This window comes from Glycomyces tritici, assembly GCF_030403505.1.
The window spans coordinates 1-54,832 of sequence record NZ_JAUEMJ010000009.1 but is presented as its reverse complement, the minus strand read 5'-3'; the positions used below and the strand labels follow the sequence as shown (position 1 = coordinate 54,832).

Sequence of the window (54,832 nt, the reverse complement as noted above, 5' to 3'; positions counted from 1 at the left end):
GGTGAAGAACGTCACTTCGGCCGGGCCGCCGAGCGCCTGGGGATGGAGCAGCCCCCGCTGAGCCAGCGCATCCGGCGGCTCGAGAAGGAGCTGGGCGCGGAGCTGTTCGACCGCGGCGGCGGGCAGGTCCAGCTCACTCCCGCGGGGCACGTGCTCATGCGGGAGGCGCCGGAGCTGCTGCGGGCGCACCGGCGGATGCGGACGCTGGTCCAGCGGGCGGCCGAGACCGACCCGGCGAACCCGCCGCGGCCGTGGTCCTCGATCTACTGATCCGCGTCGAGCGCCTCGGTCAAGGCCAGTGCGGCGCGGCTCATGGCGAGTTCGACTTCGCGGAAGTTGCCGCGCGTGACCTGCACGAAGACCGCGATGGCGTGGCGGCGGCCGTCGGGCCACTCCCAGACGGCGACCTCGTTGAGCCGGCCCGGGAGTGAGCCGGAGCGGCCGAACGGCCGCACCTCGCTGGGGGCGAGGCGGGAGAGCCGGCCGCCGGTGAGCTGGCGGCCCATCCAGCGGCGCACGTCGGCGGCCACGGGTGCGGGTCCGTTCCAGATGTGGCGCAGGAACGCGGTCATGTCGGCGGGGGTGGAGGCGTTGGTGCGCATCGGGTCCCAGGCGCTGGTGGCGCGCAGTTCGGCGGTGGTGACCGAGCCGGCCTCCAGGACGTGGGCGAGGGCTTCGAGGTCGGCGATGTCGAGGTCGCGGGCGACTTCCTCGAGGATGGCGCGGGGCGCGCCGAGCAGGCGCGTGTCCTTGAGGCCGAGGCGGCCCGGGAGGCTGCGGAGGGCGCCCGCGCCCATGTGCTTGACGACGAGGTCGGCGGCGGAGTTGTCGGAGACCTCCATCATGAGCGAGGCGAGGTCCCACACCGCGATCTGGGAGTCGTAGCAGAACCCGGCGACGCCGGTGCCGCCGAGCCGGTCGGCGGCGGTGATGCGGACCGGGGCGGCCGGGTCGATGCGGCCCTCCTCCACCTGGCAGCGGAACTCCCAGGCGATGAAGAGCTTCACGACGGACACGAGGATCACCGGGTCGGTCTCGCCGAAGCCGGTGCCGCGCCCGTCCGACACGTCCCGGATGTGGGCGCTGACCTTGGCGCCCAGGGGTGCGAAGAAGCGGTCGAGGTCCATGGGGGCTCCTGGTCGGGCGGTCACAGGCCGCGGCTGGGGAGGTCGACGATACCGAGGAGCGCGGCGCCGGCCACGACCAGCACGAGGAGCGCGACGGCGCCCCAGCCGACCGGGTGGCCGAGGTTGACGGTCCACTGGAACCCGCCCGCGCGCTGGTGCACGAGGACGGCCGGGTCGTCGCGGTTGGCGTACACGAAGCCGCCGAGGTGCCAGTGCCGGTCGTCGTCGCGCTGCACCAGGCCGGTGTCCTCGGGCTCGCCGCCGGGCAGGCGGTGGCCGCCGGCGCCGACGCGGACCTCGAGGGCCACGGCGGCGGCCGCGGCGACCAGGAGCGGCGTGAAGACCGCGAGGGTGGCCGCGGGTGAGGGCGGCAGGACTTCCCAGAGGCGCAGGGCGATCCCGAGGAGCGTGAGGTTCGCGCACGCGGCGGTGAACAGGAGCAGGTTGGCGAGGGATCGCAGGTAGATGCGGTAGCGGCGGGCGGAGTCGGCGGGGCGGGCGGCGTCGATCTCGGGGCGGGACTTCAGGACCGCGGCGAGCAGGAGCGGCACCGCGATGGTGATCGCAGCCTGGGCGAGGACCGGGTGCGCGGCGGTGAGGAAGCTCGCGGGCACGCGCGGTCCGCCGTCCAGGGACAGGCCGTCGAGTCCCGGGAGCGTGTCGGGGAGCGACCCGGCGCGGGCGGCCCCGATGGCGATGGTGGCCGCGAGGACGAGGGCGGCGGGGATGGTCCGGCGCCAGGGCACGCGCACCGGGTCGGCGCGGAAGCTCAGGTCGGCGGTGACGGCCTGCTCGGCTCCGGCGTACCAGTCGCCGGCGGCCTTCGCGGCCCGCACCCGGCGGCCCGCGAGCGCGTACGCGGCGGTGTCGCACATGACCAGCGCGGTGACCGCGGCGGCGGTGACCGCTTCGGGGTCGATGATGAACGCGGCGGGGACGGCGAGTGCGGCGGTGAGGGCGCCGCAGGCGACCACGGTGCGAATGAAGCGCTTGCGGGCCTTGAGGATCGCGGGATCAGAGGCGCGGGCGGGCGGGGCGGCGACGCCGAACGGGAGGCCGGGCCGGGCGAGGTCCGGGACGGACCGGAAGACGGCGGTCACCAGGGCCGTGGTGAGCAGCAGGGTGATGAGCGAAAGGGTCACGGTTCGGTCCTCGCTGCGGTGAACGCGCCGAGCATCCGGTCGGTGCGGGCCAGGACCTCGTCGCGATCGAGGCCGTGGGCGAGGGCCTCGGCGAGCATGATCGCCAGCCGCTCCTGCCAGGCGTCGGCGACGCCTGGCTCGGGCGGGCCGGAGGTGCGGTCGCGGCGGATGACCGCGCCGCTCTTGCGGTTGACGCGGATGAACCCTTCGTGCCGGAGGAGGTCGTACGCCTTGTTCACGGTGTGGAAGTTGACCGCGAGGTCGGCGCCGAGCTGCCGGGTGGAGGGCAGCGGCGTCTCGGCGGTGAGCTCGCCGGTGGCGATGGCGGTGACGATCTGGTCCCGGATCTGCTGATAGATCGGGATCTCGCTGTCCACCGCAAGCGTGATGCGCATCCGTCAAGTCTATCTGATATACATGAACTAGAACAGATAGAAGAGATGGAGTTCAGATGCGCCCTCCCCACCGCCTCGAGATCCGGGGCCTCACCAAGCGCTTCGGACCGGTAGAGGCCGTCACCGGCCTCACCTTCGACGTCGAACCCGGCCGCGTCACCGGCTTCCTCGGCCCCAACGGCTCCGGCAAGACCACCACCCTCCGGATGCTCCTCGGCCTCGTCGCCCCCGACGCCGGCACCGCCCGCATCGGCGGCAGCGACTACCGCGACCTCGCAGCACCGGCACACACCGTCGGCGCGGTCCTGGAGGCCTCCAACTTCCACCCCGCCCGCACCGGCCGCGACCACCTGCGCGTCTACGCCGACATGCTCGGCGCGCCGGCCGCACGCGTCGCGGACGCCTTGGCGCTCACCGGCATCGCCCACGCCGCCGACCGACGCGCGGGCGGCTACTCCACGGGCATGCGCCAGCGCCTCAACCTCGCCACCGCGCTCCTGGGCGACCCGCCCGTGCTGATCCTCGACGAGCCCACCAACGGCCTCGACCCCGAAGGGATCGCCTGGCTGCGCCGCCTCCTGCGCGACCTCGCGGCCGAGGGCCGCACGGTCCTCGTCGCGAGTCACGTCCTCGCCGAAGCCGAGCAGCTCGTCGACGACGTGGTCGTCATGCACCGCGGCAGGCTCCTCACCGCCGGGCCCCTGAGCGAGCTGACCACCGACGCCACCGGCCTCGAGCAGGCCTTCCTCCGACTGACGGGAGCCGCGGCATGAACCGCCTCGTCCGCGCCGAACTGCGCCGCCTCTTCTCGACCCCGCTGTGGCGGTGGGGGCCTCCCGTCGCCGTGCTCTCCGGCGGCGCGCTCACCGCCGTGGCCGTGCTCGTGGGCCCCGAGAACTTCGACCCGCCGATGCCCGGCATCGACACCGGGCCCGGAGTCCGGTTGGCGCTCAGCCTGATCGGGCTCACCGTGCTCGCCCCCGCGCTCTTCGGGGCGCTCGCGGTGACCTCGGAATACCGGCACCGCACCATCACCTACACGTTCCTGTTCGCGCCCCGGCGCCACCGGGTCCTCGCGGCGAAACTCGCCGCGTACGCCTTGGCCGGCACCGGGTACGGCCTCATCGTCGCCGGATCGGCGGCGATCGCGCTCTACGGCGCCGCATCGGCCCGCGGCATCGAGGTCGGCGCCTCCCCGGGGGCGGTGGCGGCGATGCTCGCGTGCCTCGCGGCGGCGATGGCCGCCTACACCGTGATCGGCGTGGGCGCGGGGGCGCTGCTGCGGGATCAGACCGCGGCGCTCGCCGTGCTCGGCGCGTACCTGTACATGGTGGAGCACCTGCTCGTCCTCATCCCCGGCGTCGGCGCGGTGTACCCGTTCCTGCCCGGCGGGGCCACCGCCGCACTGACCCAGGCGAGCCTCATGGGCGAGGCCTCCATCGAGGTCACCGGGTCGGCCGCGGCCCTGCTGCCGCCCGCGCTCGGCGCGGCGGTGCTGCTCGCCTACGCGCTGCTGGCCGCGGCGGCGGGCGTACTGCTGCCCATGCGACGCGACGTCACCTGAAGCGAGAGAAGGAGATCGACATGGCCGAACTGGCATGCACCGACACGCACCTGACGGTTCGACTCACGGGGGCCAGGCGGGCCTTCGGGCGCTGGCGGCCCCTGGTGGTCCCGCTGGCGGCGATCACCGCCGTCCGAGCCGACCCCGAAGCGGCCCGGGCCTTCCCGGGGCTGCGCTGGGGCAAGGCGACGAACCTCCCCGGCGTCGTCAACACGGGATCGTTCCGCCGAGGAGGGAGCCGCGACTTCTGGGACGTCGCGAAACCCGAGCACGCCATCGTGATCGAACTCGAAGGCGCCCGGTACGACCGGCTGATCCTCGAAGTCGACGACCCCGAGCGGGCGGTCGCGGAGCTGCGCGCCCGGTCGGCGGTCTAGGCACCGGGCCACGGCGGCCCGGCCCGCGGTGAGGGTAACTCGCCTCGGTCCTGGCCGGGGCGTCACTATGCTTGGCGTTCATGGAGGAGCATCCGCTGGTCCGGGAGGTCTATCCCGAGCTCGTCGCCGAACTCGCCCGCCTGCTGGAGGCCGAGGGCGAGCGGCATTTGGCGATCCTCGCGCACGACCTCCGCCTGGTCGGCCCATGCGAGTGCAAGGACGACTTCTGCCAGAGCTTCCGCACCGCCGAGCACCCGCCCGGGACGCCGTACGGGCCCGGACATCGCAACGTGATGCTCGACCCGGAGGAGGGCATGATCATCCTCGACGTCGTCTACGAGCGGATCGTCTACGTCGAGGTGCTGTTCCGACCGCCGATGACTCATCGGGGCACGTAGGCCGAGGCGTTCCACGATCCCGTTGCAAGCATCGTCGCGTGTGGGCGGCGGGCCCCGTATCGGGAGCCCGCCGCCTTTCTTCACCGGGAGGCGGGCATCGGGGCGAGTGCGGCGGCGCCGTCGTCTTCGGCGACCGCGTTCGTGGCGGCGAGCGCGAAGTCCTGGCGGAGGCCGTCGGCAGGGGCCGCGCCCGGGGCGTGCCGGGTGACCGAGACACCGCGCACGCGGACCGTGTAGACGCCGTCCTCGGGTGCGGTCACCGTGATCTGCTGGACGTTGTTCGTGACGCGCGTGGCCGGGCCCGCGTCCCAGTTCAGGACCTCCCCTGACGGCGTCTCGAGCTGCAGGTACAACTCGTTGACCAGGCCGCCCAGGCCTTCCAGCGACGGCGCGTCCGTCCACACCAGCGTGACCTTCAGCGGCTGGTCGGGGTCGGCGGCCTCGATCCGGAAGCGGCGGATCTCGCCGGTCGCGACCGCGTCGTCCGGGTCGTCGGCGAAGCGGCTGAGGTGTGCGGCGCCGATGGCGCGGGCGACGTCGATGCGGCCGAAACCGCTCACCGGGTTCGGGCCCGCGGGGACCTCACCGGGGTACTGGCCCGGCATCGCGACCGCGCCGTTCACCAAGAGCGCCTTCAGGAGCGCCGCGGACGGGCGGCGTCCGTCCGCGAGGTGGCCCTGCGCGGCGAGGTGCTGGCGCACGATCGCCGCCGCGCCCGCGACCAGCGGCGTGGCCATGCTCGTGCCGCCGCTCCAGCAGTAGCGGTCGCGCAGCGGGTGGCCCTCGGGCAGGCGGCCCCACAGCGGCTCGTCGTCGCCGGCGTACACGGAGGTGAGCATGGACAGGACGTTCGTGCCGGGCGCGACCACGTCGGGCTTGATCCGCAGGTCGTCCGTGGGGCCGCGCGAGGAGAACGCGGCCATGCCCCCGGCGTCGTCCGAAACGTGCCCGGCCGCGCCGAGCTTCGGGTAGCGGCCCAGCTGGCTCCAGTTGCGGTCGATGCCCGGCGGCGGCTCGGAGCCGCTCGGCCGCTGGTTCTCGCTGGCGCCCACGGTGAGGCAGTTCTTGGCGGTTCCGGGCGAGCCCATCGAGTCGGGGTCGATGAGGCCGTCGTTGTCGGCGTCCGCGCCGTCGTTCCCGGCCGCGAAGAGCACCAGCATGTCCGGGTGGGTCCACATGAACTCGTCGACCGCCCGCGCGTTCTGCCCGTACTCCCCCGCCAGCGGCGCGCCCCACGAGTTGGTGTGCACGCGTGCGCCCGCCTCGTAGGCCTCGCCGAACAGCGCGCCGAGGTCGCCGGGTATGCCGTACAGACCCGATGCCGGTGGCGGCCAAGGGGTCGTGAACGGCTGCAGCCCGGCGGCGGCGAGCTCGGCTCGAGATTTCCATCTGATTTTTTGATTGATCGCTTGAAAAAAGAGCGTCGCTTCGGGCGCGATGCCGGCCGGGACCGGTCCGGCACCGGCCTGGCGGGCGGCCTCTCCGTTGCCGAGGACCGAACCGGCGACGTGCGTGCCGTGCCCGGAGTCGGTGTCGGCCGGGCCGTCGTCGTGGCCGGGCGGGTCGTTCGTGAAGGGCGCCAGCACTTTCCGGGTCGGCCAGGAGGTGATCGCCATGATCCGGCCCCGCACGTCCGGGTGGACGGTCTCGGGGTCGCCGTTGTCGAGCCCGGAGTCGGCGACGGCCACGATCTGGCCGGTGCCCGCGAGCGCGAGGGCGCCGAAGCGGTGGTCGGACGGGACGCCCATGATCGCGGCGGCCTTGTCGTTGCTGGTCTGCGAGAACGCGTACGGCATGATCGCCTGCACGCCTTCGAGGTCGGCGAGTTCGGCGATCACCGAGCGCGGGACGCTCGCCACGAGGGACTTCGGGAGGGCGGTGAAGACCGAGCCGCCCGCGTCGCGGATGCGGCGGGCCAACGGTGCGGTGTCCTCGCCGGGGAAGACGGCGACCTCGATCATCTGCGGGCCGTCGTCCGCGAAGTCGTCGGGGTCGACGGCCGCGAGGTACGCGGCGTCGAGGTCGCGGCGCGGCGAGGGGTGGAGCTTCGGGGAGACCTTCATGGCCGGGCGGTACGGGGTGACCTCCTCGACGAAGCCGAGGGCCCGGACCGCTTCGGCGCGTTCGGGAAGGAACCCGGCGAGCAGGGTGAAGCCGGAGAGGCTCCCGTGGAGGTCGGCGCCGGTTTCGGCGAGTTCGTCGAGCCAGGAGCTGATCGGCGGGCCCACGAGTTTGACGAGGTAGTAGGCGGTGCGGCCGGGTTCGGGGTCGATGTGGACGGCGGTCTGGGCGTCGAGCGCGGCCGCGAACTGGAAGCTGGCGCCGGCGGTCTGGACCGGCTGCTCGGGCAGCGGCGTGGTCTCCAGGCCTTGCGCGGCGAGGTCGCGGGCCTGGCGGAGTGTGCCGTGGACGAGGAGCTGGTCGGGGTATTCGGCGAGGACTCGGGCGCCGGATTCGCGGACACTGTCGAGGACGGTGTCGCGGTCGTCGGTGCGCCGAAAGGTCACGAGGAGTCTGGACATGGCGGCCTTCTTCGGAGGGGAGGATCGGCCGTCCCGCCAGGGCGGTGGAGGGCGGCCATTTTTCAGGCTACGCCCCGATCACCGTGTGTAGGGTCCCGCGTTTCAGGCGGTCGCCGGCACCGGGGCCGGATGCGGGGATGGGGCGGGGCTCCGGTCGGCGCGCAGGAGGATCAGGCCTCCCGTGAGGACGGCGGCGCCGAGCGCGGTCCACAGTTGCCAGGTCCCGGCGTCCAAGAGGAAGCCCAGGAGCATGGGGGCGAGGGTGCGGCAAAGCGACCAGGAAAGTTGGTAGACCGAGAGGTAGCGGCCGCGCATGTGGTCGGGGGCGGCGTGCACGGCGAGGCTTTCGGCGGGCGCGGAGTGGATGAGCTCGCCCGCGGTGTAGACGACGGCGACGGCGATGACCGCGATGGCCGCCGCGGTGCCTTCGAGCGCGGGCAGGCATGCGAAGGCCGCGAAGGAGAGTGCGAAGACGGCGGTGCCGAGTGCGGCGCCGCGGCCGCGGGGGATGCGGGACATCAGGCGGGCGACGGGGACGCCGAGCCCGGCGACGAGCGCGGTGTTGACGGCGAAGACGACGCCCGCCATGGCGTCGGGGAGGCCGGTGTCGCGGGTGAGGAACACCGGCATCGCGATGGCCTGGGCGGTGTAGCCGAAGCCGATGAGGAAGTTCGCGGCCGTGAGACGGCGGTAGCGGCGGTCGGCGAGAACGGTCCGGTAGCCCCCGCCGGGCCCCGTGGCGGGCCGGGGTGCGCTGTTCGCGCGCAGGGGGATGCGGGCGACGAGGACCGCCGCCGCGGCGAACGATCCGGCGAGGGCCAGCGCGGCGGCGAGGTAGCCGCCGTCGCCGACGGCGAGCATGCCGGCGGCGGCGAGGGCGCCGAATCCCATGCCGCCGTTGCGGAGGCTGCGGTTCCAGGCGAGGAGGCGGTCGCGTTCGGCGCCTTGGGCCATGTCGCCGATGAGGGACTGCTGGCTCGGTGCGGAGGCCCACATGGCGATGGCGACGACGAGCGCGACGGCGAGGAAGGCCGGGTAGGCGGTGGCGAAGGGGTAGAGCGCGAAGGCGGCGGCGCGGAGGGCGAGTGCGCCGATGTAGACGTGCTTGCCGCCGCGGCGGTCGATGAGGATTCCCACTGCGGGCATCGCGGCGAGGGCGCCGAGTCCGGCGAGGGTGAGGCCGGTGCCGATCGCGGTGAGGGACTGGCCGGTGAGGGCGTGGACGAAGAGCATGGTGAGGGGGACGTAGATGCCGTTGCCGACGGCGTCGACGAAGCTTGCGGCGATGAACCTGCGGCGCGCGGGCGCGGCGGAGTCAGGCGCGGTCGGGAGCGGCACTGTTGAGAGAGGCTCGGTCGAGAGGGGCACTGTCGAGGGACGCAGGGTCGAGGGAGGCAGGGTCGAGTGCATTGCGGCTCCTTTTGAGTTCGGCGAAGGCGTCGAGGCGTGCGAGGGTGCGGACGGCGTCGAAGAGGGCGGTGGCGTCGTCGCCGCCGGGGATCGCGGTGAGGACGGGTCCGAAGTGTCCGGTGCCGTCGACGACGGTGAGCGGCGTGCCCGAATCCTCGCCCACGGCGTCCTGTCCGGCCTGGTGGCTGCGGCGCAGGGCGGCGTCGAACTCGTCGGTGCGCGCCGCGTCCGCGAGGTCGGCGGGGAGTCCGGTCGCGGCGAGAGCTGCGGCGATGACCCGGTCGTAGTCCTTGTCGCGGGCGAGGTGGATGCGGGTGCCGAGGGCGGTGTAGAGGTCGCGGAGGACGCCGCCGCCGTGGCGCTGCTCGGCGGCGGCGCAGACGCGGGCGGGGCCCCAGGCGCGGTCGTTGAACTCGCGGTACCAGGGTTCGATGTCCCTGTGCTCGTTGAGGACAGAGAGGCTCATTATCTTGAAGCGGAGCCGGAGGGGGCGCCGGCGCTCCACTTCGAGGAGCCAGCGGGAGGTGATCCAGGCGTAGGGGCAGGCGGGGTCGAAGTAGCAGTCGACGGTGGGGACGCCCGGGATGATTTCATCTTCCATGGAAGACATCTTATCTTCCCTGGAAGGTATAATGCAAGACATGGAGAGCGATGCCGTGGCGCACATGATCGACCAGTGGAAACGCGAGCGACCGGACCTGGACGCCTCGCCGATGCTCGTGGTGGGCCGGATGTACCGGCTCGTCGGCCTGTGGGACCGGCGACTGCGGGAGCCCTTCGCGGAAGCGGGTCTCGGCAACGGCGACTTCGACGTGCTCGCGGCCTTGCGCCGGGCCGGCGCGCCCTACGCGCTCTCGGCGGGCGAGCTGAGCCGGGAAGTGCTCGTCACGACCGGGGCGATCACGAAACGCGTCGACCGGCTCGAAGCGTCCGGGCGGGTCACGCGATCGGTCGCCGAAGCGGACTCGCGCGGGCGCACGATCGCCCTCACCGAGGCGGGCCTGCGGCTCACCGACGAGCTGATGGAGGCCCACCTCGCGAACCAGCGCGAACTCGTCGAAGGACTGAGCGGCGCGGAGCGGTCCGCGCTGGCGGGCCTGCTGGCGAAACTGGCGGTCGACACCGAAACATGAAGGCCGGGCCCCGCAAGGGCCCGGCCTCAGTGCGGTCAGGCGGCCCAGGCGCCTTCCGCGGCGGCGCGCTTCGCCCAGTCGGCGAACGCGGTCGGCTTGCGCCCCAGGACCTGCTCGACGCCGTCCGCGACGTCGCCGATCTTGCCTTCGCGCATGACCCGGTACATCACGTCGAGGAAGAAGACGAGGTCCTCGGGGAGCTGCTCGGCTCGCAGCGCCGCGGCGTACTCCTCGGGGCCCACGGACTGGAACACGACGGGCTTGCCCGCGGCCTGCGCGATCGCGTCGACCGCCGCCGGGAAGGTGAGCGACTCGGGGCCGCTCAGTTCGTAGGTCCGCCCGTGGTGGCCGTCCTCGGTGAGGACGGCGGCGGCGACCTCGGCGATGTCGTCCACGTCGATGAACGGCTCCACCGTGTCCTCGACCGGCAGGACCAGCTCGCCCGCGAGGATCGCCCCCAGCATGTCGCCTTCGCTGAAGTTCTGGTTGAAGTTGTTGGCCTGCAGCACGGTCCATTCGAGACCGGAGGCCTTGACCGCCTCCTGGGCCGCGTACATGCCGACCGCTTCGGGCCCGACGCCGGCGGCTTCGGCGACCACGTGGATGCGCCGGCCCGACTGGGCGACGAGGCGGCGCACGCCCGCCTGCTCGGCGGCGGCGGCGACCGCGGCGGCCGGGAACGGCTCGTCCGGCGGGATCAGGTAGGCGGCGCTGACGCCTTCGAGCGCCGCGGCCCAGGTCGACTCGTCGTGCCAGTCGAAGCGGATCTCGGTGCTGCGCGAGACCGCGCGGACGGTGTGCCCGGCCTCGCGGAGGCGGGCGGTGAGGCGGCGGCCGACCTTGCCGGTCGCGCCGGTGACCAGGATGATGTTCTCGTTGCTCATGTCCCCCAGTCAACTCGACCGGGGACGCCGCGCCCATCGCTGAGACGCCACGATGCATGCGCGTTCGTCTACGTCCTTTGACGCGCGGCGATGCGGGCGGCGGACCGGGAGGGTCCGCCGCCCGCGGGCGTTCGGTGTCAGGCCTTCCACTCCGGGTCGCGGCCGAGGTAGCGCAGGAGGGCCGCGACCGCGTCGTCGCCGTCCTGCGGCTCGAGCGCCGGAGCGTAGGCGCCCCAGGCGCGCAGCGGTTCGACGATCTGCTTGGCGGCGATGAGGATCGCGCTCGCGGCCTCCTCGCTGAGCGGCTGCGCCTGGCCGGTCGCCTTCGCGATGTCCCAGGCGTGGACGGCCGCGTCGAGGGCGCAGGCGCCCACACCGGTCACCGCGTCGAGCGAGTTCGGCGGGACCGGTACCGGCACCGCTTCGGCGTCCGCTGCGACGGCCGCCCAGGCCTCGGCGGCGGCACCGGTCGCGGCCGAGGCGTACCCCGCGGGGTCGGCGACGGGCGCTCCCGAAGGGGCGAACGGGTTCTCGGCCGGGCCCTCGCCGCCGGTGAGCGCGGAGGCGTAGGCGAGCTGGTCGCCCGCGGCGTGCTGGAGCACCTGGGTGACGGTCCACTGGTCGCAGGGGGTGGGCAGCTGCCACTGGTCGTCGCCCACGCCCCTGACGGCGTTGAGGAGAGCGTCGTGGGCTTCGGCGAGGAGGGGCCAGGTCGTGGTCATGTCGTGCTCCTTGAGGTGTGTGCGGTCGCTGTCGCTTCCGATATCATCAGTCTATCAGAACGGAATACTTTATTCCACTACTTTCCCGAGGTTGTTCGGATCGCCTGCCGCCGCGACATAGCGCGCGGCGAGGGCGTTGAGGTGGTCGCGCAGCGACTGCGGGGACTCGACTATAAAGGGCAGCCCCAACCCGGTGATGTAGTTCGTGAGGTCCCGCAGGGAGTCGCTCCCGGTGCGCCACAGGCACTCGCCCTCGCCCGCCGGTTCGAGCAGGCCGCTGCCCGGCGGGAGCATCCCCGCGACCCGCTCGACCGGCGACTGCAGGCGGATCACGGCCTGATGGCGCCACGCCGAATGCCCCAGGCCGCGCAGGACGTGGGCGACCGCCTCCTCCGGCGGCTCCTTCGGCGTGAACCGGGGGCCGTTGGGGGTCCGCAGGCCGATCCGGTCGGCGCGGAACGTGCGCCAGTCCCCGCGGTCGACGTCCCACGCCAGGAGGTACCAGCGCCGCTCGGTGTAGACGAGCCGGTGCGGCTCGGCCCGGCGCCGCGACGCCTCCCCCGCCCGGTCGCGGTAGTCGAAGCGCAGCTGCTCATGCCGGTAGACGGCCTCCGCGATCCCCGTCAGGACCCCCGCGTCCACCGTGGGTCCCGCCGCGGCGGCCGAAGCGGTTGCGGCCCTGAGGATGTCGATGCGCCGCCGCAGCCGCGAGGGCATCGTCTGCTCCAGCTTCGCCAGCGCCCGCAGCGAGGTCTCCTCGATCCCGGCGACCGAACCCGAGGCCGCCGCGCGCAGGCCCACGGCGACCGCCACCGCCTCCTCGTCGTCCAGCAGCAGGGGCGGCATGGTGTTCCCGGCCTCCAGGCGGTAGCCGCCGGCGCTGCCGGTCGTGGAGTGGACGCGGTAGCCGAGCCGGCGGAGCCGGTCGATGTCGCTGCGCACGGTCCGGGTGGTGACGTCGAGGCGCTCGGCGAGGTCCGCGCCCGTCCAGTCGCGCTGGGCCTGCAGGAGGGCGAGGACGCGGAGCAGGCGCGCGGAGGTCTCCAACATTTCCCGATTCTCGCACGCATTGCGGAAGCAAACCTTCCGCAATGGGTCATAGCGTGGGGTGCAACGACGACAAAGGAGCAAGCACATGCTGCGAGGATTCAGCACCATCAGCTTTTTCGCCGAGGACCTCGATGCCGCGAAGGCCTGGTACACCGACCTGCTCGGCGCCGGCCCGTACTTCGAAGTGCCCGGGTACATCGAGTTCCGGGTGGGCGACTACCAGCACGAGATCGGCATCGCGCAGGGCGAGTGGGCGCCCCACGACATGGGCGCCGCACCCGGCGGCGCCATCGCGTACTGGCAGGTCGACGACCTCGACGCGGCGATCGCCCGGCTGACCGCCATGGGCGCCAAGGAGTACGAGCCGAAGATCGTGCGCGGCGAGGGGTTCGAGACGGCCTCGTTCGTCGACCCGTTCGGGAACGTGCTCGCCGTCATGTACAACCGGCACTACCTCGACACGCTCGCCTCGTTCGGCAAGGGGGCCTAGGGGTGGAACCGCTCGATCTCGCCGACCGCGCCGAGTGGGAGGCCTGGCTGGAGGCCCATCAGGGCGAGCGCGAAGTGTGGCTGCGCATCGGCAAGGAGCGCTCCCCCGAAGGGCGGCTCCGGATCGGCCCGGCCCTGGAGGCCGCCCTGTGCTTCGGGTGGATCGACGGCCACCGCAAGCGCCTCGACGAGGACTCGTTCCTGCAGCGCTACTCGCCGCGCACCAAGCGCAGCCCGTGGTCGAAACGGAACCGGGGCATCGCCGAAGCGCTCATCGCGGAGGGCCGGATGCGCCCGGCGGGGCTCGCCGAGATCGAGCGGGCGAAGGCCGAGGGCCGCTGGCCCGCCGACGACTGAGGTCGCGGACTGGGATGATGGCCGGGTTCGTCCAGCGCTGTTCGGAAACCAGGAGGAGACACCGTGAGCGGACCCGGCCGGCGGCCCCAGACCACGATCTTCACGACCATGTCGGCGCTCGCGCTGCGCCACGGCGCGGTGAACCTGGGCCAGGGCTTCCCTGACGAGTCCGGGCCCGCGCGCGTCATCGAGGCCGCCGCGGCCGCCATGCGCGACGGGCACAACCAGTACCCGCCGCTCGCCGGCATTCCCGAACTGCGCCAGGCGATCGCGGCGCACCAGCGGCACTGGTACGGCCTGGCGCCCGATCCGGATGAGGGCGTCACGGTCACCGCCGGGGCGACCGAGGCGCTGACGGCGGCGATCCTCGCGCTCGTCGACCCCGGCGACGAGGTGATCGCGCTCGAGCCGAGCTACGACTCCTACAAGGCCGCCGTCGCCATGGCGGGCGGGACGCTGGTGCCGGTGCGGCTCGAGGCGCCGGAGGGCGGCGCGGGGCACTGGCGCCTGGACCGGGACCGGCTCGCCGCCGCCGTCACCGATCGCACCAAGGTGCTGCTGGTCAACTCGCCGCACAACCCCACGGGCACCGTGCTGGACCGCGGTGAGCTGGAGGCGATCGCGGCGCTCGCCGTCGAACGCGACCTCATCGCGGTCACCGACGAGGTGTACGAGCACCTGGTCTTCGACGGCCGCGAGCACGTGCCGCTCGCGACCCTGCCGGGCATGTGGGACCGCACGGTCACCATCGGTTCGGCCGGGAAGACGTTCTCGGTGACCGGGTGGAAGATCGGCTGGGCGACGGGCCCGGCCGAGCTGGTCGCGCGGGTGAAGGACGTCAAGCAGTGGCTGTCGTTCGCGTCCGGCACGCCGTTCCAGTACGGCATCGCGACCGCGCTGGCCTCGGAAGACGGGTTCTACCGGGACTACGCGGCCGGCTACCAGGAGCGGCGCGACCTCATGGTGGCCGGACTCAGGAGGATCGGGTTCGACGTGCACGAACCGGAGGGCACCTACTTCGTGACCGCGAGCGCGGCCCCGTTCGGGTACGCGGACGGTCTGGCGTTCTGCCTGGAGCTGCCCGAGCGGTGCGGGGTCGTGGCGATCCCGAACCAGGTGTTCTACCTCGACCAGGCGGCGCGTCCGGAGGTCCGGTTCGCGTTCTGCAAGCGCCTGGACGTGATCGAGGAGGGGCTCCAGCGGCTGGGCGCGGGCCTGGCCTGACCGGTAGGGTGGCGCCATGCCACTGGGATTCCTGCCCCCGCCCGCCGCCTGAGGCGGGCACCTGATCCATTGCCGCGCAAGGCGTTGTAAGCCTCGGCGCAAATCCGGCATGCCCGCAGACGAGCACCTGTCCACTCGCTCCCTGCTGGAGAACGCATGTCAACGACCCTTGCCCCCGCTCGCCCTGCCGAAGCCGCCAAGCGCGGCCTCGGCTACCTCACCGTCACCGGCCTCGCCTGGGGCACCACCGGCGCCGCCGCCGAACTCGTCTACCGCGCAAGCGATCTCGGCCCCGCGGCCGTCTCGTTCTGGCGCCACCTCGGCGGCCTCGTGCTGCTCCTCGCCTTCACCGCACTGCGCCGACGCCCCCGCGCCGAGCACACTGCGCCGCTGCGGCGCCGCCTGCCGCTCCTGATCGGGGTCGGGGTCGGCATGGCGGTCTTCCAGACCGCCTACTTCGCCGCCGTGGACGCCACCGGCGTCGCCGCGGCCACCCTGCTCACGCTCGGCACCGGGCCGATCCTGACGGCCTTCGGCGGCCGCCTGCTCCTCGGCGAACGCCTGGGCCGCGGCGGCGCGCTCGCCGTCGCCGGAGCGGTCACCGGGCTCGGCGTCCTGGTCCTGGGCAACGGCACCGGCGTCGTCGACCCGGCCGGCGTCGCGCTCGCGCTGCTCTCCGCCGCCGGGTACGCGGCCGTGACGCTGCTGGGCCGCGCGACCGGCCGCCGCAGCGACGGCGAGGACCCGTTCACGCTCACCATGTGGTCCTTCGGGATCGGCGCGGCGCTGCTGCTCGCGCCCGCCTGGTTCGAGGGCCTGGCGCCCGCGGCCGGGGACCCGGTGCGGGCGTTCGCGATCGTCGGGTACCTCGCAGTGTTCACCACCGCGCTGGCCTACCCGCTGTACTTCGCGGGCGCGGCCCGGGTCCGGGCGACGACGGCCTCGGTGATGATGCTCATCGAGCCGGTCACCGCCGCGTTCCTGGCCGTCGCGCTGCTGCGCGAGCCGCTCACCCTCGCCACCACGGCGGGCGCGGTGGTCCTGCTCGGCTCGATCACGGCGCTGGCCCTGGCCGAGTCCCGGCGCTGACGGGCCGGGGACGCGGAAGAGGGCCGGTCGAACAACCGGCCCTCTTGCAGCGCAAGGGATCAGGTGGCGCTGAGGTAGCCCGTCTCCAGCATGATGACGACGGCGACGCCGAGGATGCAGCGGTACCAGACGAAGATGAAGACGCTGTGCTTGGCGACCCACTTGAGCATCCAGTGCACGGCCGCCAGCCCCACGAAGAACGCGATGATCGTCGCCACGAGCATCTGCGCGCCGCTGGGCACCGAGCCCTCGGTGGCCGGGTCGAACACGTCGCCGAGGCTGAGGATGCCCGCGCCGAACACCGCCGGGATCGCCAGCAGGAACGAGTACCGTGCGGCCACCGTCCGGTCGAGGCCGATGAACAGGCCCGCCGTGATCGTGCCGCCCGAGCGCGAGACGCCGGGGATGAGCGCGCCCGCCTGCGCGAAGCCCAGGATGAGGCCGTCCCGCATGCGGAAGTCCTTCCAGGTGCGGGTCTTCTTGCCCACCAGCTCGGCGAGGGCCAGCAGCAGGCCGAAGAAGATGAGGCTGAAGGCGACGAGCCAGAGGTTGCGGGCCCCGTCGCGGATCGCGTCCTTGAAGATGAGGCCGAAGAACACGATCGGGAGGGTGCCGATGATCACGTACCAGCCGAGCCGGTAGTCGGTCTCGCCCCGCAGCTCCTTGTCCCACAGGCCCTTCCACCAGGCCACGAGGATGCGGACGATGTCCTTCCAGAAGTAGAGGAGGACCGCGGTCTCGGTGCCGAGCTGGGTCACGGCGGTGAAGGACGCGCCCGCGTCCTCCTCGAAGAACAGCGCCGAGGTGAGGCGCAGGTGCGCGGACGAGGAGATCGGCAGCATCTCGGTCAGGCCCTGGACGACCCCGAGCACGATGGCCTCGAACCAGGTCATGTCGACCACGGGGAGGCCTCCTTCCGGGCACGGGTCCTGCAGGGGGAAGTGTGCATTGGCGCTTCTTTCGTCGCATCGACGGTCAGTCGTCGCGCGGGTGGTCCAGCGGTGCCGCCGTGCGGCTCCCGGCGCGACGGGGACATCTTGCCAGACGCGGTCCTGTGATCGGTCGGCACACGCACTGGGGTGTGAGAGGCACTGAGGAGTGCGACGCCGGGCCCGCGCCCTAAGAGGACGCGGGCCGCTGATCACGCTGTGTCAGCCGAGTTCCTGCGGGCACTGCAGCCCGTCCTCGGGGACGTCGAGGTCCACGAGGTAGGCGGTCACCGGGTCGTCGATGCAGTTGTGGCCCAAGGCGTATGCGGTGTGGCCGCTGCCCTCGTAGGTGAGCAGGACCCCGCTGTCGAGCTCCTTCGCGACGGACTCGGCCCAGGCGTAGGGCGTGGCCGGGTCGCCGGTGTTGCCGATGAGCACGACGTCGGGTGCGCCCCTGCCGTTCACCGACTCCGGGCCCGGCTCGCTCGCGGACCAGCTCGCGCACGGCAGGTAGCTCCAAGCGATCCCGGCGCCGAACAGCGCGGAGTTCCCGTAGGAGTCCTCGGCGGCGTTCTGGTACGAGTTGAAACCGGTCGGGTTCACGCGGTCGACGCACTGCACGCCGTAGAAGTTCGCGTCGGTGTCGCGGCGCGGCAGCGGCAGCGGCGGGAGCCGCCGCGGGAGGAGGCGGGAGGCCCCTTCGGCCCCGGCGAGGTCCTCGAGCTGCTGCGCGAGTTCGCGGATGGTGCCCGCGTCCACCGCGGCGAGGAGCCTCTCGAGCGCGGGCCACTTGGCCTCGCTGTAGAGGCTCTCGGCGATCATGGTGAGCATCTCGCCCACGGTGGGCTTCCCGCCCACGGCGTCCTGGGCGTCGGTGAGCATCGCCTCCAGTTCGGCGTCGGCGGTGTCGGCGCTGGTGAATGGGCAGCCGTCCACGGTGAGGCAGTACGCGATGAAGGCCTGCCAGGCGGTCTCGAAACCCGTGGCCTGGCCTTCGGCGAGGTCCAGCACGGACCCGGAGGTGCGCATGACGCCGTCGAGGACCATCGCGCGGACCTTGTCGGGGTAGAGGTACAGGTACATCTGCCCGATGTAGGTGCCGTACGAGTAGCCGAGGAAGGTCAGCCCGTCGTCGCCGAGGGCGCTGCGCATGACCTCCATGTCGCGGGCGACGTTCTCGGTGCCCATGTTGGCGAGGAAGTTCGCCTTGACCTGCTCGGTGCAGCCCGCGGTGAAGAGCTCGGCACCGCTGTCCAGCGCGGTCGCCTCGGCGTCCGTGATCGCATCGGGCTCGTCCGTGTCGACCTCGGCGAGCGCCGAGCCGAACGGGTCGCTGTTGCCGCAGGTGAGGTTCTGGCTCGCGCCGACCCCGCGGGGGTCGAAGCCCACGACGTCGAACGCGGCGGTCACTTCGGGGGGCAGGAACGGCGACATGGCCAGTTCCACGCCGGAGCCGCCCGGCCCGCCCGGGTTGATCAGCAGCGAGCCGGTGCGGTCGCCGGTGGCGGGGTGGCGGACCATCGCGATCGCGACCCGGTCCCCGCCGGTGTCCTCGTAGTCGACCGGCACGGTGATCGCGCCGCATTCGAGCGCTTCAGCCCAGGCGGTCTGCTCGGCGTCGAGTTCGGCGTCGCCGTACATGGCCGCGAGGTCGCACGGCCCCCAGTCGACCTTCTCGACCTCCGCTTGGACCGTGGTCACCCCGCTGCGCGCCTTGGCCGAGCCGTTGCCGTCGTAGTCCTCACCGCAGGACGCCAGCGCCGCCGCCGCGAGGACGGCGACGGCGGCGGTGAGCGTGGCCGTTCGCTTCATGCCGACTCCTTGAGCGCGCGCGGCCGGGCCGCGTCCCGTGGGGAATGCACGCACTCTAAGGCCGCGGCGTCCGGTTCGGCATGGATTCGGGTGATTGACGTCGTTCGGGGGTCAGCCCTTCAAGGCGCCGCCGAGGCTGGTGCCGTTGAGGAAGAGCCGCTGGAAGACCAGGAACAGGCCGATCGGGATGAGCGAGGAGATGGCCAGTGCCGCGAGGAAGACGTCGAGTTCGACGAACTGCTGGAGTATCGGCAGGCGGACCGAGAGCGGCTGGAGCGCGGGGTCGGGCAGGACCAGCATGGGCCAGAGGAAGTCCTTCCATGAGGCGATGACGGCGAAGACCGAGACCACGCCGATGATCGGGCGGGACAGGGGCAGGACGATCGACCAGAACACGCGGTAGGGGCCGGCGCCGTCGACGCGGGCCGCTTCGAAGAGCTCCCGGGGCAGGTTCGCGAAGAACCGCTGCATGAGCAGCACGTTGAACGCGCTCGCTCCGGCGGGGAGCCAGACCGCCCAGAACGTGTTGAGCATCGAGGCGCCGAGGAGCGGCGGGTCGAGGACGGTGAGGTAGAGCGGGACGAGGAGCACCACGCCGGGCACGAACAGGGTGGCGAGGACCGCGCCGGAGAGGTACTTGCCGATGCGGGGGCGCAGGACGGCGAGCGCGTAGCCGCCGGTGGCGGCGACGACGAGCTGCACGGCCCAGGAGCCGGCGGCGAGGGCGACGGTGTTGAGGAAGTACTTGTCGATCTCGACACGGGTCCAGGCTTCGGCGAGGTTCGCGAAGTCGAATCCATTGGGCCAGAACGCCATCGGCGTGCGGAGTGTGTCCTGTGTGGGGGTGACGGCGGCTTTGAGGAGCCACAGCATGGGGCCGAGCCCGGCGACGGCGACGCCCGCGAGGAGGGCGCCGTGGGCGAGGCGCGCGGACCATTTGACGCTGGGGCGCTTCCAGTCGGTGGGTGCGATGAGGCCGCGGTCGGTGCCGGCGTTCATGAGCCGCTCCAGGATCGGGTGAGACGGAAGTACAGCATGGAGAACGCCGTCAGGACGAGGGCGAGGAGGAGGCTGAGGGCCGCCGCCGCGCCGTAGTCGCCGCCGAGGGAGTTGGTGAACGCGTACCGGTAGATCAGGAGCAGCAGGGTGAGCGTGCGGTTCGCGGGCCCGCCGTCGGTGAACAGGAACGGTTCGAGGAACACCTGCGCGGTGCCGATGATCTGCAGGATGAAGGTGATGAGGAGGATGCCGCGCAGCTGCGGGAGGGTGATGTGCCAGAGCTTTCGCCACACGCCCGCGCCGTCGATCTCGGCGGCCTCGTAGAGGCTGGGGTCGACGCCGGTGAGGGCGGCGAGGTAGATGATGACGGTGCCGCCGGCACTGGCCCAGGTCGCCTCGAGGACGAGGGCGGGCATCACGATGTCGGCGTCCTGGAGCCAGGCGACGGGGCCGATGCCGATCCAGCCGAGGACGGTGTTGAAGACGCCCTCCTCCCCTGCGTCGTAGAAGAGCTTCCACAGGAGGACCGCGACGACCGGCGGGACGACCACGGGCAGGTAGGCGAGGGCGCTGAACAGGCCGCGCATGCGGCGGACCTCGCTCATGAGGATCGCGGCGACGAGCGGGACCGGGTAGCCGAAGAGGAGTGCGAGGACGGCGAAGTAGCCGGTGTTCTGGACGGCGGTCCACAGTTGCGGGTCGGCGAAGACCTGCTGGAAGTTCGCGAACCCGACCCAGACGGGGTCGGCGACGAGGTTGGTGCGCTGGAAGCTCATCACGACCGCGCGGCCGATGGGGAGCCAGGAGAACGCGCCGAAGACGATGAGCATCGGCGCGAGGAACACGAGTGCAGGTAGGCCGCCGCGGGCGCGGGCCAGGGGCCCGCGGCGTCCGGGCCGGGCCGCGGTGCGCGGCCCGGTCCGGGCGCCGGTGACACCGGCGGGGCGGGTGTCGGTCGAGGTCATGTGGGTGGTTTCCTATGCGGCCGCGTCGATCGCGGCCTGGGCGTCGGCCTGGGCCTGGGCGAGCAGGGCGTCGATGTCGGCGCCCTCCTCGGTGAGGACCGTCTGGACGACGGTGTCGAGCACGGCGTAGACCTCCTGGGTGGCGTGCACGGGCTCGGTGAGCAGCGGCTGGTCGAACACCTGGGTGGTGTAGGGGGCCATCTGGTCGACCGGGACGTTCACGAACTCGGCGATCCAGGTCTGCTGCTCGTCGTAGGCGGCCTTGTCGAAGACGGGGAGTTCGGGGGCGCCGACGGGCTGGCCGGTCTCGGCCTTCACTTCGGCGTCGGCGACCGCGGCGGCCTGGTCGGTGAGCTTCTCCATGTAGTAGAAGTCGATCCACTCGACCGCGGCGGCCTGCTCCTCGGGTTCGGCGTTCGGGCTGACGGCGGCGAGGGTGCCGCCGCCGAGGACGCCCGCGTCGGGGCCGGCGAGCGGGAGCACGGTGAGGCCGTAGTCGTCGGGGTCGAGGGCGTTCTGGGTGAAGAGGTTCCCGTAGTTGCCGCCGCCGGAGACGTACATGCCGATGCGGCCGGAGGCGAAGGCCTGGTTGATGGTCGCCCAGTCGTACAGGAAGTCGTCGCCCATGGACCGGTCGTCCCAGCGCATGCCCTGGAGGCGGGTGAGCGCTTCGCGCATGGCGGGCGTGTCGATGGTGGCCTTGCCGTCGGCCTCGGTGCGGCCGCCGAGGGCGTTGACGACGGTGGTGAGGATCCAGCCGCCGGTGTTGTCGTTGGTCATCACGGCGTAGCCGGCCTCGCCGGTCTCCTCGGTGATGGTCTTGGCGGCGGCCTGGATCTCGTCCCAGGTGGTCGGCGGGGCGTCGGGGTCGAGCCCGGCGGCCTCGAAGAGGGTCCGGTTGTAGTGCAGCCCTTGGCCGTAGGCGGCGATCGGGATCGCCCAGAGGTCGCCTTCGGCGTCCTCGCCGGCGGCGGCGATGTTCGGGTTGTACTGCTCCCGGTAGGGCAGGGCGGCGGTGAGGTCGCCGATGTCGGCGATCTGGCCGCGCTCGATGAGGCCGCGCCCGTCGGTGAAGGGCACCACGAACACGTCGGGGAGGGTGCCGCCGGCGAGCTGGGCGGTGAAGGTGCCGGCGGTCCAGGTGTACTCCTGGGTCTCGACGGCGATGTCCGGGTGGGCTTCCTCGAACTGCTCGATGCGGGCGTTGAACGCGTCGATCGCGGCCTGCTCGAGGCCGGCGTCGATGGTGACGGTGATGTGGGTGCGGCCGTCGTCGGGTGCGTCGTCCGAGCAGGCGGCGACGCTGACCGCGGCGAGGGCGGCGGCCGCGACTGCGGCGGCGGTGCGAGAGGGTTTCATCGGTTGCTCCTTGTCGGTGCTTCGTTGAGCCGGTGCTGTTGTGCTGCGGGCATTGCGGGAGGGGTCAGGTGCGCAGCCACACCGCGGTGTCCCGCGGCAGGAGGCCGTGCTCCAGCGGCGCGCTGGCGATGACGACCGCGGTGTGGTCGGGCAGGGCCGCAGGTGCGCCGAAGTTGACGACGCAGGTGAGGTCCTCGCCGCGCCGGAACGCGAGGGTTCCGGGTGCGGACGAGGTCCAGGCGAAGGCGTCGCCGCGCAGCGCGGGTTCGCTGCGGCGCAGGCGGATCGCCTCGCGGTAGAGGGTGAGGAAGGAGTCCGGGTCGTCCTGCTGGGACGCGGCGGCGTAGGTCCCCCAGTCCGCGGGCTGGGGCAGCCAGGTCGCGGTCCCGGTGTCGTTGAACCCGCAGGTGGGTCCGGTCGCGGTCCAGGGCAGCGGGACGCGGCAGCCGTCGCGACCGGGATCGGTCCCGCCGGAGCGGAAGTGCATGGGGTCCTGGCGGGCCCCTTCGGGCAGGTCCTCCACTTCGGGCAGTCCGAGCTCGTCGCCCTGGTAGACGTAGAGCACGCCGGGGAGCGCGGCGGTGAGCAGCGCGGCGGCGCGGGCGCGGCGGGCGCCGAGCGCGAGGTCGGTGGGGGTGCCGAACCGCTTGGCGCTGAAGGCGAACGCGGAGTCCTCGCGGCCGTAGCGGGTGACCGGGCGGGTGACGTCGTGGTTGGAGAGGACCCAGGTCGGCGGTGCGTCCACAGTGGCGTGGGCCGCGAGGGTGGACCGGATCGACCCGGCCAGCGCCGCGGCGTCCCAGGGGCGGGACATGAAGTCGAAGTTGAAGGCCATGTGCATCTCGTCGTCGCGCAGGTAGCGGACGAAGCGCTCGTGGTCGTCGAGCCAGACTTCGCCGACGAGGAGGCGGGGGTCCTCGTAGGAGTCGGCGACCTTGCGCCAGCCGCGGTAGACGTCGTGGAGCTCGTCGCGGTCGAGGTGCGGGTGCCGGCCGGGCTCGTGGTGCTCCCCCACCTCGGGCAGCTCGGGGTCCTTGGCGATGAGCGCCGCGGAGTCGATGCGGATGCCGGCGACGCCGCGGTCGTACCAGAACCGCAGGACCGCTTCGTGCTCGGCGACGACGTCGGGGTGGTTCCAGTTGAGGTCGGGCTGCTCGGGGGCGAAGAGGTGGAGGTACCACTGGCCGGGCTTCCCGTCCGGGCCGGTGGTGCGGGTCCAGGTGTCCCCGGCGAAGCTGGAGGTCCACCGGGTGGGCATCTCGTCGCCGCCGGGGCCGCGGCCGTCGCGGAACCAGAAGCGGTCGCGGGCGGGGTCGCCGGGGGCGGCGGCCAGGGCCTCCTGGAACCACTCGTGCTGATCGGAGACGTGGTTGGGGACGATGTCGACGATGGTGCGGATGCCCAGGCCGCGCGCGGCGGTGATGAGCGCCTCGGCGTCGGCGAGGGTGCCGAAGGCGGGGTCGATCGCGCGGTAGTCGGCGACGTCGTAGCCCCCGTCGGCCTGCGGCGAGCGGTACCAGGGGGTGAACCAGAGGGCGTCGACGCCGAGGTCGGCGAGGTAGGGGAGGCGGTCGCGGACGCCCGCGAGGTCGCCGGTCCCGTCGCCGTCGGCGTCCGCGAAGCTGCGCGGGTAGACCTGGTAGATCACCGCGTTCCGCCACCAGTGCGGTGCCGGTGCGGTGGGGCCTGCGGTGGGTTTTGCCGAGCGCAATGCGGCTCCGTTCCTTCGTCTGAGCGCGACCATGGGCATGCCACAGGGACGGGTGTAGTCCCTGCACATGATAGGTTTAGCGCTATACCTAGCTCGGTAGCTTAGACCCGGGTGACAGACTTGTCAACGGCGGGAGTCCGGCTTCCGCCGCGAGAATCGTCTGCTGATCGCAGGAGGAGCACCGTTGGCCGTCACGCTCAAGGACATCGCCGCCGAGGCGGGCGTCAGCCTGATGACCGTGTCCAATGTGGTCAACGGCAAGCAGGCCCGCGTCTCCGCCGCCACGCGCGACCGCATCCTGCGGATCGTCAAAGACCGCGGCTACGTGCCCAGCGCCTCCGCCCGCAGCCTCGCCGCGAAGTCCTCCCGGCTCGTCGGCCTGCTCGTGCCCGCCGAGGACGAGGCGAGCCTGACCATCAGCCCCCACACCGTGGCGGTCATCGGCATGCTCGAACGCGAGCTGCGCCGCCTCGACTACCACCTGATGCTCCGCGGCATCGCCGACCGCGCCGAGATCACCGAGGCGCTCAAGTCCTGGAACCTCGACGGCGCGGTCCTCCTGGGGTTCCAGGACGCCGAGATCGACCGGCTCAAGGCCGAGACCGTCGGCGGCGTGGCCCTGGTCGCCATGGACTCCTACTCGGAGAACCCGCTCGCCCTCGAGGTCCGCTCCGACGACTTCGGCGGCGCCGAACTGGCCGTGTCGCACCTCATCGCCTTGGGGCACAAGAGGATCGCGTTCGCGGGACCGGGGTTCTCGGCCACGGGCGTGGTGCGCCGGCGTTTCGAGGGGTACCGCACCGTGCTGGCGGCCAACGGGATCGGGTACGACGAGTCACTGGTGTCCCGAGTGGAGACCACGCACGCCGACGGCCTGGCGTACGGTCGCCGCCTCGCCCGCGAGCGGCCGGACGTGACCGCGGTCTTCACCACGGCCGACATCCTCGCCATCGGGCTCATCGAAGGGCTCGCGGCCGAGGGGCGGTCGGTGCCCGGCGACGTCTCGGTGGTCGGCTACGACGACTCGGACCTGGCCGTCTACGTCACGCCGAAGCTCACCACCGTGGCCCAGGACCTGACGGCCAAGGCCGCCGAGGCGGTGCGGCTCATGATGGACCGCCTCGCGGGCAGGGACCGTCCCGACGAGGCCACGACGCTGGGCGTCCGGCTCATCGAACGGGACACCGCCGCTCCCCCGCCGCGCCGATGAGACCGAGCGCGCATCGGCTTGCGGCGCATGGGAAGGCCGCCCGGCCCGGCAAGGACGGGCGGCCTCCCGGCTCATCCGACCGGCGGGCTCCGGCCGGTCGTTCGTTAGGGCCGGCGCAGCGCGGCGCCGCCCGAGGCGATCACGTCCCGGTACCAGTGCGCGCTGCGCTTGAGCGTGCGCTCCTGCGTGGCGTAGTCGACCCGCACGAGCCCGAAGCGCTTGGAGTAGCCCTCGCCCCACTCGAAGTTGTCGAGCAGGGACCACACGAAGTACCCGCGCAGGTTCACGCCGTTCTCGATGGCGCGGCCCGCGGCCCGCATGTAGCCGTCCAGGTAGTCGACGCGGTCGGTGTCGTCCACCGAGCCGTCCGGGCCCACCGTGTCCTCGAAGGACGCACCGCTCTCGGTGATGTGCACCGGCAGGTCGGTGTACTCGGCCGAGAGGCGCTCCAGGACGCGCTGCAGGCTGTCGGGGTTGATCTCCCACCCGAAGCCGGTCACCGGGTTCGTCGGCGGCAGGCTGCGGTTGCCCAGGTGCGTGTCGGCGGGGTCGGCCTCGACGACGAAGCGGTGGTAGTGGTTGACGCCCACGAAGTCCAGGGGCGCGGCGACCGTCTCCATGTCGCCGGGCAGGACCGCGTCGAACGCGCCGGTGGGCGCGAAGTGGCGGAGCATGTCCTCGGGGTAGGAGCCGCGGAACAGCGGGTCGAGGAAGAGCCGGTTGCCGCCGCCGTCGGACAGGCGCGCGGCCTCGCGGTCCGCGGGCTTGTCCGTGGCGGCCTCGATGTCGGTCATGATGACCGCCGAGCCCACGCGCGCGTTCGGCGCGGCCTCGCGGATCGCGGCCACGGCCAGGCCGTGGCCGAGGTTGAGGTGGTGGGCCGCGCGCAGTGCGGCGGTGCGGTCCTGGCGGCCGGGGGCGTGGACGCCCGCGTGGTAGCCGAGGAAGGCCGCGCACCAGGCCTCGTTGACCGGGATCCACTCGTCCACCAGGTCCCCCAAGGCCCGCGCGGTGCGGGCGGCGTAATCGGCGAAGCGCTCGGCGGTCGCCCGCTCGGGCCAGCCCCCCTCGTCCTCCAGGACCTGCGGCAGGTCCCAGTGGTACAGGGTCACCGCCGAGCGGATCCCCTTGTCGCGCAGGTCGGCCAGCTGCTCCCGGTAGAACGCGACGGCCACCGGGTTGAGGTCCCCGCGGCCCGCGGGCTGCAGGCGCGCCCACGAGACCGACATGCGGTAGGCCTTCAGCCCCAGGCCGGCGGCGATCCCGAAGTCCTCGCGCCAGCGGTGGTAGTGGTCGCATGCGACCTCGCCGGTGTCGCCGCCCTTGACGTTCCCCGGGGTCGCCGAGAAGGTGTCCCAGATGGACGGCCCGCGGCCGCCCTCGGCGGCGGCGCCCTCGATCTGGTAGGCCGCGGTCGATGCGCCCCAGAGGAAGTCCTCCGGGAACGGGCTGGTGGCGGTCATGGCGTTCGCTCCTTGGCTTCGGTGGTTCGGTCGGATCATTCGCCCGCTCATTTGTCCACGCCGGTGACGACGATGCCCCGGACGAAGACCCGCTGCGCCGCGAGGAAGATCGCGACCGGCAGGGCCAGCGCAAGGAGCGCGGCGGCGAGGATGAGGTGGGGTTCGGAGTTGTAGACGCCGCTGAAGTAGCTCAGGCCCACGCCGATCGGGACGATCTCGCGGTTGCCGGCCAGGTAGAGCAGCGGTTCGAAGAAGTCGTTCCAGGCGTAGAAGAAGTGGAAGAGGCTCACCGCGGTGAGGGCCGGGGCGGCCTGCGGGACGATCACCCGCAGGAAGGTGCGGATCGGCCCGGCCCCGTCGATCCGGGCGGCCTCCTCGAGCTCCCTCGGGATGGTGAGGAAGTACTGGCGGAGCAGGAAGACGTTGAAGGCGTTGGCGAACAGCTGCGGGACGATGAGCGGCAGGTAGGTGCCGACCCAGCCCATCTGGAGGAAGACCGCGTACTTGGGCACGAGGGTGACCGCCGGCGGCAGCAGGATCGTGGCCATGAGCAGTCCGAAGAGGATGCCGCGGCCCGGGAAGCGGAAGCGGGCGAAGCCGTAGGCGACGACGGCGGAGGAGACGACGGTGAACAGCATCGTCGTGAGCGCGTACATGAGCGTCCAGCCCATGAGGCGCAGGAAGTCGATGGTGTTCCAGGCCTCCTCGAAGTTGCCCCACTGCGGTGCGAGTCCGGTGACCGGTTCGAGGGTGCGCCAGCGGCCCTCCCATTCGAGCGTGCCCGCGTCCGGGTCCTCGGGGTCGATGAAGACGCTGGACTCGCGGCCGGGTTCGACGAGGGCGAGTTCGCGGACCTCGCCGCCGGGCATGGGCACGGCGTAGACGTCGAGTTCGTCGCCTTCGTACGCGAAGGTGCGCGCCGAGACGGGGAGGATCGAGGCGTCGGGGTCGGAGACGCCGTCCTTGTCCTTGAGCGCGGTGGCGGCCCCGTAGCCGAGGGGCATGAGGAAGATCCCGGCGAGCAGGAGCGCGCCGAGCGTGGTGCAGGCGGTGAGCAGGAGGTTGCGGCGCCGGCGGCGCAGGGCGGCCTCGGTGGGCTTGGCAGCGGTGTGCACTATCGCTCCGTTCCGTAGTGGACCCAGTAGCGGGCGGTGCCGAACAGCAGGCCGGTGAGGACCGCGACGACGATGAAGATGAGCCAGGCCAGGGCCGCGCCGTAGCCCATGTTCCCGAAGACGAACGCCTCTTGGTAGAAGTGGACGAGGAGGAACCTGCTGGCGCCGCCGGGGCGGCCGCTGGCGCCGAAGAGGACCCAGGGCACCACGAAGTACTGGAGCACCAGCACCGATCCGATCACCAGGTTGTAGAACATGACCGGGGAGAGCAGGGGCAGCGTGATGGTGCGCAGGCGCCGCCACCAGCCGGCGCCGTCGATCTCGGCGGCCTCGTAGAGCTCGGTCGGGATGCCCTGGAGGCCGGCGAGGTTCACGATCATGCTGTTGCCGATGCCCCACAGGCCGATGAAGCTGAACGCGAAGAGGACCAGCACGGGGTTGTCGAACCAGCGGATGCCGTCCGAGCCGGAGGCGTCGGCGCCGGTGAGGCCGATGAGCCGGTTGACCCAGCCGGTCTGGGGGTTGAGGACCTGCTGCCAGATGAGGATGCCCGCGACGAGCGGGATCATCGAGGGCATGAAGAACAGCAGGCGGAACAGGCCGGTGAACTTGAGGTGCTTGGAGTTCAGGAGCAGGGCCAGGCCGAGGGCGACGACGAGGCTCAGCGGCAGGAACAGCACGGTGAAGCGGAACGTGGCGGCCAGCGAGGTCCAGGTGTCGGGGTCGGACAGGGCCCGCTCCCAGTTGCTCCCGCCGGCGAAGCTGGTCGCGTCCGGGTCGGTGAGCTGGAAGTCGAGCGTCGAGAAGACGAGCGAGGCGCCGATCGGGACGGCCCAGAAGAGCACGAACCCGATGATCCAGGGGCTGATGAAGGCGTAGCCCCAGCGCGCTTCGCGGCGGGCCATGGCGCTGGCGGGGCGCCCGGGGCGCTTGCCGCGCCTGAGGGCGAGCGCCGCGTCGGTGAAGTCGGACATGGGGAGGCGGGCCTTTCGGGAAGCACGGCGGCGGGCGGTGCCGGCCGCCGCGAGCGGTCGGGGGTGCCGGGCGGGCGCGGGGCCCGCCCGGCGGGGAGGGGCGGCCTCCGCGGCGACGAGCCGTGGACCGGCATCGGCGCCGCGGGCGGGCCGCCCGGGGTCAGGCGGCGTCGAAGACCGTCTGGAGCTCCGCTCGGAGCGCTTCGAGCTCGGCCGGGATGTCCAGTCCCTCTTCCTGGTTGAAGCGGGTGGCGTACTCGGCGAGGACCGCTTCGGCCTCGAGGAAGTTGGGCATGCCGCTCTCGTGCGCGGGGTTGTCGACGTAGGACATGCCCTGGACGGCGGTGTCCCAGTTGATGTCCTGGCCTTCGAAGTTGGCGGCGCCGACCTTGTCGAAGTAGCCGTCCTGGAGGCTGATGCGCGCGGGCATGCCGCCGTAGGTGGTGGTCAGCTCCTCGGCGGCGTCGCCGATGAGGTGGGTGAGGACGGTGAACGCCTCGTCGGGGTGCTCGGTGGTCTTGGTGATGGAGAAGGTGTCGGCGTGCAGCTTCGCGGTGACGGTGCCGTCGTAGGAGGGCACCGCGGCGGTGTCCCAGTTGCCTTCGAACCCGGCCATGCAGCAGGTCGCGTACCAGAGGTGGGTGTTGCCCATGGCGAGGTTGCCCGACTCGAACCACGAGCCGGCGTTGAGCATGTCCGAGTCGCCGTAGGGGCCGTTGGGGATGAAGTGGTCCTTCCACATGCCGTCGTAGTACCACTGCTGGGCCTCGGCCCAGTGCGGGGGAATCTGGGCGTTGCCCTCGGCGTCCACGAGGCTGCCGGCGCCGAAGAGGGTGGACTGGGCGCGGATGTCGGCGAAGACGTTGCCGAAGCCGAACTGGACGATGTCGCCCGGGTCGAAATCGGGGCTGTTGGCGTCGTTGCCCGCGGCGTCGACGGTGAGCCGCTTGGCGAGGTCGGTCATGGTCGCGATGTCCCAGGGCCGCTCGGTGCCGTCGGCGTCGATGTAGGGCGCGCCGTACTCCTGGGGCGGGTAGGGCAGGCCGGCCTCGTCGAACAGGTCGAGGTTGACGTACATGAAGGACGGGAAGACCGCGAACGGCAGGCCGATCTGGCCCTCCTCCTCGATCCGGTAGAAGTCGACCAGGGCGGGGTCGAAGTCGGTGAGGTCGTAGTCGTGCGCCTCGATGTGCGGGGTGAGGTCGAGCCAGGCGCCGGGGAAGGTGGAGCGGCCGCGGATGCCCATGGGCCCCACGATGTCCGGGGCGTCGCCGGTGGCGATCTGGGTGGAGAGGATGTTCGGGGCCTGGTCGGCGTCGACGACCTCGAGGACCAGTTCGATCTCGTCCTGGCTCGCGTTGAACGCCTCGACGACCGCCTCCTGGGCGGGAATGGTGGGGGCGTCGGAGCCCGCGCCCATCCCGACGAACCAGCGGATCTCGACGCGGTCGGAGGCGCTCGATCCGCCGTCGCCGCCGATGCAGGCGGTGGTGAGCAGGGCGGCGGCGGTGCCGACGGCGATGGCGCGGGCGGCGCTCGCGCCGCGTCCGCGGAGGGGAGGTGTGATCCTCATGGGATGCTCCTATGTACGGCCGCGGAGGGGGATCCGCAGCACGGGAGGGATAATCGGAAGGTTCCTTTGTGGAGGTTCTGCGATGAGGGACGGGAGCCGAGGACGGTTCGGGGCCGGTTCGGCGCGGTCCGGCGTGCGGACCGGAGGTAGGCTGGAGCAGTAGAATACGACTTACTACTAAGACTTAGATTAAGTATTTGGACTCGTGCCGTCAATCCCTCCGACATAACGGCATGGTCCCGGACCGATAACGGACTGGTGGACAGATGGAAGCCCCTAGGCACAGGACGACCCGCGACCTCAAGCTCGGCAACCGCATGAGCCTGCTGCGGACCCTCTACTTCGACGGTCCGCTGACCCGCCGCGACCTGGCCCCCGCCACCGGACTGAGCACCGCCACCATCTCGAACGTCACCGCCGAGCTCATCGAGGGCGGCGTGCTGCGCGAGGCCGGCAAGGTCGAGTCCGACGGCGGCAGGCCCCAGATCCTCCTCCAGGTCGACCCCGGCCACGCCCGGGTCGTCGGGGTCGACGTCGGCGAGACCCAGGTCCGCGTCGAACTGCTCGACCTCAAGCTCGACGAGCGCGCCGGCGTCCGCTACGCCCTCGCCCCCGGCCGCCACGACCCGGCCACGGTCATCGAGCACATCGTCGCGGGCGTCAAAGAGGTCGTCGCCGAAGCCGGGGACGTCCCCGTGCTCGGCGTCGGCGTGGCCATGCCCGGCATCGTCGAGTACGGCCCCGCCGGGGTCATTCACGCCAAGGCCTTCGGCTGGGACGCCGTCCCCTTGGGCCGCATGCTGATGGAACGCCTCGACCCCCTGCCGGTCCACGTCGAGAACGGCGCGATGACCATGGGCCAGGCCGAACTGTGGTTCGGCGCCGGGCGCGGCGCCCAGAACGCCGTGATCGCACTCATCGGCTCCGGCGTCGGCTCCTGCATCGTCGCCGGCGGCGCCCTCTACCGGGGCGCCGGATCCAGCGCGGGCGAATGGGGGCACACCACCATGGCCGTCGCCGGGCGGCCCTGCCGCTGCGGCTCCCGCGGATGCCTGGAGGCCTACGTGGGCGCGGAGGGCATCCTCGACCGGTACCTCGCCGCCACCGGCGTCGTCGAACTCTCCGGCGACGGCGAGGAGGCCGACCTCGAGCGCCTCCTCGACGACACCTCCCCCGCCGCCGTCGCCGTCGTCGACGAGACCGTCGAGTACCTCGGCGCGGGCCTGGCCGACCTGCTCAACCTCTTCAACCCCGAGCTCATCGTCATCGGCGGCTGGGCCGGGCTCATGCTCGCCCAGCGCCGGCTCGCCGGCATCCGGGCGGCGGCCGGGGCCTACGCGCTCGGCCAGCCGTTCACCACCGCCCGCATCGAACCCGGCCTCCTCGGGCCCGACGCGGTCGCCAAGGGGGCCGCGACCCTCGTCATCGAGCGGTTCCTCAGCGGCGAGCCGCCCGCCCGCACCCGGGCGGCTCGGCGTACCGGAGGACACGTTTGACGCTTTCTTGATGGCCGAAGCCTCCGGCTCGGGGAATGATGGGTCCGTGTCACGTGGACAACTGCGGATCTACCTCGGCGCGGCCCCGGGGGTCGGCAAGACCTTCGCCGCGCTCGAAGAGGCCCGCAGGCGCTGCGAGCGCGGCACCGACGTCGTCATCGGCCTCGTGGAGACCCACGGCCGCCCCCACACCGCCGAACTCCTCGACGGCCTCGAGATCCTGCCGCGCAGGACCGCGGCGGGCATCGGCGAACTCGACGTGGACGCCCTGCTCGCCCGCGCGCCGGCCGTGGCCATCGTCGACGAGCTCGCGCACGCCAACGCGCCCGGCTCGCGCAACGACCGGCGCTGGCAGGACGTCGACGAGCTGCTCGACGCCGGCATCGACGTGATCTCCACCGTGAACGTGCAGGACCTCGCCTCGCTCGGCGACGTGGTCGCCCAGATCACCGGCGTGCCGCAGGGCGAGTCCGTGCCCGATGAAGTGGTGCGCCGCGCCGACCAGGTCGAACTCGCCGACATCACCCCGGAAGCGCTGCGCCGCAGGATGGTCCACGGCAACGTGTACCCGCCCGAGAAGGTGGGGCCCGCCCTCGCGAACTACTTCCGGGTCGGCAACCTCACCGCGCTGCGCGAGATCGCCCTCCTGTGGCTCGCCGACAAGGTGGAGGACCAGCTCGAGCAGTACCGCGAAGCCCAGCACATCACCGCCACATGGGAATCCAGGGAACGCGTCGTCGTGGCGCTGTCGGGCGGCGACGAGGGCGACACGCTCATCCGCCGCGCCGCCCGCATCGCCGCGCGCTCGGGCGGGGCCGACCTGAAGGCCGTCTACGTCGCCTCGGGCGACGGGCTCACGAGCGCCCGCTCCGCCCGGAACCTCGCCCGGCAGCGGAACCTCGTCGAAGACCTCGGCGGCTCCTACCACCAGGTGGTCGGCCGGACGATCCCCAACGCGCTCTTGGAGTTCGCGCGCGGCGTGAACGCGACCCAGCTGGTGCTCGGGGCCTCTAGGCGCGGCCGGTTCGCGCAGATGCTCTCGCGCGGCGTCGGCGTCACGACCACCGCGAGCTCGGGCAAGATCGACGTCCACCTGGTGAGCCACGAGCGGGTCGCCACGGTGAAGCGGGCGCGAGGAGGCCGCGGCGTCATCGGCGGGGGACGCCGCGGGCTCGGGATCGCGCTGGCGCTCCTGGGCATCCCGGCCCTGTGCATGGCGCTCCTGCCGGTGCACGAGGAGCTGTCGCTGACGACGATGATCCTCATCGTCCTCACCGCCGTCCTGGGCCTGACCCTCACCGGCGGCATGTGGCCCGCGCTGCTCGGCGCGCTCTCGGGCAGCCTCCTGCTCAACTACTTCTTCACCGAGCCCTACAACACGCTCAAAGTGCACGACCAGGAGCAGCTGATCGCCCTGGCGATCTTCGTGGCCCTCGCGCTCGGCGGGGCGGGCGTGGTCAACCTGTCCGCCTCGCGGGCGCGGCTCGCGGCGCGCGCGAGCACCGAGGCGCAGACCCTGGCGACGCTCGCGGGCAGCGTGCTGCGCGGCGGCAGCCGGGTCGAGGACCTGCTGGAGCAGCTGCGGGAGACGTTCTCGCTCGAATCGGCGACGCTCCTGGAGCGCACCGAGGCCGGGGCGGGCCCGGCCGAACGGCAGGACCCGCGGCTGTGGCGGGTCGTCGCGTGCGCCGGCGAGGGCTGCGCGAGCCCCGGCACGGCCGAGAACGACCTGCCCATCAGCGACGACCTGGCGCTGGCCCTGCGCGGGCACACCCTGGAGGCGGCGGACCGGCGCATCGCGCAGGCCTTCGCGATGCACGCGGCCGCCGCGCTCGAACGCGAGCGGCTCGAACGCCAGGCCGCCGCGGTGCAGCGGCTCACGGACACCGACAAGCTCCGCACGGCCCTGCTCGCGGCCGTGTCGCACGACCTGCGCACCCCGCTGGCGTCCGCGCGGGTCGCCGTGACGAGCCTGCGGTCCACTGGGGACCTGTTCACGCCGGAGCAGCGGGACGAGCTGCTGGAGGCCGCCGAGACCTCCCTGGCGCGGCTCACGAGCCTGGTGGACAACCTCCTCGACATGAGCCGCCTCCAGGCCGGGGTGCTCGGCGCGAACCCGGTGCCGGTGGCCCTGGACGACGCGGTGCCGTGGGCGCTCGACGAGATCGGCGACGCCGCCGCGGCCGTGCGCCTCGACGTGGCCCCGGACCTGCCGGAGGTGCGGGCCGATCCCGGTCTGCTGCAGCGCATCCTGGTGAACGTGGTGGCCAACGCCCTGCGGTTCAGCCCGGAGGGCGAGCCGCCCCTGGTCATCGCGGGCCGGCACGGGGACCTCGTGGAGCTGCGGGTGGTCGACCGCGGTCCGGGCGTGCCCGACGAGAGCCGCGAGATGATGTTCACGCCGTTCCAGCGGCTCGGCGACCGCGACAACACCAGCGGCGTCGGCCTCGGGCTCGCGCTCTCGCGCGGGCTCGCGGAGGCGATGGGCGGCTCGCTCGTCGCCGAGGCGACACCGGGCGGCGGCCTGACGATGGTGCTGGCGCTGCCGCAGGTGGAAGAGAAGGGCACGGAGTGATCAAGATCCTGGTCGTGGACGACGAACCCCAGATCGCACGGGCGCTGCGAATCAACCTGAGCGCGCACGGGTACGAGGTGGCGACCGCGCCGGACGGGGCGCAGGCGCTGCGCGCCGCCGCCGCGTTCGTCCCCGACCTCGTCGTGCTCGACCTCGGGCTGCCCGACATGGACGGCACGGAGGTCATCGCGGGCCTGCGGGGCTGGACGAGCGCGCCCATCCTGGTGCTCTCGGGCCGGGCCGCGAGCGCCGAGAAGATCGCCGCGCTCGACGCGGGCGCCGACGACTACGTGACCAAGCCGTTCGACATCGGCGAACTCCTCGCCCGCGTCCGCGCCGCGACCCGGCGGGGCGGGGCCGGCAGCGATTCGCCGGTGACCGCGATCGGCGCGGCCACCGTGGACCTCGCGGCCCGCGAGGTGGTGCGCGACGGCGAGAAGGTGCGGCTCACCAAGACCGAGTGGCAGCTCCTCGAAGTGCTCCTGCGCAATCCGGGCAAGCTCGTGGGCCAGCGCGAGCTGCTCCACCGGGTGTGGGGCCCGAACTACGACCGCGAGACGAACTACCTGCGCCAGTACATGGCCCAGCTGCGCCGCAAGCTCGAGGCGGACCCGGCCCGCCCGGTGCACCTGCTCACGGAGCCGGGCATGGGGTACCGCTTCCGCCCGTGAGGAATCGCCGTCCAGCCGTAGCATGTGGTCGGTCGACTGGTACCGCTGCACGGGGGTTCAAGCCTTGGACCGCGGTCACGTCGGTCGTATGGTGCGCGATCCTGGGGCTGCTGGACCGCGGCCGGGGTCTTCGCGGAGACGAGCACGAACCAGGCGGACGGCCTGGTGGCCGAGCAGATCTTCGACGCGTTCCCCGGGTGGGTGGAGGCGGTCACCACGATCGCGCAGGTGCTGCTGGTCGTCGGTGCGGTCGCCGTAGTGCGGCCACCGTGCCGGCCTGGAGTGCGCGAGGCGCTCGAGCGCCATTGAGGATGCTCAGGTTTCAGCGCAGTCGCAGGGTGTGGGTCGCGCCCAGGGAGCCCTCGGTCCGCACGGTGATGCGGGGCCGGTCGCCCGTCTCGACGGTGACGGTGTCGTCGGCTTCGATCACTTCGCTTGCGGTGTAGGGCAGGTCGATCGTGATCTCGGTGGTGGTGCGGCCGGGGTCGGCGATGGCGACGGCGATGTCGTCGCCTTTGACCACGATCACCGAGGCCGGGCCGTCGCACGCGAGCCCGCCGGCCTCGGCGGCTTGCCAGAAGTGGGCGGCCAGGAGGCCGCTGCGGGGGGCCGCGACCGCCTGGACCGCGGTGGTGTTGGCGAGCACTTGGACGTCGCAGTCGGCGGCCTGGGCCTCGGTCGCGGCCTCGGTCGCGGTCGGCAGCAGCACGTAGGCGTAGGAGGCGTCCACAGGTGAGACGCCGTGGTCGAACCAGAGGGTGGCGTAGCGGCGGGTGTGGACCTCGGTGTCGCCGCCACCGGTGGTGGGGCCCTGCTCGATGTCGTTCCAAGCGCCCCTGCGGGTCTCGCGCCCCACGTGGAGTCCGGTGCTGCCGGCGGGGAAGACGTAGCCGGCGACGCCGGGCAGGTGTACCCAGGTCGCGCCCTCGATCGGCGATTTGAGGTCGGTGTCCGCGGCCGGAACGACGCCGTCCACGGTCATGCGCCGGTCGCCGTCGGTGTGGCGGTTGCGGTGCTCCACTGTCGTCCAGATCGCGCGGCCGTCGGCGGCGGTGATGCCCGCGCCGAGGGCGCAGATCATCTCGTCCACCACGAACCAGGCCTTCTTGGCGCGCAGGGTGGAGCCTTCACCGATGAGGTCCATCGCCGCGGCGGCGTACCGGTCGTCGAGGGCCGTGCCGCCTGCTACATCGTTCGCGGGCAGGTGGACCACGAGGTCGTCGCCGGTTCCGATGACCTCCCGCTCGCGGGAGTCCACGGTGATGCCCGGCAGCCGGTACGGGTTCGCGGTGGGCCAGAAGGCGTCGCTGAACTGCAGCGGGTCGTCCACGGTGTACAGGTAGGTCATGCCGTCGCCGACGTACCAGCCGTGGAGGTTCTCGCCGCCGACCATCTCGAATCCGGAGATGCGGTTGGAGCACATCGAGAGCGCCCAGGACCACTCGGCACGACGCACCAGCAGGCGGTCCATGCCGGGGTAGATGCGGGTCGAAACGGGACGGGGCGCGGCCTGGACCGAGTCGTCGGCGAGGAGTTCCTTGGCAAGGCGGATGCCGCGCAGTCCCACGCTCTCGAAGTAGGGAACGGCATCGGCGGATCGCTCGATCCAGCCGCGCGCGAGCGCGCGCCATCGGTCTCGGTAGTCGGCGGGGGCGAACTCGGCGAGGTCGATCACCGCCTCCGCCAGCTCCGGTCCCGCGTCCGAGTCGCGCTGGGCCGGTCGGGCGATGCTCCTGCCGCGCAGGCAGTCCATGAACAGGCCGTCCTCGGTGAAGGGCATGAAGGCCCGTTCGACGACGTCGCAGAGGCGTTCCAGGTCCGGGTCCGAGACCTCCCACGCCGAGCCCTTGAGCAGTCCCAGCGCGAGTGTGAGGGAGGTGAGCAGGTCGAGCCCGTAGCTGCCGGTGCTCGGTACGTGGCCGTGCTGGATGAAGGAGCCGTCGCGGTGGAAGCCGTCGCCTTCGTCGACGATTCGGAAGAGGCTGTTCGCGCCGCCGCCTTCGGTGTCGGAGAGTCCGTTCCGGGCGAGGATGAGCTTGTCGGGGTCTTCGCCGACGATGCCGCGCAAGGTCAGGATCGCGGCCTTGTCGGCGCGGTTGGCGCCGGTCTCGCGTTCGCTGGGCGAGGCGATCCGCACGTCGGCATTGGGGCAGAAGCGGTCTACTGCGTCGAGGTAGTGGGCGAGGTGGGCGCGGGGGATGCGCTCGTGCATGAGGGTGCAGATCTGGATGAGCGAGGAGGCCGAGCCGATCTCCCACCAGTACCAGTTGCCGGTCTGCTCGGCGTGCTCGTTGTAGCCGGCCTGGTAGAGGAGGACCAGTGCGTGCACGATGTCGGAGGCGACCTCCCCGTCGTCGTGCTGATCGGTGCCGGGAGTGGCCCAGGCGAGGGCGATGCGGCGGAGCCGGCCGTAGGAGACGCTGAAGCTCAGCGGATCGCTTGCGGGGCCGAGGTCGCTCCAGAGTCCGGTGCGGTCCTCGTTGCGGTCCATCGAGTCCCGGTCGCGCGCGGCCCCTCGGCTGAGCGCTCGCAGCGCCTGCTCGTAGTCGTCGTCGGAGGTGCTGATGGCGCCGCCGATCAGCAAGGACTTGGCGCGCTCGCGAAGCGATGGGAAGTCGATGGTGCCGGTGTCGACCTCTCCGGGGGCCTGGCCGATGACGCCTTGCTCCGGTTCGTCCAGCGCCCATGCGGCAGCGGCGGCGCCGAGACCGGCGAGGCCGAGCGCGCCGCCGAGGAGCAGTCGTCGGTGCAGTGGCGGCATGGTGGTCCAACTCCGGGCGGCGGCAAGGTCGGGCCCATAGTAGCCGCAGCGCGCCTGTGCCCCGGGCCATAAGGCGCGGACCGCTCTCGTTCGCCGCGTCACCTCACTGGGGTGCAGATCCTTGCCGCCCAAGCGGTTTCAAGCCCGGACCTTGACGACGAGGTCGTCGGCGCGGGTGCGGCCGCGGGCGACGTACTCCTCGGTGAAGCGGTCCAGGAGCGCACCGGTCGCGGGGTCGGTCCGGGCTTCGCGGGCGGCGGCGAAGCAGTCGTTCGCGGCGCGCAGGAGGCCTTCGTCGCCGAGGGCGGCGGTGGCGGCGCGGAGGTAGAGGTCGGCGGCGGTGGCGCGGTGCCAGAGCGGTTCGAGGGCGGCGCGGGCGCGTTCGGCCGCGGCGGGGTCGTCGAAGAGCGCGGCGACGACGGCGACGGGCACGATCCAGTCGGGCCCGGGCTGCGCGTCGATCATCCGCAGCTCGAGGTAGGTGCCGCGCGGGCGCACCGGCGGGAACAGGGTCGAGAGGTGGAAGTCGAGGTCGTCGAGGGTGGGCGCCTGGTGGTAGTCGCCGTTGATCCAGTCGCGGAAGGTGAGTCCGCGGGGGACGGTCCAGCGGCCGGGGCCGCGCACGGCCATCACGCGGGCGTCGAGGGCGTACCGCGCCCAGGCTTCGCGCGGGTCGCCTTCGCCCACCGGGCGGGCGCGGGTGCGGTCGATCGCGGCCCATACGTGCTGGCGGGTGGAGCGCCACATGCTCGGCTCGCCGCGGCGCAGCGGCGAGTTGGCGAACGCGGCGATGAGCACGGGCGCGAGCCGGTGCGCGAGTTCCCAGCGGTCGGCGATCCCGTGGGGGCCGCGCCGCTCGTCGCCGATGTCGATGCAGACCTGGACGGAGGCGGTGTTCGTCATCATCCAGCGCCCGGCGCGCCCGTCCTGGTCGAACAGCTCCTCCATCGCCAGGTAGCGGGCGGTGCGCAGGACCCTGCGGGGCAGGCGGATCGGGTCGAGGCCGAGACCGAGGAGCTCGTAGCCCTCGGCGCTCAGGGCGGAGGCGACGCGGAGGCGGTCGGATTCGAGGTCGGCGAAGCACTCGGCGACGGAGGCGGCGGGCCGGGAGCTGAGTTCGACGGCGCCGCCGGGCTCGAAGCTGAGGCGGGAGCGGCGCGGCAGGGCGTCACGGACGGCCAGGAGGGCTTTGAGGGACTCGGGGTCGAGGCGGCCGCGCCGGTCGGCCGCGCTCGTGACGAGCGATTCGACCTCGGCGCCGATCCTGGTCGGGGCGGCGGGCCGGAAGCCTTGGGCGGCGATGTGTTCGAAGGCCGCGTCCACGGTGAGGGGCGGGGCTGCGAGGAAGAGCGAGGCGTCGGACATGGGTGACCTCCGAGCGGTGCGATTATCCTATTTAATCAATAGGATATATAGATATTAAGACCCGCGTGCGCATCGCGCAAGCTCAACGGGGCGCCCAGGCGCCCTCCTCGTCTGTCAATTCCGCGACACGGACCGGGAACTCGCCGCTGGCGGCCTGCTCCAGCGAGACCTCGTCGAGGACCGAGCGCACCGCCGCGCGAGCGGCGACCCACAGCCGCGGCAGGTTCACCGCGGCCCCTTCGTAACTCGTCTCCTCGGGCCGGCGCCCGCGCACTTCGGCGAGCGGCCCGTCGGCGGCGCGGAGCACCTCCCCCACCGATATCCGCTCCGGCCCGCGGGCGAGCCGGTAGCCGCCTTCCACGCCGCGGGCGCTCGCGACCAGGTGGGCCCGCCGCAGGTCGCCCAGGATCACCTCGGCGAACTTGCGGGGCAGGCCCTGAGTGGACGCGAGCGCGCCGGCGGAGATGGTGCGCGGATGCTCGGCGGCCAGGGTGAGTGCGATGCGGACGGCGTACTCGCCGCGTGCGGAGACCTGCATGTCGCCAGGCTCCTTTCATGTGTTCTGGGGCGAAACGGAACGTGGACTTGAATCCTACTTGATAGATAGGATATGCTGACATGGTGAACCACGACAGCGAAGGCGCGGAGTCGAGGCGGACCAGGCGCCGCCACATCGACTTCTCCCGCTCGGACTCGGCCCTGTGTCGCCCGGGCGGCACCGTCGGCGCCGGTCCCACTCGCTGAGCCGCAAGGCCTTCGAGGACCCGCGCGCCCCGGCGTCGCCCGCTCCGGTACTCCATTCGAACCGAACACGAAGGCGACGCCATGACTCCCGTCCAGACCCACACCCGCCCTCCCGTCCACCGCCGCAACGGCCTCGCGACGATCACGGTCACCATCGAGATCCCGGCCGACGACCCCCGCCTGGCGCGGCGGCTCACGGCCGCGCTCGGCGTGCTCTCGCAGAGCGGCGGCCGCGTCTCGGTCGCCGCCGAGGGCACCCCCGCGACACTCGAGAGCCCCGCCCCGCTCGCGGCGCCGCCGAGCGCGCCGCAGCCGCGCCCGGCACTCCTCATCGACGTGCCCGGCCGCGAAGTGCTCCTGCACGGGGAGCCGATCGCCTTGACCCGCTTGGAGTTCGAGCTCCTGGCATTCCTGGCGCGCTACCCCGGGATGGTCCACACCCGGGCCGAACTCCTGCAGTACGTATGGGAGACACCGGACGCCGGCATCCCGGGCCGCACCGTCGACGTCCACGTGCGACGCCTGCGGTCCAAGCTCGGGGAGTTCGACGAGCTCGTGGGCACCGTGCGCGGCGTCGGCTACCGGTTCACCCGCAGCCGCGACGTGGAGTACCGCACCGGGACGGCCTCGCCCGCTACGGACCGGCTTCTCACCATCTAAGAATTCCTAGTATTTCTATAGGAATACTGATAGTGTTCTTCGCATGACGACCGCCGAGTTCCTCACGCGGCGGCGCGAAATCGACCAGATGCGCGCCGCCAGCGCACTGTGTCTGCGAATGCGCTAGAGCGCAGCCCCCAGCGGGCAGGCGTCCCAGGCTGCGCTCTCTCGATCTTCTCCTGCGAATCCCCCACGGGCCCTTTCATGCCCGCTTCTCAGCACGCCCTCCAGCGGCGTGCCCTCGCCCACCGCAACGTAAGGACACCACCGTGACCGCCGCCATCTCACTGACCACTGTGGTCGGTAATCCGAAACGACTCTCCCGCACCCTCGCCACCGCCGAGACGCTCGCCGCGGCCATCGGCTCGGAGCTCGGGGCCGCACCGCGCGCCGCCTCGATCGACCTCACCGAGCTGTACCTGGACGGCATCGAGCCCCCGCACGACGGGTTCGAGCACGCCGCCGCGCAACTGCAGTCCGCGAACGTGCTCATCGTGGGCACACCCGTCTACAAGGCCAGCTACACCGGCCTGCTCAAACTGTTCCTCGACCAGCTGGCCCCCCGCACCCTCGAAGGGGTCCTGGCCGTGCCGGTCACCATCGCCGCCTCGCCCGAGCACCGGTTCCTCGCCGACCTGCAGCTGCGGCCGGTCCTGGCCGAACTCGGCGCGAGCCTGCCGGTGCCGTCGCTGACGCTGCGCGAGGGCGAGCTGCGGGACCTCCCCGAGCACATCGGCGCCTGGACCGAGGCGCACGCCCCGGCCCTGGAGGCCTCGCTCGACCTGGGCCGCAAGCCGGTCGGAGCGTCCGCATGAGCGCGCGACTCGCCGCCCCGGCAGGGGTCGCCCCCGAATCCTTCAGGTCCCTGTTCCGGGCCCACCCCGCGGGAGTGACCGTGGTGTGCGCCGACGCCGGGTCCGGCCCGGCCGGGTTCACCGCCACCTCGCTCACCTCGGTGTCCATCGACCCGCCGCTCGTGTCGTTCGCGATCGCCACCGGCTCGTCCGCGTGGCCGGCGGTCCGCGACGCCGAGAGCCTCACCGTCAACTTCCTCGCCGCCGCGCAGCACGAGATCGCGACCCGGTTCGCCACCAGCGGCATCGACCGCTTCGGCGGCCCGACCCTGTGGTCGCGGCTGGAGACCGGCGAACCGGTGCTCGACAACGCCCCGTCGTTCCTGCGCGCGGTCGTCACCGACCGCATCGAGGCCGGGGACCACCACGTGGTCCTGGCCCTGGTGGTGGACGCCGAGACCGGCGGGGACCACGAGCCGCTGGTCTACCACGCGGGCGGCTACTGCGCCGCCGCGCCGCTCGAATGACCGCCCGGGCGGCGGCCCGCCCCGGCCCCGCCCGACCCCTGCCCGAATCTTCCTGAAAGGCCAATCCCCATGTCCTACCGAGCAACCCGACGAACTCTGATAGCGGGCACGCCCGCACTCGCGGCGCTGGCGCTCGCCGCCTGCTCCGAAGATCCCACCGGCCCCGTGCTCACCGCGGACGCCGATCTGCCGACCGCCGTGCCCTCCGCCACCAAGCTGGTCGTGGGCGACCCGCAGAACCAGGTCGCCTACGAGAAGTCCGGCCTCGTGAAGCAGCTGAGCTTCGAGATCGAGTGGGCCAACATCTCCGGCGGCCCCAAGACGCAGGAGGCGTTCCGCGCCCACTCGCTCGACATCGGATCGGTCGCGGACATCCCGCCGATCCACGCGTACTGGACGAACCTGCCGACCAAGATCGTCGCCGCCTCCGGCCGCCTCGACCCCCTGGAGCACCCGATCTACGACCTCGGGATCGCCCCGGGCGCGGGCATCACCGCCCTGGAGGGGCTGCGCGGCAAGAGGATCGCGTACTCCCCCGGGCAGGCGCAGGGCGCGCTGATCCTGCGCGTCCTCGACAAGGCCGGGCTCGCCCAGAGCGACGTCGAGCTCATCGAGCTGCCGAGCACCGCCGACACCTACTCGAACGCCCTCGCCGGCGGCGAGGTCGACGCCGCCCCGATCGGCGGCACCCAGGTCAAGTCGTACCTCAACAAGTACGCCTCGGACGGGGCCACCACGATCCCGCACGGCCTGCGCGACGATCCGTGGGTGCTGTACTCGCCCGTCGAGGTCCTGGAGGACGCCTCCAAGGCCGCCGCCATCGCCGAGTACGCCCGGCTGTGGGGCGCGGCGCGGCTGTGGACCCGGGCCAACAAGGAGGAGTGGATCAACGCCTGGTTCGTCGAGCACGAGGGCTTGTCCTATGAGGATGGCGAGTACCTGTTCGACCGCGAGGGCGAGCCGGAGCTCCCCGAGGACTGGGACGAGACCATCGCCCGCCACCAGGAGACCATCGAGATCCTCGCCGAGGGCACCGGGAACGACGTGATCGACGCCGGGGACCTGTACGACCGCCGCTTCGAACCGCTCGTCGCGGCAGGCGTCCAGGAGTACGGAGAGGCGGGTGCGCCGTGACCGCCGTAGACGTCAAGCCGGCCCGGGCGACCGCGGCCCCCGACCACGACGAGGCGGCGAGCGGCCGGGCCTCGCGCCCGCGCGGCAAGCGCCGCCTCGGCCCCGGCAGGGCCATCCCGTTCGGGTACCTCATCGGCCCGCTCCTGCTGCTGGGCGTGTGGTTCTGGGGCTCGGCGCAGGGCTGGATCGACCCGCGGGTCCTGTCCGCGCCGTGGACCGTCGCGACCACCGCCTGGGACCTGTGGGAGTCCGGGCGCCTCGGCCCCGACCTGCTGGTCTCGACCCGGCGCTTCGCGCTCGGCCTGGCCTTCGGGGTCGCCGCCGGCCTCGTGCTGGCCGTCGTCTCCGGGCTCAGCCGCTGGGGCGAGGCCATCGTGGACGGACCGGTGCAGCTCAAGCGCTCCATCCCGAACCTCGCGCTGCTGCCGCTCCTCCTGCTGTGGTTCGGCATCGACGAGCGGATGAAGATCATCACGATCGCGCTCGGCGTGCTCATCCCGATCTACATCCACACCCACAACGGCCTGCGCTCGATCGACGGGCGCTACGCCGAACTGGCCGAGACGCTGCGCCTCAGGCCCGCGTCGTTCGTCGGCCGCGTGGTCCTGCCCGGCGCGCTCCCCGGGTTCTTCCTGGGGCTGCGCTTCGCCGTCACGGCCTCCTGGCTGTCCCTGGTGGTGGTCGAGCAGGTGAACGCCACCAGCGGCATCGGCTACATGATGCTGCTGGCCGGCACGTACGGGCAGACCGACGTCATCATCGTCGGCCTCGTCCTCTACGGGCTCCTCGGTCTCGGCTCCGACGCCATCGTCCGCATCGCACAGAAGAGGGTCTTGTCATGGCGACGCACACTGGAGGACTGACCGCCACCACCGCGGTCCGCATCCGCGACCTCCACCGCTCCTTCACCGACGACCGGCCGGTCCTCTCCGGCCTCGACCTGACCATCGAGCCCGGCGAGTTCGTGGCCCTCCTGGGCCGCTCCGGTTCGGGCAAGTCCACGCTCCTGCGGGCCCTCGCCGGCCTCGACCAGGACGCTTCGGGCACCGGCGACATCGAAGTGCCCGAACAGGTCTCGGTCGTATTCCAGGACTCGCGGCTCCTGCCGTGGCAGCGGGTCCTGCGCAACGTCGTGATCGGGCTCCAGGGCCCGAACGCGAAGGCGCGGGGCCGCGAAGCCCTTGCGGAGGTGGGGCTGGCCGGGCGCGAACAGGCCTGGCCCCGCGAGCTCTCCGGCGGCGAGCAGCAGCGCGTGGCGCTCGCCCGCTCGCTGGTGCGCGAACCCCAGCTGCTCCTGGCCGACGAGCCCTTCGGGGCCCTGGACGCCTTGACCCGCATCAAGATGCACGGGCTCCTGCGGGCCCTCTACGAGCGCCACAAGCCCGCCGTCCTGCTCGTCACCCACGACGTCGACGAGGCGATCGTCCTCGCCGACCGGGTGCTCGTCCTGGACAACGGACACGTGCGCACCGAGCAGCGCATCGGCCTCGACGGCCCGCGCGACCCGTCAGACCCGCGGTTCGCCGCGATCCGCACCGAACTGCTCGCCGCGCTCGGCCTGGCCGGCGGCGCCGAGATCGAGAAAGAGGAGGAAGCATGAGCACGAGGCGACTGCATCTCAACGCGTTCCTGATGAACACCGGCCACCATGAGGCCTCGTGGCGGCTCCCGGAGTCCGACCCGTACTCCTCCACCAAGATCGCGCACTACGCGAACCTCGCGCGGATCGCCGAGCGCGGCAAGCTCGACTCGGTGTTCTTCGCCGACTCGCCCTCACTGTGGGGCACCATCGGACGCCGGCCCTCCGGGTCGCTGGAGCCCACGGTGGTCCTCGCTGCGCTGGCCGCCGTCACCGAGCACATCGGACTCATCGCCACCGCGTCGACGACGTACAACGAGCCGTACAACCTGGCCCGGCGCTTCGCCTCGATCGACCACCTCTCGGGCGGGCGGGTCGGGTGGAACATCGTCACCACCGCCACGCTCGACGCCGCGCGCAACTTCAACCTCGCCGAACTCCCCGACCACGCCTCGCGGTACGCCCGCGCCGAGGAGTTCCTGCAGGTCGCCAAGAAGCTCTGGGACTCCTGGGACGACGCGGCGATCCTGGGCGACAAGGAGACCGGGCTCTGGGGCGACGAGCGCCTGGTCTACCCCGCCGACCATGCGGGCGAGCACTTCCAGGTCGCCGGGGCACTCAACGTGCCGCGCTCGCCGCAGGGGCATCCGCTGCTCGTGCAGGCCGGGTCCTCTGAGGACGGCAAGGCGTTCGCGGCCCTCCACGCCGAGGCGATCTTCACCGCGCAGCAGACGCTTCAGGAGGCCCAGGCGTTCTACGCCGACATCAAGCGGCGGGCCGCCGCGGCCGGCCGGGACCCCGACGGGGTGCTCGTGCTGCCCGGGATCGTGCCGGTCATCGGCGACACCGAGGCCGAGGCGCGCGAACTCGAGGCCGAGCTGGACCGGCTCATCGTCGCCGAGTACGCGCTGGGCAACCTCGCCAAGCAACTGAAGCTCGACCCGTCCGAACTCGACCTCGACCGGGAGCTGCCGGCGAACCTCCCGCACGAGGACGAGATCGAGGGCGCCAAGAGCCGCTTCACGCTCATCGTGGACCTCGCCCGGCGGGAGCGGCTCACGGTGCGGCAGTTGATCGGCCGCCTCGGGGGCGGGCGCGGCCACCGCACCTTCAGCGGCACCGCCGAGCAGGTCGCCGACGCGATCTTCGAGTGGTTCGACGACGGAGCGGCGGACGGGTTCAACATCATGCCCGCCGTCCTGCCCTCGGGCCTGGAGGCGTTCGTGGACCGCGTCGTCCCGATCCTCCAGGAGCGCGGGCGCTTCCGCACCGAGTACACCGGCACGACACTGCGCGAGCACTACGGCCTGGCGCGCCCGGAGAACCCGCGGCGGCGCGAGGCGCTCGAATCGGCGGTCAAGGGCGTCCTCGCCCACGCCCGTTAGACGAGGGGCGCATCGCGTCCGATGCGCCCCTTTCGCCTCCCAATGTTCGGAACGCGACGCGAACGGCGAGCGTTCTCCGAGCTCGCGCACCGAATTCAAGCCCATTTACTGGGACGGGGGTTGCCCACATGAGATCCCCGATCCTAGAATTCCTACTAGTTTGATCTGGTTAATCGAACTACTAGGATTCCCTGCCCGCTCGATCAGAAAGCATCCCCATGAGCATCAGACGACGAAGCGTCATCGCAGCCGCAGGCGCGGCCCTCACCGCCGCCCCGGTGCTGGCCGCCTGCGGCAACGACGGCGAGGGCGCGACCGCCGCCGCCGAAGCCGACGGCGCGAGCGCCAGCGGCACGATCCGCTTGGGCTACTTCGGAAACGTCACCCACGCCCCCGCCCTCGTCGGCCTCCAGGCCGGCGTCTTCAAGGAGGCCCTGCCCGAGGCCGTCACGATCGAGGAGACCGTCTTCAACGCCGGGCCCTCGGCGATCGAGGCGCTCTTCGCGGACGCCATCGACATCTCCTACATCGGCCCGAACCCCGCCATCAACGGCTGGGCCCAGTCCGGCGGCCAGGCCCTGCACATCATCGGCGGCTCGACCTCCGGCGGCGCCGGACTGGTCGTGAACGAGTCCATCGCCACCGTGGAAGACCTGCGCGGCAAGGCCCTCGCGACCCCGCAGCTGGGCAACACCCAGGACGTGGCGGCCCGCTACTGGCTCAAGGAGCAGGGCTTCGCGACCGACGAGAACGGCGGCGGCGACGTCGCCGTCACTCCCATCGACAACTCCGAGGTCGCCGCGGCCTTCGACGACGACACGGTGCAGGCGGCGTGGGCCGTCGAGCCGCGCTACTCGGACCTGATCATCAAGCACGGCGCGCTCGAGTTCGTCAACGAGCGCGAGCTGTGGGAGGGCGGCGAGTTCGTCACCACCCACATCATCGTCTCCAAGACCTTCCTCGACGAGCAGCCGGCCCTGGTCAAGGCGTTCCTGGAAGCCCACCTGGCCGCGCTCGACTTCATCGCCGAGAAGCCCGAGGAGGCCCAGACCGCCTCGAACGACCGCATCGAGGCGCTCACCGACAAGCGCCTGGACGACGCCGTGATCGCCGCCGCCTGGGAGAACCTCACCTTCACCGCCGATCCGATCGCCGCCTCGCTCCAGGGCAGCAAGGAGCACGCGGTCGAGGTCGGACTGCTCGAAGAGGTCGACCTCAAGGGCATCTACGCGCTCGAGGCGCTCAACCAGGTGCTGGCCGACCGCGGCGAGGCCGAGGTCTCGGCGGGTGACCTGGGATGAGCCTCATCCGCCACGCCGTGGCGGCCGAGGACGCCGCCCGGACCCCAGGGGCCGTGGTGCTGACCGACGTGGTCAAGCGCTACGGCCGGGGCCCGGGCGCCGTCACGGCCCTCGACGGCGTCTCGCTCAACGTCGCGCCGGGCAGCTTCACCTGCCTGGTCGGCGCCTCCGGCTGCGGCAAGAGCACCCTGCTCTCGCTCGTCGCCGGACTCGACGACCTCACCGCCGGCAGCATCGACAATGTGGAGCGCCCGGTCGCCATGATGTTCCAGGAGTCGGCGCTGTTCCCGTGGCTCACCGTCTCGGGCAACGTCGAACTCGCACTGCGCGTGAAGGGCGTCGGTCGGGCTGAACGACGCCTGCGCGCCGAAGCGCTGCTGGACACGGTGCGGCTGAACGGCTTCGCCCACAAGCGGCCGCACGAGCTCTCCGGCGGCATGCGCCAGCGCGTGGCGCTCGCGAGGGCGCTGGCGCAGGACGCGTCGGTGCTGCTCATGGACGAGCCGTTCGGGGCGCTCGACGCGATGACCCGCGACCTGCTGCACGACGAGCTGGAGCGGATCTGGCGCGAGCGGGAGCTCACCGTGCTGTTCGTGACGCACAACGTGCGCGAGGCGGTGCGCCTGGGCGACCGGGTGGTGCTGCTGAGCTCGCGGCCGGGCCGCGTGCTCAACGTGTACGACGTGGCGCTGGACCGGCCGCGGCGCATCGATTCCGCGCCGGTCGCGGGCCTGGCGGCCGAGATCACCGACGCGCTGCGGGAGGAGGTGTCGCGCCATGCCGGTTGAGACCGTCTCCTCGAAGGAGAAGGACGCCTCGCGCAAGCAGTTGTCGGGGCTGGACGAGCTGGAGCGCACTGCGGTGGCCGAGACCCGCTGGGGCCGTTTCGGTTCCCGGCTGTGGGCGAACTCCTGGCCGAAGGTGCTGGCGCTGGTCCTGGTGATCGGCGTGTGGCAGTTCCTGGTGCTGATCGAGTGGAAGCCCGTGTGGGTGCTGCCCGCGCCGCTGACGGTGTGGGAGGACCTGTCGGCGTACGCGTCCACTCCGGACTACTGGCAGGCGATCCTGATCACGATGCAGCGCGCGCTTGCCGGGTTCGCGCTGTCGGTGCTGGTCGGTTCGGTGCTGGGCATCGCGGTGGCGCGGTTCAGGCCGCTGCGAGCGGCGATCGGCTCGGCCATCACCGGGCTGCAGACGATGCCGTCGATCATCTGGTTCCCCTTGGCAATCCTGCTGTTCAAGATCTCGGAGTCGGCCATCATGTTCGTGGTGGTGCTCGGGGCGGTGCCCGCGATCGCCAACGGGATCATCTCCGGCATCGACTACGTGCCACCGGCGTACAAGCGCGTCGGGGCCGTGCTGGGGATGAAAGGCCTGACCCTGTACCGGCACGTGGTCCTCCCGGCGACGCTGCCGTCGTTCGTGTCGGGGCTGAAGCAGGGCTGGGCGTTCGCGTGGCGCTCGCTGATGGCGGGCGAGCTCTTGGTGATCATCGCCGGGCAGGGGTCCATCGGCGCTTTGATGCAGGGCGCGCGGGAGTTCAACGACGCGTCGCGGGTCATCGGCTGGATCGTCACCGTGCTCGTCATCGGCATCCTGGTCGACGCCGCGTTCCGCGCCGCCGACAACCGCATCCGCAGTTCCTGGGGGCTGAACCAGGACCGATAGCACCGCAGGCTCCCCCGCGGGACGTTCCGCACCTTCGTCCCGCGGGGGGGACCTCCGGGAGCGGCTTTGAGCTGGAGCCGCATCACGTCCGAGCACGCGCCCCGTCCCCGCAGACCGCCGGCGGCCGGGTCCCCGATCAGCTCGCGGGGACCCGGGCGCCGGCACCGCCACGACCACAGAGGAGCCCATATGTCCGTCGCATCGAAGTCCTTCGTCGGCCCGGAGGCCGCACGGCAGCTGGTGGACGCGCACGGCGCGGTCCTCGTCGACGTGCGCACGCCCGGCGAGTTCGCGTCCGAGCGGCTGCCCGGCTCGCGCAACGTGCCGCTCGCGACCCTCGCGACCGCCGACCTCGCCGCGGGCGGCGCGCCGGTGATCCTGGTGTGCGCCTCGGGAACGCGCGCGGGCCAGGCCAAGAACCTCCTGGGAGAGGGCGCCGGGGTGCCGGTCCACATCCTCGATGGCGGCCTGACCGCGTGGCGCCGGGAGGGCGGCGCGGTCGAGTCGAGCGGCCGCAGGGTCTGGGGCATGGAGCGCCAGGTTCGTTTCGCCGCAGGGGGTCTCGTGATCGCGTTCGTGGCCGCGAGTCTCGCCTGGGATCCGCTGAAGTGGCTCGCCGCCGCCATCGGCGCCGGACTGGTCGTCGCGGCGCTGACGAACACCTGCGCGATGGCCCGCGCGCTCGCGCTGCTCCCTTGGAACCGCAGGGCGGCGTGACCGGCGCGCCCTAGTCCTTTTCGAGGTGCCGCTTGAGGGCATCGAGGTTGGCGGCGACCGCGTTCTTGACGCGGGTCGCCGCGAGCGGGGCGATGAGGCGCGTCGGGCCGGAGGCTTGGAGGTCCATGGTGTTAGTGAGGGCGGTGGCGCCGTCGACGGCCGGGGCCAGGAGGTACGTGATCTCGCCGTGGAAGGACCCGAGGTCGCCCCGGATCGCGAGCCTGGAGTCGGGCTCGAACCCGGTGATCTCCAGGGACTCCTCGGCGTGCGCCGGGATGGTGCGGACCTGCGTGTACTGCGAGCCGACGCCGACCGGGAGGTCCGAGGTGCGGCGGGTCTCGCCGATCGCGTGGTTCCATTGCGGGATGTTCTCGAGCTCGGCCAGGTAGGCGAAGACCTCTGCGGGAGGGCGGGCGATCGTGATCGTGTTGGTGAACAGCATCCGAGCGAAATCCTCACCGAACGGAGAACGGTCTCCGGCCTTTCACCGCAGACTACGCGCCCGGGTGTCCGGTGCCGCCGCTAGGCCCGCGGGCGGTCCGGTCTCGCGGCGGCGCTCGGCCGATCCGGAGGCCGCGGCGACGGCGAGGGCGGCCAGGCCCAGGGCCACACCGATCCACACTGGAGCGATGAGTCCGAGGCCGCCGTCGATGGCGAGGCCGCCGAACCAGGCGGAGAGGGCGATGCCGACGTTGAACGCCGCGGCGTTCACCGAGGAGGCCAGCGAGGGCGCCTCCTTCGCCACCTCCATGACGCGGGTCTGGAAGACCGGGACCATCGCGAAGCCCGCCGCGCCGAGCACGAAGACCATGATCGCGGCCGGGACCGCGTACGGGGCCGCGAAGGCGAACACGACCAGGGCGGCGGTGGCCGCGGCGATGGTGCCGTACAGGGTCGGCATGAGCGCGCGGTCGGCGAGGCGGCCGCCGAGGAGGTTGCCGCCGGTCAGGCCGATGCCGAAGAGGATGAGCAGCCAGGGCACGGCCCCGGTGTCGAACCCGGAGACGCGGGTGAGGATCGGCTCCATGAAGGTGATGGCGGCGTAGGCCGCGCCCCAGCCGAGCATCGTGATCGTGAGGACCTGCCACACCTGCGGTCGGCGGAACACCGCGAGCTCGGTGCGGAGCGACCCGCCGGTGTCGTTGGCCCGCGAGGGCACGAACGCGATGATGGCGGCCAGCGAGACCGCGCCGATGATCGCGATGCCCCAGAACGCCGCGCGCCAGCCGAGCTGCTGGCCCAGGGCGGTGCCGAAGGGCACGCCCACCACGTTCGAGAGGGTCAGGCCGGTCATCATGAGCGCGATGGCGCGCGAGCGGCGCTCGGGGGCGACGAGGCTCGCGGCCATGACGGGGCCGATGCCCATGAACGCGCCGTGGCACAGGGCCGAGACGACGCGGCCGGTCATGAGGACGCCGTAGTCGGGGGCCCGCGCCGCGAGCACGTTCCCGGCGATGAAGAGGGCCATGAGGATGATGAGCATCGTCTTGCGCGGCAGGCGGGTGCCGGCGGCGGTCATGATCGGCGCGCCGACGGCGACCGAGGCCGCGTAGCCGGTGACGAGGAGTCCGGCCGTGGAGATCGAGACGTCGAGGTCGTCGCCGAGCGGCCCGAGGAGGCCGACCACGACGAATTCGGTGAGACCGATCCCGAACGCGCCCAACGCGAGTGCACCGAGGGCGAGCATGCGGCGGCGTTTGGAGGTGGACATGGCGGTCAAGTATTCGCCGATGCGCCCGGGAATGTCCAGTACTTTTTCAATCCATTGGAAAAATTCATGGGACCGGTTCCTGCGCGTTCGCCGGGGCGGCGCCCGCGCGGCGCGCCGGTGCGTAGGCTGGGCCCGTGGCACAGAGCGAACCCAATCGGACCGACGGCACCGCGCACTCCACCAAGGGCGCGTACGTGACCGGCGGCGAGTTCACCAGGGACACCAACTATATCGAGGACCGCGTCGTGGCCGACGCGGCGGCCGTGCGGGCCGCGCCCGTGGAGGCGCACTCCAAGATCGGCGACCCGCGCATGGCCGGGCTCACCGAGGGCGCGCTGGCCTGGCCGGTCGAGCCGGGCCGCTACCGGCTCGTGGCCGCCCGGGCCTGCCCGTGGGCGCACCGGTCGATCATCGTCCGCCGCCTGCTCGGCCTCGAGTCCGCCATCTCGCTGGCGACGCCGGGGCCGGTGCACGACGCGCGCTCGTGGACGTTCGACCTGAACCCGGACGGCCGCGACCCCGTGCTCGGCACCGAGCGGCTGCAGGAGCACTACTTCAAGCGCTTCCCCGAGTACCCGCGCGGCATCACCGTGCCCGCGCTCGTGGACGTGCCCACCGGCCAGCTCGTCACGAACAACTACCCGCAGCTGACCTTCGACCTCTCCACCCAGTGGGCCGAGCACCACCGCGACGGCGCCCCGGACCTGCTGCCGCAAGGGCTCGTCGACGACATGCTCCCGGTGATCGAACAGGTCTTCACCGAGGTCAACAACGGCGTGTACCGGGCGGGCTTCGCCGGGTCGCAGCGCGCCTACGAGCTGGCGTACAAGCGCCTGTTCAAGGCCCTCGACCGGCTCGAGGAGCGCCTGGCCGACCGCCGGTACCTCATGGGGGCATCGATCACCGAGGCCGACGTGCGGCTCTTCACGACCCTCGTGCGCTTCGACGCGGTCTACCACGGCCACTTCAAGTGCAACCGGAATAAGCTCACCGAGATGCCGGTCCTGTGGGCGTACGCGCGCGACCTCTTCCAGACCCCCGGCTTCGGGGACACTGTGGACTTCGACCAGATCAAGCGTCACTACTACGTGGTGCACGAGGACATCAACCCGACCCAGGTGGTCCCGGCGGGGCCGGACCTCGCGAACTGGCTCACCGAGCACGGCCGGGAGTCCTTGGGCGGCAGCCCCTTCGGGGACGGCACCGCTCCCGGGCCGGTCGCCGAGGAGGAGCGCCCGCCGGGCGCGAACCCGCTCTACGACTCGGTCACCACCCCGCGGTGACCTCGGCCCGCCGCTCCCATTCGGCGACGGCGGGCCCGTCCGGGTCCCAGCGGCGGCAGAACTCGCGCAGCTCCAGGCACCGGTCGACCATGGCGGCCCGGCGCAGCGGCCAGTCCGGGACGGGCGCGCCGTAGCCCTCGAAGAACGCGTCCAGCGCCCCGACCCGGTCGGGGTGGTGCATCCGCACGATCCACTCGCACCACGCGAGGTCCTCGATCGGGTCGCCCAGGTGCGCGAACTCCCAGTCGACCACCGCCGTCACCGCGAAGGAGACGGGGTCGAGCAGGAGGTTGTTCGGCCCGAAGTCGCCGTGGACCAGGATGCCGTCGCCGAGGACGCCGTGCGCGGTATGGATGCGGCGCAGGACCTTCCCGCAGGACCGCAGCACCTCGGCGGGATTAGCGGCGTCGAGGAGTTCCTGCCCGGGCGTGCCCTCCACGAAGCCCAGCGTCAGCGCGCCCTCGCCCGCGCCCAGCAGCGGGGGCACGGGGATCGTGCCGTCGAGGGCGGCGAGCAGGACCCGTTCGCGTTCGAGCCGCAGCTCCGCGTCGGGGCCCTGGTAGTGCTTCACCACCGTCGCCCGGTCGCCCGTGGTGCGGTTCGTGTAGCCGTGCGGAAGTCGACGCATCCGCAGAGTATGCGGGACCGGCACCGCGGTGGCCAACGGTTAAACGGCCGCCGAACACGGCGGTTCCGGGTGTGAAGTGCGGCCGGAACCGTGGTCCGGCCGCCCGCGCTCGGTTACGGTTGCGGCGACCGCCGCAGTCCAGGACGGAAGGCCCGCCGTGATCTACAGCCTCTTCGACTCAGCCGTCGCCTACCGGCCGACCGAGGCCGAGCAGTCCGAGCCCGTGCCGCCGATCGAGGCGGTCCTGTTCGACTTCAGCAACACCATCTTCAAGCTCATCGACGCGGGCACCTGGCTGCGCCGGGTCGCCGCCGCCACGGGCCGCCTGCTCGACGCCGACCTGCTCGAGAAGACCGTCGCGCAGCTCGGCGAGGCCTACCGGATCCCCGAGGTCGCCGCCCTGCAGATCGGCCGCGACGAGTCCGCCGAGCAGCACCGCACGGCCCTCCTGGGCTGGTTCGAGCACGTCGACTTCCTCCAGGGCGTCGAAGCCGAGGCGTACGCCGCGATCGCCGCCCCGGACGCGTGGGTGCCCTACCCGGACACCGAGCCGCTGCTGCGGGAGCTGCGCCGCCGCGGGATCAAGACCGGCATCGTCTCGGACTTCCCCTGGGACGTGGGCGTGCACATGGAGCACTTCGGCCTGGTCGACCTCATCGACGTGCGCGTCATCTCCTACCAGTACGGCACCGAGAAGCCCGACCCCGTGCTGTTCCGCGCCGCGTGCGAGCAGCTCGGCGTCGACCCCCGCCGCACGCTCATGGTGGGCGACAACCCGGCCAAGGACGGCGGCGCGGCGGCCACCGGCCTGCGCGCGTACATCCTCCCCGGCGAGGTCCGCCTGGGCGAGCGCGGCCTGGCGCACGTCCTGGGCTTCCTGGACTAGGCCGTGTTTGGTAAGTCGCGGAGCCAGTTGATGATGATGGCGATCTGGACTGTGGCCAGGTAGCGGACCGCGAGTTTGTCGTACCTGGTGGCGACGGCGCGGTGTTGTTTGAGGCGGGCGATGGCGCGCTCGATGCCGGAGCGGTCCTTGTACCGGTCAGCGTCGAACGCTGGTGGCCTGCCGCCTCGGGCCCCGCGCCGTTGCCGGTTCGCGATCTGGTCGGCCGGTTCGGGGATGGTGGCCTTGATCTGCTTGCGGCGCAGCCACTCACGGTTGGACCGGCATGAGTAGGCGCGGTCGGCCAGGACCCGGTCGGGGTGCCGGCGGGCCCGGCCGCCGCCGATCCTGGCGACGCTGACGGCCTCCAGTAGCGGGATCATCTGCGGGCTGTCGTTGGCTTGACCTGCGGTTACGAGCGCGGCGAGTGGGTGTCCGCTGGTATCGACCACGAGGTGGAGCTTGGTCGACCAGCCGCCGCGTGAGCGGCCCAGAGCGTGATCGGCTGGTTCGCCGGCGAGGGTTCGACGGCGGGCTCCGGCGGCGGCGAGGTGGGCCCTGGCAGTGGTCGAGTCGATGCCGACCTCCCAGGTCAGGTGCCGCTGGTCGCGGGCGAGGGCTTGGAGCGCTCGCCAGATCAGCAGCCAGGTGCCGGAGCGCTGCCAGGCGCAGAACAGCCAGTACACCGTGGCCCAGGGCCCGTATTGGGCCGGGAGGTCCCGCCAGGGCGAGCCGGTCCGAACCCGCCAGGCGATCCCGTTGACCAGGGTTCGGCGGCTGCGGGCGATCGGTCGGCCGAGCCTGGAGGGTTCGGGTAGCCAGCGTCGAAGCCGTTCCCACTGGTTATTGGTCAGGTCCCTGCGTGCTGTTACGCTCGACAATTGAAGCCTCCGGCGGATCTTGTTGCAGCACAACAGATTCAACCGGAGGCTTCCTCAATTCTCAAACACGGCCTAG

The 54,832-nt window shown here is 72.1% G+C and carries 53 protein-coding genes and 1 pseudogene (1 of these 54 cut by a window edge); 28 read left to right on the top strand and 26 right to left on the bottom strand.

The window, feature by feature from the left end:
• Window positions 1-270: the 3' portion of a LysR family transcriptional regulator gene (locus QWI33_RS23135; RefSeq protein ID WP_289959505.1), read on the top strand. 30 nt of this gene lie to the left of the window's left edge; the window shows 270 of its 300 coding nt (coding positions 31-300); its start codon lies beyond the left edge, outside the window; it ends in the stop codon at window positions 268-270.
• On the opposite strand, the gene QWI33_RS23130 is transcribed toward QWI33_RS23135, so the two are convergent.
• From QWI33_RS23130 to QWI33_RS23120, 3 genes are read right to left on the bottom strand one after another with little or no spacing between them, the layout of a single operon-like run.
• Window positions 264-1,127, bottom strand: coding sequence for a serine hydrolase (locus tag QWI33_RS23130; RefSeq protein WP_289959301.1), 864 nt, complete (start codon window positions 1,125-1,127; stop codon window positions 264-266). The two genes, QWI33_RS23135 and QWI33_RS23130, sit on opposite strands and share 7 nt — an antisense overlap.
• 20 nt (window positions 1,128-1,147) lie before the next feature.
• Window positions 1,148-2,269, bottom strand: a complete 1,122-nt coding sequence (locus QWI33_RS23125) for a DUF1648 domain-containing protein (RefSeq protein ID WP_289959300.1) — start codon at window positions 2,267-2,269, stop codon at window positions 1,148-1,150.
• Window positions 2,266-2,664, bottom strand: coding sequence for a GntR family transcriptional regulator (locus QWI33_RS23120; protein WP_289959299.1), 399 nt, complete (start codon window positions 2,662-2,664; stop codon window positions 2,266-2,268). The genes QWI33_RS23125 and QWI33_RS23120 overlap by 4 nt, the downstream gene beginning before the upstream one ends.
• Window positions 2,665-2,720: 56 nt before the next feature.
• Between QWI33_RS23120 and QWI33_RS23115 the strand changes: the two are divergent.
• From QWI33_RS23115 to QWI33_RS23100, 4 genes and pseudogenes are all read left to right on the top strand, one after another.
• Window positions 2,721-3,398: pseudogene (locus tag QWI33_RS23115) on the top strand (ABC transporter ATP-binding protein); the annotation flags it as partial.
• A gap of 35 nt (window positions 3,399-3,433) precedes the next feature.
• Window positions 3,434-4,228, top strand: a complete 795-nt coding sequence (locus QWI33_RS23110) for a hypothetical protein (protein ID WP_289959297.1) — start codon at window positions 3,434-3,436, stop codon at window positions 4,226-4,228.
• Between the two features lie 20 nt (window positions 4,229-4,248).
• Window positions 4,249-4,605: a hypothetical protein gene (locus QWI33_RS23105; protein WP_289959295.1), complete on the top strand. Its 357-nt coding sequence runs from the start codon at window positions 4,249-4,251 to the stop codon at window positions 4,603-4,605.
• Between the two features lie 80 nt (window positions 4,606-4,685).
• Window positions 4,686-5,003, top strand: a complete 318-nt coding sequence (locus QWI33_RS23100) for a hypothetical protein (RefSeq protein ID WP_289959294.1) — start codon at window positions 4,686-4,688, stop codon at window positions 5,001-5,003.
• An 80-nt stretch (window positions 5,004-5,083) separates the two neighbouring features.
• On the opposite strand, the gene QWI33_RS23095 is transcribed toward QWI33_RS23100, so the two are convergent.
• The 3 genes from QWI33_RS23095 to QWI33_RS23085 all read right to left on the bottom strand — a co-directional run bounded on the left by QWI33_RS23095 (window position 5,084) and on the right by QWI33_RS23085 (window position 9,536).
• On the bottom strand, window positions 5,084-7,525 hold the full coding sequence (locus tag QWI33_RS23095; RefSeq protein WP_289959293.1) for a S8 family serine peptidase: 2,442 nt from the start codon (window positions 7,523-7,525) through the stop codon (window positions 5,084-5,086).
• Between the two features lie 102 nt (window positions 7,526-7,627).
• Entirely contained in the window at window positions 7,628-8,863 is a 1,236-nt protein-coding gene (locus tag QWI33_RS23090; RefSeq protein ID WP_289959292.1) for an MFS transporter, read from the bottom strand.
• Window positions 8,841-9,536 carry a mycothiol-dependent nitroreductase Rv2466c family protein gene (locus QWI33_RS23085; protein WP_289959291.1) on the bottom strand — a complete coding sequence of 232 codons (696 nt, stop codon included), beginning with the start codon at window positions 9,534-9,536 and terminating at the stop codon, window positions 8,841-8,843. The genes QWI33_RS23090 and QWI33_RS23085 overlap by 23 nt, the downstream gene beginning before the upstream one ends.
• Window positions 9,537-9,576: 40 nt before the next feature.
• Here QWI33_RS23085 and QWI33_RS23080 point away from each other — a divergent pair, with 40 nt between their 5' ends.
• Window positions 9,577-10,068, top strand: coding sequence for a MarR family winged helix-turn-helix transcriptional regulator (locus QWI33_RS23080; protein ID WP_289959290.1), 492 nt, complete (start codon window positions 9,577-9,579; stop codon window positions 10,066-10,068).
• Window positions 10,069-10,103: 35 nt separating this feature from the next.
• Here the strand turns inward: QWI33_RS23080 and QWI33_RS23075 are convergent, their stop codons facing one another.
• The 3 genes from QWI33_RS23075 to QWI33_RS23065 all read right to left on the bottom strand — a co-directional run bounded on the left by QWI33_RS23075 (window position 10,104) and on the right by QWI33_RS23065 (window position 12,724).
• Window positions 10,104-10,952, bottom strand: a complete 849-nt coding sequence (locus QWI33_RS23075) for an NmrA family NAD(P)-binding protein (RefSeq protein ID WP_289959289.1) — start codon at window positions 10,950-10,952, stop codon at window positions 10,104-10,106.
• Window positions 10,953-11,089: 137 nt separating this feature from the next.
• Window positions 11,090-11,674, bottom strand: coding sequence for a TIGR03086 family metal-binding protein (locus tag QWI33_RS23070; protein ID WP_289959288.1), 585 nt, complete (start codon window positions 11,672-11,674; stop codon window positions 11,090-11,092).
• A gap of 69 nt (window positions 11,675-11,743) precedes the next feature.
• Entirely contained in the window at window positions 11,744-12,724 is a 981-nt protein-coding gene (locus QWI33_RS23065) for a helix-turn-helix transcriptional regulator (protein ID WP_289959287.1), read from the bottom strand.
• A gap of 85 nt (window positions 12,725-12,809) precedes the next feature.
• Between QWI33_RS23065 and QWI33_RS23060 the strand changes: the two genes are divergently transcribed.
• From QWI33_RS23060 to QWI33_RS23045, 4 genes are all read left to right on the top strand, one after another.
• Window positions 12,810-13,214, top strand: coding sequence for a VOC family protein (locus QWI33_RS23060; RefSeq protein ID WP_289959286.1), 405 nt, complete (start codon window positions 12,810-12,812; stop codon window positions 13,212-13,214).
• A gap of 2 nt (window positions 13,215-13,216) precedes the next feature.
• Window positions 13,217-13,570: a YdeI/OmpD-associated family protein gene (locus tag QWI33_RS23055; protein ID WP_289959285.1), complete on the top strand. Its 354-nt coding sequence runs from the start codon at window positions 13,217-13,219 to the stop codon at window positions 13,568-13,570.
• 63 nt (window positions 13,571-13,633) lie between these two features.
• A complete protein-coding gene (locus QWI33_RS23050; RefSeq protein WP_289959284.1) occupies window positions 13,634-14,794 on the top strand; it encodes a pyridoxal phosphate-dependent aminotransferase in 1,161 nt (386 codons plus the stop codon).
• Window positions 14,795-14,950: 156 nt separating this feature from the next.
• Window positions 14,951-15,883, top strand: a complete 933-nt coding sequence (locus tag QWI33_RS23045; protein WP_289959283.1) for a DMT family transporter — start codon at window positions 14,951-14,953, stop codon at window positions 15,881-15,883.
• Window positions 15,884-15,942: 59 nt separating this feature from the next.
• On the opposite strand, the gene QWI33_RS23040 is transcribed toward QWI33_RS23045, so the two are convergent.
• The 6 genes from QWI33_RS23040 to QWI33_RS23015 all read right to left on the bottom strand — a co-directional run bounded on the left by QWI33_RS23040 (window position 15,943) and on the right by QWI33_RS23015 (window position 23,691).
• Window positions 15,943-16,776 carry an undecaprenyl-diphosphate phosphatase gene (locus tag QWI33_RS23040; RefSeq protein WP_289959504.1) on the bottom strand — a complete coding sequence of 278 codons (834 nt, stop codon included), beginning with the start codon at window positions 16,774-16,776 and terminating at the stop codon, window positions 15,943-15,945.
• Window positions 16,777-17,034: 258 nt separating this feature from the next.
• On the bottom strand, window positions 17,035-18,624 hold the full coding sequence (locus QWI33_RS23035) for an alpha/beta hydrolase (RefSeq protein ID WP_289959282.1): 1,590 nt from the start codon (window positions 18,622-18,624) through the stop codon (window positions 17,035-17,037).
• Between the two features lie 111 nt (window positions 18,625-18,735).
• Window positions 18,736-19,623 carry a carbohydrate ABC transporter permease gene (locus QWI33_RS23030; RefSeq protein WP_289959281.1) on the bottom strand — a complete coding sequence of 296 codons (888 nt, stop codon included), beginning with the start codon at window positions 19,621-19,623 and terminating at the stop codon, window positions 18,736-18,738.
• Window positions 19,620-20,588: a carbohydrate ABC transporter permease gene (locus QWI33_RS23025; RefSeq protein ID WP_289959280.1), complete on the bottom strand. Its 969-nt coding sequence runs from the start codon at window positions 20,586-20,588 to the stop codon at window positions 19,620-19,622. Before QWI33_RS23025 ends, QWI33_RS23030 begins: the two co-directional genes overlap by 4 nt.
• 12 nt (window positions 20,589-20,600) lie before the next feature.
• Entirely contained in the window at window positions 20,601-21,947 is a 1,347-nt protein-coding gene (locus tag QWI33_RS23020; protein WP_289959279.1) for an ABC transporter substrate-binding protein, read from the bottom strand.
• A 64-nt stretch (window positions 21,948-22,011) separates the two neighbouring features.
• Window positions 22,012-23,691, bottom strand: coding sequence for a glycoside hydrolase family 13 protein (locus tag QWI33_RS23015; RefSeq protein WP_435367602.1), 1,680 nt, complete (start codon window positions 23,689-23,691; stop codon window positions 22,012-22,014).
• Between the two features lie 151 nt (window positions 23,692-23,842).
• Here QWI33_RS23015 and QWI33_RS23010 point away from each other — a divergent pair, with 151 nt between their 5' ends.
• Window positions 23,843-24,868, top strand: a complete 1,026-nt coding sequence (locus QWI33_RS23010) for a LacI family DNA-binding transcriptional regulator (RefSeq protein WP_289959276.1) — start codon at window positions 23,843-23,845, stop codon at window positions 24,866-24,868.
• Between the two features lie 104 nt (window positions 24,869-24,972).
• Here the strand turns inward: QWI33_RS23010 and QWI33_RS23005 are convergent, their stop codons facing one another.
• The 4 genes from QWI33_RS23005 to QWI33_RS22990 all read right to left on the bottom strand — a co-directional run bounded on the left by QWI33_RS23005 (window position 24,973) and on the right by QWI33_RS22990 (window position 29,993).
• Window positions 24,973-26,331 carry a GH1 family beta-glucosidase gene (locus QWI33_RS23005; RefSeq protein ID WP_289959275.1) on the bottom strand — a complete coding sequence of 453 codons (1,359 nt, stop codon included), beginning with the start codon at window positions 26,329-26,331 and terminating at the stop codon, window positions 24,973-24,975.
• Window positions 26,332-26,378: 47 nt separating this feature from the next.
• Window positions 26,379-27,446, bottom strand: a complete 1,068-nt coding sequence (locus QWI33_RS23000; protein WP_289959274.1) for a carbohydrate ABC transporter permease — start codon at window positions 27,444-27,446, stop codon at window positions 26,379-26,381.
• Entirely contained in the window at window positions 27,446-28,420 is a 975-nt protein-coding gene (locus tag QWI33_RS22995; RefSeq protein ID WP_289959273.1) for a carbohydrate ABC transporter permease, read from the bottom strand. The genes QWI33_RS23000 and QWI33_RS22995 overlap by 1 nt, the downstream gene beginning before the upstream one ends.
• Window positions 28,421-28,580: 160 nt before the next feature.
• Window positions 28,581-29,993 (bottom strand): ABC transporter substrate-binding protein, encoded by a 1,413-nt coding sequence (locus tag QWI33_RS22990; RefSeq protein WP_289959272.1) that lies wholly within the window; start codon window positions 29,991-29,993, stop codon window positions 28,581-28,583.
• A gap of 266 nt (window positions 29,994-30,259) precedes the next feature.
• Here QWI33_RS22990 and QWI33_RS22985 point away from each other — a divergent pair, with 266 nt between their 5' ends.
• The 4 genes from QWI33_RS22985 (at window position 30,260) to QWI33_RS22970 (ending at window position 35,044) form a co-directional block, all read left to right on the top strand.
• Window positions 30,260-31,489: an ROK family transcriptional regulator gene (locus QWI33_RS22985; RefSeq protein ID WP_289959271.1), complete on the top strand. Its 1,230-nt coding sequence runs from the start codon at window positions 30,260-30,262 to the stop codon at window positions 31,487-31,489.
• A gap of 46 nt (window positions 31,490-31,535) precedes the next feature.
• On the top strand, window positions 31,536-34,064 hold the full coding sequence (locus QWI33_RS22980) for a sensor histidine kinase (protein WP_289959270.1): 2,529 nt from the start codon (window positions 31,536-31,538) through the stop codon (window positions 34,062-34,064).
• Window positions 34,061-34,735 (top strand): response regulator, encoded by a 675-nt coding sequence (locus tag QWI33_RS22975; protein ID WP_289959268.1) that lies wholly within the window; start codon window positions 34,061-34,063, stop codon window positions 34,733-34,735. Before QWI33_RS22980 ends, QWI33_RS22975 begins: the two co-directional genes overlap by 4 nt.
• Before the next feature lie 165 nt (window positions 34,736-34,900).
• Complete coding sequence (locus QWI33_RS22970; RefSeq protein WP_289959267.1) at window positions 34,901-35,044, top strand: hypothetical protein; 144 nt, start codon at window positions 34,901-34,903, stop codon at window positions 35,042-35,044.
• A 13-nt stretch (window positions 35,045-35,057) separates the two neighbouring features.
• Here the strand turns inward: QWI33_RS22970 and QWI33_RS22965 are convergent, their stop codons facing one another.
• From QWI33_RS22965 to QWI33_RS22955, 3 genes are all read right to left on the bottom strand, one after another.
• Window positions 35,058-37,496: a polysaccharide lyase 8 family protein gene (locus tag QWI33_RS22965; RefSeq protein WP_289959266.1), complete on the bottom strand. Its 2,439-nt coding sequence runs from the start codon at window positions 37,494-37,496 to the stop codon at window positions 35,058-35,060.
• 138 nt (window positions 37,497-37,634) lie between these two features.
• Window positions 37,635-38,861 carry an ergothioneine biosynthesis glutamate--cysteine ligase EgtA gene (gene egtA / locus QWI33_RS22960; protein WP_289959265.1) on the bottom strand — a complete coding sequence of 409 codons (1,227 nt, stop codon included), beginning with the start codon at window positions 38,859-38,861 and terminating at the stop codon, window positions 37,635-37,637.
• 82 nt (window positions 38,862-38,943) lie between these two features.
• Window positions 38,944-39,399, bottom strand: a complete 456-nt coding sequence (locus QWI33_RS22955; RefSeq protein WP_289959264.1) for an RrF2 family transcriptional regulator — start codon at window positions 39,397-39,399, stop codon at window positions 38,944-38,946.
• A 287-nt stretch (window positions 39,400-39,686) separates the two neighbouring features.
• Here QWI33_RS22955 and QWI33_RS22950 point away from each other — a divergent pair, with 287 nt between their 5' ends.
• From QWI33_RS22950 to QWI33_RS22900, 11 genes are all read left to right on the top strand, one after another.
• Complete coding sequence (locus tag QWI33_RS22950) at window positions 39,687-40,265, top strand: winged helix-turn-helix domain-containing protein (protein WP_289959263.1); 579 nt, start codon at window positions 39,687-39,689, stop codon at window positions 40,263-40,265.
• A 269-nt stretch (window positions 40,266-40,534) separates the two neighbouring features.
• Window positions 40,535-41,080, top strand: coding sequence for an NAD(P)H-dependent oxidoreductase (locus QWI33_RS22945; RefSeq protein WP_289959262.1), 546 nt, complete (start codon window positions 40,535-40,537; stop codon window positions 41,078-41,080).
• The gene (locus tag QWI33_RS22940) at window positions 41,077-41,586 is read left to right on the top strand and encodes a flavin reductase family protein (RefSeq protein WP_289959261.1); all 510 of its coding nucleotides are present in this window, start codon (window positions 41,077-41,079) and stop codon (window positions 41,584-41,586) included. Before QWI33_RS22945 ends, QWI33_RS22940 begins: the two co-directional genes overlap by 4 nt.
• Window positions 41,587-41,655: 69 nt before the next feature.
• The gene (locus tag QWI33_RS22935) at window positions 41,656-42,720 is read left to right on the top strand and encodes an ABC transporter substrate-binding protein (protein WP_289959259.1); all 1,065 of its coding nucleotides are present in this window, start codon (window positions 41,656-41,658) and stop codon (window positions 42,718-42,720) included.
• The gene (locus QWI33_RS22930) at window positions 42,717-43,583 is read left to right on the top strand and encodes an ABC transporter permease (RefSeq protein ID WP_289959258.1); all 867 of its coding nucleotides are present in this window, start codon (window positions 42,717-42,719) and stop codon (window positions 43,581-43,583) included. Before QWI33_RS22935 ends, QWI33_RS22930 begins: the two co-directional genes overlap by 4 nt.
• Window positions 43,559-44,320 (top strand): ABC transporter ATP-binding protein, encoded by a 762-nt coding sequence (locus QWI33_RS22925; protein ID WP_289959257.1) that lies wholly within the window; start codon window positions 43,559-43,561, stop codon window positions 44,318-44,320. The genes QWI33_RS22930 and QWI33_RS22925 overlap by 25 nt, the downstream gene beginning before the upstream one ends.
• Entirely contained in the window at window positions 44,317-45,684 is a 1,368-nt protein-coding gene (locus tag QWI33_RS22920) for an LLM class flavin-dependent oxidoreductase (protein WP_289959256.1), read from the top strand. The genes QWI33_RS22925 and QWI33_RS22920 overlap by 4 nt, the downstream gene beginning before the upstream one ends.
• A gap of 218 nt (window positions 45,685-45,902) precedes the next feature.
• Window positions 45,903-46,985: an ABC transporter substrate-binding protein gene (locus tag QWI33_RS22915; protein WP_289959255.1), complete on the top strand. Its 1,083-nt coding sequence runs from the start codon at window positions 45,903-45,905 to the stop codon at window positions 46,983-46,985.
• Window positions 46,982-47,773: an ABC transporter ATP-binding protein gene (locus QWI33_RS22910; RefSeq protein ID WP_289959254.1), complete on the top strand. Its 792-nt coding sequence runs from the start codon at window positions 46,982-46,984 to the stop codon at window positions 47,771-47,773. The genes QWI33_RS22915 and QWI33_RS22910 overlap by 4 nt, the downstream gene beginning before the upstream one ends.
• On the top strand, window positions 47,763-48,653 hold the full coding sequence (locus QWI33_RS22905) for an ABC transporter permease (RefSeq protein WP_289959252.1): 891 nt from the start codon (window positions 47,763-47,765) through the stop codon (window positions 48,651-48,653). Before QWI33_RS22910 ends, QWI33_RS22905 begins: the two co-directional genes overlap by 11 nt.
• A gap of 189 nt (window positions 48,654-48,842) precedes the next feature.
• Window positions 48,843-49,370: a rhodanese-like domain-containing protein gene (locus tag QWI33_RS22900; protein WP_289959251.1), complete on the top strand. Its 528-nt coding sequence runs from the start codon at window positions 48,843-48,845 to the stop codon at window positions 49,368-49,370.
• A gap of 10 nt (window positions 49,371-49,380) precedes the next feature.
• Here QWI33_RS22900 and QWI33_RS22895 read toward each other — a convergent pair whose 3' ends face one another.
• Both QWI33_RS22895 and QWI33_RS22890 read right to left on the bottom strand, forming a co-directional pair.
• On the bottom strand, window positions 49,381-49,812 hold the full coding sequence (locus QWI33_RS22895; protein WP_289959250.1) for an SRPBCC family protein: 432 nt from the start codon (window positions 49,810-49,812) through the stop codon (window positions 49,381-49,383).
• Window positions 49,813-49,854: 42 nt separating this feature from the next.
• On the bottom strand, window positions 49,855-51,081 hold the full coding sequence (locus tag QWI33_RS22890; RefSeq protein ID WP_289959249.1) for an MFS transporter: 1,227 nt from the start codon (window positions 51,079-51,081) through the stop codon (window positions 49,855-49,857).
• Window positions 51,082-51,215: 134 nt separating this feature from the next.
• On the opposite strand from QWI33_RS22890, the gene QWI33_RS22885 reads away from it, so the two are divergent.
• Window positions 51,216-52,364, top strand: a complete 1,149-nt coding sequence (locus QWI33_RS22885; protein ID WP_289959248.1) for a glutathione S-transferase family protein — start codon at window positions 51,216-51,218, stop codon at window positions 52,362-52,364.
• Here the strand turns inward: QWI33_RS22885 and QWI33_RS22880 are convergent.
• On the bottom strand, window positions 52,348-52,992 hold the full coding sequence (locus QWI33_RS22880; protein ID WP_289959247.1) for a phosphotransferase family protein: 645 nt from the start codon (window positions 52,990-52,992) through the stop codon (window positions 52,348-52,350). The two genes, QWI33_RS22885 and QWI33_RS22880, sit on opposite strands and share 17 nt — an antisense overlap.
• 157 nt (window positions 52,993-53,149) lie before the next feature.
• Here QWI33_RS22880 and QWI33_RS22875 point away from each other — a divergent pair, with 157 nt between their 5' ends.
• Window positions 53,150-53,878, top strand: a complete 729-nt coding sequence (locus QWI33_RS22875) for an HAD family hydrolase (protein WP_289959246.1) — start codon at window positions 53,150-53,152, stop codon at window positions 53,876-53,878.
• On the opposite strand, the gene QWI33_RS22870 is transcribed toward QWI33_RS22875, so the two are convergent.
• Window positions 53,875-54,756 (bottom strand): IS5 family transposase, encoded by an 882-nt coding sequence (locus tag QWI33_RS22870; protein WP_289958707.1) that lies wholly within the window; start codon window positions 54,754-54,756, stop codon window positions 53,875-53,877. The genes QWI33_RS22875 and QWI33_RS22870 overlap by 4 nt on opposite strands.
• Between the last annotated feature and the right edge of the window lie 76 nt (window positions 54,757-54,832).

What these genes read in the sequence shown, in the direction of transcription:
- QWI33_RS22895 (WP_289959250.1), bottom strand. Translation starts at nt 49,812, where the DNA reads ATGCTGTTCACCAACACGATCACGATCGCCCGCCCTCCCGCAGAGGTC.
- QWI33_RS23040 (WP_289959504.1), bottom strand. Translation starts at nt 16,776, where the DNA reads ATGACCTGGTTCGAGGCCATCGTGCTCGGGGTCGTCCAGGGCCTGACC.
- QWI33_RS23120 (WP_289959299.1), bottom strand. Translation starts at nt 2,664, where the DNA reads ATGCGCATCACGCTTGCGGTGGACAGCGAGATCCCGATCTATCAGCAG.
- QWI33_RS22915 (WP_289959255.1), top strand. Translation starts at nt 45,903, where the DNA reads ATGAGCATCAGACGACGAAGCGTCATCGCAGCCGCAGGCGCGGCCCTC.
- QWI33_RS22940 (WP_289959261.1), top strand. Translation starts at nt 41,077, where the DNA reads ATGAGCGCGCGACTCGCCGCCCCGGCAGGGGTCGCCCCCGAATCCTTC.
- QWI33_RS22910 (WP_289959254.1), top strand. Translation starts at nt 46,982, where the DNA reads ATGAGCCTCATCCGCCACGCCGTGGCGGCCGAGGACGCCGCCCGGACC.
- QWI33_RS22985 (WP_289959271.1), top strand. Translation starts at nt 30,260, where the DNA reads ATGGAAGCCCCTAGGCACAGGACGACCCGCGACCTCAAGCTCGGCAAC.
- QWI33_RS22900 (WP_289959251.1), top strand. Translation starts at nt 48,843, where the DNA reads ATGTCCGTCGCATCGAAGTCCTTCGTCGGCCCGGAGGCCGCACGGCAG.
- QWI33_RS22955 (WP_289959264.1), bottom strand. Translation starts at nt 39,399, where the DNA reads ATGCAGGTCTCCGCACGCGGCGAGTACGCCGTCCGCATCGCACTCACC.
- QWI33_RS23110 (WP_289959297.1), top strand. Translation starts at nt 3,434, where the DNA reads ATGAACCGCCTCGTCCGCGCCGAACTGCGCCGCCTCTTCTCGACCCCG.
- QWI33_RS23070 (WP_289959288.1), bottom strand. Translation starts at nt 11,674, where the DNA reads ATGACCACGACCTGGCCCCTCCTCGCCGAAGCCCACGACGCTCTCCTC.
- QWI33_RS23105 (WP_289959295.1), top strand. Translation starts at nt 4,249, where the DNA reads ATGGCCGAACTGGCATGCACCGACACGCACCTGACGGTTCGACTCACG.
- QWI33_RS23060 (WP_289959286.1), top strand. Translation starts at nt 12,810, where the DNA reads ATGCTGCGAGGATTCAGCACCATCAGCTTTTTCGCCGAGGACCTCGAT.
- QWI33_RS22950 (WP_289959263.1), top strand. Translation starts at nt 39,687, where the DNA reads ATGACTCCCGTCCAGACCCACACCCGCCCTCCCGTCCACCGCCGCAAC.
- QWI33_RS23045 (WP_289959283.1), top strand. Translation starts at nt 14,951, where the DNA reads ATGTCAACGACCCTTGCCCCCGCTCGCCCTGCCGAAGCCGCCAAGCGC.
- QWI33_RS22990 (WP_289959272.1), bottom strand. Translation starts at nt 29,993, where the DNA reads ATGAGGATCACACCTCCCCTCCGCGGACGCGGCGCGAGCGCCGCCCGC.
- QWI33_RS22935 (WP_289959259.1), top strand. Translation starts at nt 41,656, where the DNA reads ATGTCCTACCGAGCAACCCGACGAACTCTGATAGCGGGCACGCCCGCA.
- QWI33_RS23095 (WP_289959293.1), bottom strand. Translation starts at nt 7,525, where the DNA reads ATGTCCAGACTCCTCGTGACCTTTCGGCGCACCGACGACCGCGACACC.
- QWI33_RS23075 (WP_289959289.1), bottom strand. Translation starts at nt 10,952, where the DNA reads ATGAGCAACGAGAACATCATCCTGGTCACCGGCGCGACCGGCAAGGTC.
- QWI33_RS23015 (WP_435367602.1), bottom strand. Translation starts at nt 23,691, where the DNA reads ATGGTCGCGCTCAGACGAAGGAACGGAGCCGCATTGCGCTCGGCAAAA.
- QWI33_RS23080 (WP_289959290.1), top strand. Translation starts at nt 9,577, where the DNA reads ATGGAGAGCGATGCCGTGGCGCACATGATCGACCAGTGGAAACGCGAG.
- QWI33_RS23035 (WP_289959282.1), bottom strand. Translation starts at nt 18,624, where the DNA reads ATGAAGCGAACGGCCACGCTCACCGCCGCCGTCGCCGTCCTCGCGGCG.
- egtA (WP_289959265.1), bottom strand. Translation starts at nt 38,861, where the DNA reads ATGTCCGACGCCTCGCTCTTCCTCGCAGCCCCGCCCCTCACCGTGGAC.
- QWI33_RS23085 (WP_289959291.1), bottom strand. Translation starts at nt 9,536, where the DNA reads ATGGAAGATGAAATCATCCCGGGCGTCCCCACCGTCGACTGCTACTTC.
- QWI33_RS23030 (WP_289959281.1), bottom strand. Translation starts at nt 19,623, where the DNA reads ATGAACGCCGGCACCGACCGCGGCCTCATCGCACCCACCGACTGGAAG.
- QWI33_RS22925 (WP_289959257.1), top strand. Translation starts at nt 43,559, where the DNA reads ATGGCGACGCACACTGGAGGACTGACCGCCACCACCGCGGTCCGCATC.
- QWI33_RS23130 (WP_289959301.1), bottom strand. Translation starts at nt 1,127, where the DNA reads ATGGACCTCGACCGCTTCTTCGCACCCCTGGGCGCCAAGGTCAGCGCC.
- QWI33_RS22905 (WP_289959252.1), top strand. Translation starts at nt 47,763, where the DNA reads ATGCCGGTTGAGACCGTCTCCTCGAAGGAGAAGGACGCCTCGCGCAAG.
- QWI33_RS23025 (WP_289959280.1), bottom strand. Translation starts at nt 20,588, where the DNA reads ATGACCTCGACCGACACCCGCCCCGCCGGTGTCACCGGCGCCCGGACC.
- QWI33_RS22890 (WP_289959249.1), bottom strand. Translation starts at nt 51,081, where the DNA reads ATGTCCACCTCCAAACGCCGCCGCATGCTCGCCCTCGGTGCACTCGCG.
- QWI33_RS22920 (WP_289959256.1), top strand. Translation starts at nt 44,317, where the DNA reads ATGAGCACGAGGCGACTGCATCTCAACGCGTTCCTGATGAACACCGGC.
- QWI33_RS23005 (WP_289959275.1), bottom strand. Translation starts at nt 26,331, where the DNA reads ATGACCGCCACCAGCCCGTTCCCGGAGGACTTCCTCTGGGGCGCATCG.
- QWI33_RS23020 (WP_289959279.1), bottom strand. Translation starts at nt 21,947, where the DNA reads ATGAAACCCTCTCGCACCGCCGCCGCAGTCGCGGCCGCCGCCCTCGCC.
- QWI33_RS22995 (WP_289959273.1), bottom strand. Translation starts at nt 28,420, where the DNA reads ATGTCCGACTTCACCGACGCGGCGCTCGCCCTCAGGCGCGGCAAGCGC.
- QWI33_RS22880 (WP_289959247.1), bottom strand. Translation starts at nt 52,992, where the DNA reads ATGCGTCGACTTCCGCACGGCTACACGAACCGCACCACGGGCGACCGG.
- QWI33_RS22965 (WP_289959266.1), bottom strand. Translation starts at nt 37,496, where the DNA reads ATGCCGCCACTGCACCGACGACTGCTCCTCGGCGGCGCGCTCGGCCTC.
- QWI33_RS23100 (WP_289959294.1), top strand. Translation starts at nt 4,686, where the DNA reads ATGGAGGAGCATCCGCTGGTCCGGGAGGTCTATCCCGAGCTCGTCGCC.
- QWI33_RS23065 (WP_289959287.1), bottom strand. Translation starts at nt 12,724, where the DNA reads ATGTTGGAGACCTCCGCGCGCCTGCTCCGCGTCCTCGCCCTCCTGCAG.